Source organism: Streptomyces sp. B15, assembly GCF_018070605.1.
Classification (GTDB): Bacteria; Actinomycetota; Actinomycetes; order Streptomycetales; family Streptomycetaceae; genus Streptomyces; species Streptomyces smyrnaeus.
This window is the reverse complement of the sequence record NZ_JAGPXJ010000032.1, coordinates 1-57,110: the sequence shown is the minus strand read 5'-3', so window position 1 is coordinate 57,110 and position 57,110 is coordinate 1. Positions and strand designations below refer to the sequence as shown.

Here is a 57,110-nt window from a genome sequence, read left to right as displayed (position 1 = left end):
CCGGCACTCGCCGAGCCCACCGTCACCCGGGCCCGGGAGACCGGCACCCTCCGTCTTCTCGACAAGCAGCCGGTCGGCTTCGACGTCGACAGCGACGTCGTCCTCCACCGCGTCAAGCGGCTCGACTTCCACTCCAACGGGATGACGTTCGAAGCGCGGAACAGCGAGGGTGCACGTCTGTCGCACCGTACCTACTACTCCATCGGCGGAGGCTTCGTCCTCGACGAGACCGAGGCCGCCGGATCGCAGATCGTGCCGGACGACACCCCCGTCCGCTATCCCTTCACGACCGGCGAGGAACTCCTCGCCCACTCCCGGGAGACGGGCCTGCCCATCAGCGCCATCATGATGGCCAACGAGCTGTCGTGGCGCAGCCGCGAAGACGTCCGCGCGGGGCTGCTCCGCATCTGGTCCGTGATGCAGGAGTGCGTCGAGGCCGGCTGTACGGCCGAGGGCACCCTGCCCGGCGGGCTCCGGGTGCGGCGCCGCGCCGCCGCGCTCAAGAACAAGCTCGACGCCGCGTGGGAGGAGACGGCGACCGACTCGTTGCACGCGATGGAATGGGTCACCCTGTTCGCTCTCGCGGTGAACGAGGAGAACGCCGCCGGCGGACGCGTCGTCACCGCCCCCACCAACGGTGCCGCCGGCATCATCCCCGCGGTCCTGCACTACTACATGCGCTTCGTCCGCGGAGCGGGCCCCGACGGCGTCGTGAACTTCCTGCTCACCGCCGCCGCCATCGGTGTCCTGTTCAAGGAGAACGCCTCCATCTCGGGGGCCGAGGTCGGCTGCCAGGGCGAAGTCGGCTCAGCCTGCTCCATGGCCGCCGCCGGCTTGGCGGAGGTCCTCGGCGGCACCCCCGAGCAGGTCGAGAACGCCGCGGAGATCGGCATCGAACACAATCTCGGGCTCACCTGCGACCCGGTGGGTGGTCTGGTACAGATCCCCTGCATCGAGCGCAACGCCGTCGCGTCGATGAAGGCCGTCACGGCTGCGCGTATGGCCCTCCACGGCGACGGCCGGCATCACGTCAGTCTCGACAAGGCCGTCAAGACCATGCGCGAGACCGGCGCGGACATGAAGGACAAGTACAAGGAGACCGCGCGAGGCGGCCTCGCCCTCAACGTGGTTCAGTGCTGAGGAGAAAACCGTGAGCAACCACTACGTCCTGACCTTGACCTGCCCGGAACGCCCCGGCATCGTCAACGCCGTGACGGCCTATCTGGTCGAGCACGGCTGCGACATCACCGAACACCAGCAGTTCGACGACCCCGAACACGGCGTCGTCTTCCTGCGGACGAGCTTCTCGGCACCCGACGACGCCTCCCTGTCCGCACTCCAGACGGGGTTCACCGCCACCGCCGAGCGCTATGCCATGCGGTGGCGGCTGCAGGACGCGGGGGCCAAACCGCGCATCCTGGTGATGGTCTCGAAGTTCGACCACTGCCTCGCCGACCTGCTCTACCGCTGGCGCAGCGGGACGCTCGAGGGCGATGTCGCGCTCGTCGTCTCCAACCACCCCCACCTCGGGCCTCAGGCCGAACAGGCCGGTGTGCCCTTCCACCACATCCCCGTCACCCCGGACAGCAAGCCGCAGGCCGAGGAGCAGTTGCTCCGCCTGGTCGAGGACCACGACATCGACCTCGTGGTGCTGGCCCGGTACATGCAGGTCCTCGGAGAGGACCTGTGCAAGCGCCTCGAAGGCAGAGCGATCAACATTCACCACTCGTTCCTGCCGAGCTTCGCCGGTGCCAGGCCCTACCACCAGGCCTACCGGCGGGGCGTCAAGCTCGTCGGCGCGACCGCGCATTACGTCACCGCGGATCTGGACGAAGGGCCGATCATCGAGCAGGAGGTCATCCGCGTCGACCACCGGCAGAGCGCGGAGCAGCTGGTCAGGGTCGGACGGGATGCCGAACGTCTGGCGCTCGCGAGGGCTGTCAACTGGCACTGCCAGAGCCGCATCCTGCTGCACGGCCACCGTACTGTGATCTTCAACTGAGGCGGCGCCCCATGACCACCACTGTCTCGCTCGACGGTACCGCCACCGCGGCCGACATCAAGGCGGAACTCGCCCTGCGGGTAGCCGACTTGAAGAGCCGCGGCATCGTACCCGGACTGGGCACCATCCTCGTCGGCGACCATCCGGGCAGCCAGGTGTACGTCGCCGGCAAGCACAAGGACTGCGCTGCGGTCGGCATCACCTCGTTGCAGGTCGAACTGCCCGCCGACGCCACCCAAGCGGACGTCGAGGCAGCCGTGCTCAACCTCAACGCCGACCCTGACTGCACGGGCTACATCGTGCAGTTGCCACTTCCCGGTCACCTGGACATGCACGCCGTCCTGGAGCTGATCGACCCGGCCAAGGACGCCGACGGACTCCACCCCACCAACCTGGGCAGGCTGGTCCTGGGCAAAGCCGGACCACTGCCCTGCACACCACGCGGGATCATCGAACTCCTCCGCCGGCATCACGTCCCCATCACGGGCGCGAACTTCTGCGTCATCGGCTGTGGCGTCACCGTGGGCCGACCGCTCGGCCTGATGCTCACCCGCAGCAGCGAACACGCCACCGTCACCATGTGCCACGAAGCGACCGCCGACATCACCGCTCACACACGTGCCGCCGACGTCGTGGTCGCGGCTGCCGGTGCCGCGCACCTTGTCCGGCCCGACTGGATCAGGCCCGGCGCGACCGTCCTGTCCGTCGGCATCACTCGTACCATCGAGGGCGTTCTCGGGGACGTGCACCCTCGGGTCGGTGAGGTGGCGGGCAAGCTCGCTCCCACCGTCGGCGGCGTCGGGCCGATGACCCGGGCCATGCTCTTGAAGAACATCGTCGAGGCGGCGGAGCGTCAGGCCGGCGAGACCCCTCCGGCCTGAAGTTCCGGGAGCTCACGCCGCACCGATACGACACGGTCCGCACCCGTGCCGGGCGTGGCGTGAAGGCCGCGGAGACGGGCGCTTCGAGGGTAGCCACTGTCTCCGCGGCCACATCGTGTCGCCCGGGATCATTGACGAGTTGCCATGACAGCCACCTCTTGACGCTGTGAGAGCGCCGGGATTAGCGTTGGCCCGCTTGATATATCAGTTGCGCAGCAATCTCTGTCTTCTTGTCTTTCAGTTCGAACTTCGTCTGCTGGTGGCGACGTACTTCACCACCGGAGACACCTTCCCGGCTCTTCCCCCGGGTGCGTTCAGCACCACCCCGCAGCACGGTCGGCACCGGCTCGCCGGGGCGCGGCCGGCACCCCGCACCGAAGATCACTGAGTACAGGAGTACCGACATGCAAGAGGTCCGCGCAGTCGTTGCGATGAGCAAGGACGCCCCGGTCTCCGTAGAGACCATCCTCGTCCCCGACCCCGGCCCCGGCGAGGCGGTCGTGACGATCCAGGCGTGCGGTGTCTGCCACACCGATCTCCACTACCGCCAGGGCGGCATCAACGACGCATTCCCGTTCCTCCTGGGCCACGAGGCCGCCGGCATCGTGGAGTCCGTCGGTGAAGGCGTCGATTCCGTGGCCCCGGGTGACTTCGTCATCCTCAACTGGCGCGCCGTGTGCGGCCAGTGCCGTGCGTGCGAACGCGGCGAACAGTGGTACTGCTTCAACACGCACAACGCGATACAGCAGATGACCCTCACCGACGGCACGGAACTGACGCCCGCCCTCGGCATCGGCGCCTTCGCCGAGAAGACGCTCGTCCACGCCGGCCAGTGCACCAAGGTCGACCCGGCCGCCTCGCCGGCCGCCGCCGGCCTGCTGGGGTGCGGGATGATGGCAGGGCTCGGCGCCGCCCTCAACACCGGCCAGGTGGGACGCGGAAAGAGCGTCGCGGTGATCGGCTGCGGCGGCGTCGGCTGCGCGTCGGTCGTCGGCTCCCGACTCGCCGGAGCGTCCCGGATCATCGCTGTCGACATCGACGACCGCAAGCTGCGGTGGGCCGAGGGGCTGGGCGCCACCGACACCGTGAACAGCACGCGGCAGGATCCCGTCGAGGCCATCCGGGAACTGACCGGCGGACACGGCGCCGACGTCGTCATCGACGCGGTCGGCAGGCCGGAGACCTACCAGCAGGCCTTCTACGCCCGCGATCTCGCCGGCACCCTCGTCCTCGTCGGCGTCCCCACCCCTGACATGAAGCTGCCCGACATCCCGCTGATCGACGTGTTCGGCCGCGGCGGATCCCTCAAGTCCAGCTGGTACGGCGACTGCCTGCCCTCCCGGGATTTCCCGATGCTCATCGACCTGTACCAGCAGGGCCGACTCGACCTCGACGCCTTCGTCTCCGAGAAGATCGGCCTCGACGACGTCGAGGAAGCGTTCGACCGGATGCACCACGGCGACGTGCTCCGCTCGGTGGTGGCCCTGTGAGCCCCGCCGAGCAGGTACGCATCGACCACACCGTCACCTCCGGGACGTTCTCCCTGGACGGGGAGACCCACCAGGTCGACAACAACGTCTGGATACTCGGCGACGACCATGAGTGCGTGGTCCTCGACGCCCCTCACGACGTGGACCGCATCCTCGATGTCGTCGACGGCCGCCGGGTGAAGGCCATCCTGTGCACCCACGCCCACGACGACCACGTCAGAGTGGCACCGCAGCTGGCGGCCCGCACCGGGGCGCCGATCCTGCTGCACCCCGACGACCGCCCTGTGTGGGAGCTGACGCATCCCGGCAGCGCGTGGGACACCAACCTCACGGACGGAGCGATCCTCAAGGTCGCCGGCGCCTCGCTCGAAGTTCTGCACACCCCGGGCCACGCGCCGGGCGCGGTGTGCTTCTACGCCGAGGAGCTGGGTGTGCTCTTCAGCGGGGACACGCTGTTCAACGGCGGCCCCGGAGCCACCGGACGCTCGTTCAGCGACCACAGCGTGCTCGTGGAGTCCATCCAGGAGAAGCTGTTCCGCTTGCCCGGCGACACGGTGGTGCACACCGGGCACGGCCCGGACACCACCCTCGCCGCGGAGATGGCCAGCATCCCGTAGCGGACCGAGGCTGCCGGCGGCTGTCCGCCTGCTCCGTACCTTCCCGGGCGCGCCGCGTCGTTCGGCCCGCGCACCGACCGTCCTGACGTCCCCACCGCGGTAGCGAGTCCCGTTCCTTTAGGAGAGAGCAGCAATGAGTACCACGCCACGCGTCGTGATCATCGGAGCCGGAATCGTCGGGGCGAACCTGGCCGACGAGCTGACCGCACGCGGTTGGAACCGCGTCACCGTCCTCGATCAGGGACCGTTGCCGCTGACCGGTGGTTCGACCTCGCACGCGCCTGGGCTGGTCTACCAGACCGCTGCGTCCAAGACGATGACAGAGTTCGCCGCCTATACCGTCGAGAAGCTGCTGAGTCTCGGCAGCGGCGACTCGTGGTGCTTCAACCAGGTCGGGGGCCTGGAAGTCGCCACGACCCCGGAGCGGCTCGCCGACCTGCACCGCAAGCAGGGCTGGGCTGCCTCCTGGGGTGTCCCGGGTGAGGTCGTCGGGCCGGAGGAGTGTGCCCGGCTGCACCCGCTCCTCGACCCCGACCAGGTCCTGGGCGGCTTCCACACTCCGACCGACGGGCTGGCCAAGGCCTCCCGTGCGGTCGCCGTGCTCGCCCGCCGTGCCGAGTCCCGCGGAGCGGAGTTCCACGGCTCGACCCGTGTTACGGGGATCAGCCACAGCGGGGGCCGGGTCACCGGCGTGCGGACCGACAGCGGAGAGGTCCCCGCCGACATCGTCGTGTCGTGCGCCGGGTTCTGGGGCCAGGTCGTGGGCGACATGGTCGGCATGCGGGTTCCGCTGCTACCGCTGGCTCACCAGTACGTGCGCACCGGACAGGTGGCCGAACTCGTCGGCCGCAACGACGACCGGGTCGAGGCCGGACTCCCGATCCTGCGCCATCAGGACCAGGACCTGTACTACCGGGAGCACAACGACTGTGTGGGGATCGGCAGTTACGCGCACCGGCCGATGCCGGTGCACGTCTCCGCCCTGCCCGAGGACGGGAACGGCACCACCGAAAGGACCATGCCCTCGAAGCTGCCGTTCACGGAGGAGGACTTCGCCCCGTCCTGGGAGCAGAGCCGACTGCTCCTTCCCTCCCTGCGGCAGGCCAAGGTCGAGGCCGGTTTCAACGGGGTCATGTCCTTCACCCCCGACGGGGGTCCGCTGATCGGCGAGTCCCCCGACGTGTCCGGCTTCTGGATCGCCGAGGCGGTCTGGGTGACGCACTCCGCGGGGGTGGCCCGCTCGGTCGCCCAGTTGCTCGTCGACGGGCGCAGCGAGATCGAGCTGCACGGCTGCAACGTGCACCGCTTCGACGAGATCGAGACCACCGAGCACCACGTCAACGAGACCTCGAAGCAGAACTTCGTGGAGGTCTACGACGTGCGGCACCCGCTGCAGCCCAAGGACTCTCCGCGCGACCTGCGCGTGAGCCCGTTCCACGCGCGGCAGAAGGAGCTGGGAGCGTTCTTCCTCGAGGCCCACGGCTGGGAGCGCCCGCACTGGTACGAGGCCAACGCACCTCTCCTCAAGGAGCTGCCACCCGAGTGGCAGCCGCCGGCCCGGGACGACTGGTCAGCCATGTACCACTCGCCGATCGCCGCCGTGGAGGCGTGGAAGACCCGCACCGCGGTCGCGATGTACGACATGACGCCACTCAAGCGCATCGAAGTGAGCGGCCCCGGTGCGGTGGCATTCCTGGAACGGCTGACCACCGGCAAGATGGACAAGTCCGTGGGGGCGGTCACCTACACCCTCGCGCTGGATGACGCCGGCGGCATCCGCAGTGACCTCACCGTCGCCCGCCTCGCTCGGGACCTGTTCCAGGTCGGCGCCAACGGCAATCTCGATCTGGACTACTTCCGCCGCCAGGCCCCGAGCGACCACAGCGTCCAGATCCGTGACATCACCGGCGGCACCTGCTGCGTGGGAGTGTGGGGCCCGCTGGCCCGTGACCTGGTCCAGCCGCTGAGCCATGAGGACTTCTCCCACGAGAGCCTGAAGTTCTTCCGCTGCATGCCCGCACATATCGCGGGCGTCCCGGTCACCGCGATGCGTCTGTCCTACGTGGGCGAACTCGGCTGGGAGATCTACACCAGTGCCGAGTACGGCCAGAAGCTGTGGGACGTGCTGTGGGAGGCCGGCCGCGAACTGGGGGTGGTCGCCGCCGGGCGTGCCGCGTTCAACAGCCTGCGGCTGGAGAAGGGGTACCGCGCCTGGGGGTCGGACATGACCACCGAGCACAACCCCTACGAGGCCGGTGTCGCGTTCGCCGTACGCCCGCAGAAGGGCGAGTTCATCGGCCGGGACGCGCTCACCGGCCTCGGAAACGACACCGTCACCCGCCGTCTGACCTGTCTGACCATCGACGACGGCCGCAGTGTCGTACTGGGCCACGAACCGGTGTTCCTCGACGGCCGGGCGGCCGGGTACGTCACATCCGCCGCATTCGGCCACACGATCGGCAAGCCGATCGCCTACGCCTGGCTGCCCGCCGAGGCCACGGTCGGGACCGCGGTCGACATCCAGTACTTCGACCGCACAATACGCGCCACCGTCACCGCCGAGCCTCTGGTCGACCCTGAGATGACTCGCATCCGCCGCTGAGCGGTGCGGACGCGGGCCCGCGCACCGCGCCCCTCACACCCCTCGGTGCTGCCGTGCACGGCAGCACCGAGGCCGGATGCACGCCACCGGGAACGAGGGGAACGGACCGCGGGTGGCAGGCATATGAGTGTGCCGACCCCGTCGACCGGGACCGGCACACTCGTGTCACCGACGGACCTCATCCGCCGCGCGTACAGCTGCGACGCGTCGCCGTAGCTGTCCTCCCGCCCTACCGGCTGTGCCACCGTGCTCCGGCCCTGCCGGCGAGGCACCCGGCGGTGCGGTTCCTCACACCGGTTCCACCACGCTGACGTGCAGCTGGATGGAGCCGTCAACCACGGAGACCTCATACGTGCGCACGGGCCTCTTGGCCGGCGGACATGTGGGGCGCCCGGTACGCAGATCGAAGAAGGCTTCGTGCAGCGGGCACTCGACGAAGCAGCCCTCCAGAAACCCGTCGGAGAGCGAGGCGTCCTGGTGGGTGCAGGTGTCGTCGATCGCGTACAGCGTGCCGTCGGCGTTGAACACCGCGACAGGAGCCGGCACCCCTTCCGTGATGCGCACGGATTCACCGGGGGGCAGGTCCTCGAGTCGACACACCGTGATCATGGAAACCTCCGGGTTCGGTTGCCCGACAGGGGAAGAGGAAAGGCGGAGCGGCGGCAGTCGGCTGCCCGACGGGACAGGGGCCGGAAAGCCATGGGGGCACAAGGGGCGCGTCATTGGGAGTTGGGACACCGAAAGCACTCTGTTCCGTAATACGCAATCGCTTTCGTATCGCGCAACAGAATCCCGGGGGGCTCCGGGCGTTGTCAAGTCGCAATGGACCAGGAGTGCCGACGCGTCGCGAGAGGCCGTCACCTCCCGCCGCACGGCTGTCACGGCCGATCGCCTGCCCGCGAGGGGAGGACGCGGCAAGGGCTCGCTTCCAAGCCGTGGGGCGGCCGCTGCGGGCGCAGTGTCCACATCCCGGGAAACACCCCGGGCTCCCCGGATTCTCTTGACAGCCGACTCACCCCTGTCGCACCGTCTCTCAAGACGCAACATGATGCGCGATACAGAACACCGAGCGCCTTCCGCGCCCGGGAGCGCATCCGCGTTCCTGGCCGTGCCCGCGGCCTGCGTCATCAGCTCAAGCGGCCCGTACGACCGCTTCGCAGCGTGCCGTTGCGAAGCGGTACTTCTCCGTGCATCTCGCTCCACTCGGCCCAGCACCACGCGGATGGACGAGACGCCACTTCTGTCCCGCACTGCTTCCGGCGAGAACACAGCTCCCGCCCGCTAAGGAGCCCGACAGTTGTCACACGAAGTCCGCGCAGTCCCCGCCCGGGGCACTCCCCGGTACCGCTTCGTACGCGTAACGCCATCCGGTCGATGACCCCCACCGACGGCACCGCAGATCATCCCTCACCTTTGCCCGCCACCGCCGTGTGCGTCTGACGACTTGACGAAAGCTGGCACGATGACCTCCACCGATCTTCCTCCCAGCCTGATCCCCACGCTGTCCGGCGATCACTACACAGACCCCGCGTACTTCGCCCGGGAGCAGCAGCACCTCTTCGAACGCATGTGGTTCTGCGGCGTCCGCACCGACGAACTGGACAAGCCAGGCCGCTTCCGCACCATCGAGGTCGGCCGGGAGAGCGTACTCGTCACCCGGGCACGCGACGGCTCCGTCCGCGCCTTCCTCAACATCTGCCGACACCGCGGAGCACAGCTGTGCACCCAGGAATCCGGGGAGGTCAGGCGCAGCTTCCAGTGCCCGTACCACGCCTGGACCTACGGGCTGGACGGCAAACTCGTCGCTGCCCCGAATCTGACCTCGATGCCCGACATCGACCGCACCGCCTACGGCCTGATCAACGTCCATGTCCGGGAATGGCTCGGCCACGTATGGGTGTGCCTCGCCGATGAACCGCCCTCCTTCGAGGACGACGTCATCGGCGCCGTGACCGACCGCCTCGGGGACGCGGAAGCGATCGACCACTACGGCATCGAACAGCTCCGGGTGGGCCGCAGGATCACCTACGACGTCAAGGCCAACTGGAAGCTGATCATCGAGAACTTCATGGAGTGCTACCACTGCGCCACCATCCACCCCGAACTCACCGAAGTCCTACCGGAGTTCGCCGATGGCCTCGCGGCCCAGTACTACGTCGGCCACGGAGCCGAGTTCTCCGAAGAGGCCAAGGGCTTCACCATCGACGGCTCCGAAGGGCTGGACCGGATCCCCACGGTCACCGAGGACCAGGACCGCCGCTACTACGCCATCACCGTCCGCCCCCAGGTCTTCATCAACCTTGTACCCGACCACGTGATCTTCCACCGCATGTACCCCATGGCGCACGACCGCACCATCGTGGAATGCGATTGGCTCTACCTCCCCGACGTCGTGGAGAGCGGAAAGGACGTAGAGCACTCCGTGGAGCTCTTCCACCGCGTCAATCAACAGGACTTCGACGCCTGCGAACGCACACAGCCCGGCATGTCCTCACGGGCCTACGCAGCAGGCGGTGTCCTCGTCCCCAGCGAACACCACATCGGCGCATTCCACACCTGGCTCCAGGACAGGCTGGCCAAGGAAGAAGCCAACACCTGATCCGCCACGGCCTGCGTGCCGGCCGTCCTGCCCCCACGAGGAGGGCGAACGGCCGGCAGGCCCTCTCGCCGTGCCGGGCGGCGCCGCCCGGCACGGCACGACGGGCCCGCACGAGTGGGGCCGAGCCGCGGCCGGGCTCGCTCGCGGCCGTCTCAGATGGCGGCGCGCACTGCCTTCTCGAAACCTTCGACGTGGCGGCTGGCGAGTTCGTCCGCCTGGTCGGGCTGACCGTCGATGATGGCCCGCAGCAGCGGCCGGTGTTCCTCGACATGACCGATCACGCCGCCTGGCAGCCGGTCGAGGAAGAGGCACCAGATGCGCGTGGCCAGGTTGTCGTGACGGACGAGAGTGTCCTCCAGATACGGATTGTGCGTGGCTGCGTAGATCGCGCGGTGCACCTGCAGGTCCAGCCGCATCAGCTCATCGGCCTGGTAGCGGCCGGAGCGAACCTTCTCCAGTTCCTGCAGCAGCTCCGTCAGGGCCACCCGGTCCTGGTCGGTGGCGCGCCGTGCGGCCTGGGCGGCTGCCATCGGCTCCAGCCGCAGGCGCACCTCGGAGATGTGGGCGAGGTCGGTGATGTTGACCTCGGTGGCGAAGGTGCCGCGCCGGGGGTAGGTCGCGATGAGTCGCTCGTACTGCAACCGCTTGAGCGCTTCACGTACCGGCGTGCGTCCGACACCGAGGTCCTGCGCCAGGCGGTCCTCGTTGATCGGCTCTCCCGGCCGGATATCGAGCATGACAAGGCTGTCCCGGATGGCGCGGTACGCGCGCTCGGCAAGCGACAGCTCCTCGTTCTCGGACATCGTCAACACGTACTGCCCCACACTCCCTTGACGTGGCTCAGGAACGCTCATAGTTTACTGCACAGCTAATATATCAGTCGTCCTTTAGTCGGCTTGAGGATGGTGCCCAGTTGTCCGCGAACTCCTCGATCACGCCCCCGCTCGCTGCCTCCCTCGGTGAGCTCGACCCCGACATCGCTACCGCAGTGGGCGCCGAGCTCCGTCGTCAGCAGTCCACGCTGGAGATGATCGCCTCGGAGAACTTCGCTCCGGCCGCCGTGATGGAGGCCCAGGGCTCGGTCCTCACCAACAAGTACGCGGAGGGCTACCCGGGCCGGCGGTACTACGGCGGCTGCGAGCACGTCGACGTCGTCGAACGGCTCGCCGTCGACCGGGTAAAGGCCCTCTTCGGCGCCGAGGCGGCCAACGTCCAGCCGCACTCCGGGGCGCAGGCCAACGCCGCAGCGATGGCCGCGCTGCTGGAGCCCGGGGACACGATCCTCGGCCTCGACCTCGCGCACGGCGGGCACCTCACCCACGGCATGCGCCTGAACTTCTCGGGCCGCCTCTACAACGTGGTGCCGTACCACGTCCGCAAGTCCGATATGCGGATCGATATGGACGAGGTCGAGCAGCTCGCCCTCGCCCACCGGCCCAAGATGATCGTCGCCGGCTGGTCCGCATACCCGCAGCAGCTGGACTTCGGGGCCTTCCGCCGGATCGCAGCCGAGGTCGGCGCGTACCTCCTGGTCGACATGGCGCACTTCGCCGGCCTGGTCGCCGCCGGGCTGCACCCCAGCCCGGTGCCGCACGCGGACGTCGTCACCACCACCACGCACAAGACCCTCGGCGGTCCGCGCGGTGGCGTGATCCTGTCCAAGAAGGAGTACGCGAAGAAGATCAACTCGGCGGTCTTCCCCGGCCAGCAGGGCGGCCCGCTGGAACACGTCATCGCCGCGAAGGCCGTGGCATTCAAGATCGCGGCTTCGGAAGACTTCCGCGAGCGCCAGCAGCGCACCCTCGCCGGAGCACGAGCACTCGCCGGCCGGCTGCTGGCCGACGATGTCTCCGAGTCGGGCGCGACCGTCCTGACCGGCGGCACCGATGTCCACCTCGTCCTGGTCGACCTGCGCAACTCACGCCTGGACGGGCAGCAGGCCGAGGACCGGCTGCACAGCATCGGCATCACCGTCAACCGCAACGCGGTGCCCTTCGACCCCCGGCCCCCGATGGTCTCCTCCGGCCTGCGCATCGGCACACCCGCGCTGGCCACCCGCGGCTTCGGTGTCGGCGAGTTCCGGGAAGTCGCCGACATCATCGCGCGGACGCTGACCGCCGAGGAACTGGACGAGGCCGAGGCCGCACTGCTCCGCGACCGGGTCACCAAACTCGCCGAAGCGTTCCCCCTCTACCCCCAGCTGACGAAGGAGACGGCATGACAGCGCCTGAGGCGAACCCGGCTGCCCGGCTCCCCGAACACCCGGACTTCCTCTGGCGGAACCCGGACCCGAAGCACAGCTACGACGTCGTCATCGTCGGGGGCGGCGGGCACGGCCTGACCACCGCCTACTACCTCGCCAAGGAACACGGCATCACCAATATCGCCGTCCTGGAGAAGGGGTGGCTGGCCGGCGGGAACATGGCCCGCAACACCACCATCATCCGCTCCAACTACCTGTGGGACGAGAGCGCAGCCCTCTACGAGAAGGCCCTGAAACTGTGGGAGACCTGGCCGGAGGAGCTCGACTACGACTTCCTCTTCAGCCAGCGAGGAGTGCTCAACCTCGCGCACACCCTTCAGGACGTCCGCGAGAGCAGGCGCAGGGTCAACGCCAACTGGCTCAACGGCGTCGACTCCCAGTGGCTGGAGCCGGAAGAGGTCGCCAAGGTCTGCCCCATCCTCAACGTCTCCTCCGACACCCGCTATCCGGTCCTCGGCGCGACGTACCAGCCGCGTGCCGGTATCGCCAAGCACGACCATGTCGCCTGGGCGCTGGCCCGCCGCTGCGACCAGATGGGCGTCGATCTCATCCAGGGCTGCGAGGTGACCGGGTTCGTCAAGGACGGCGATCGCGTCGTGGGCGTCGAGACCGATCGCGGACGCATCAACGCCGGCCGGATCGGGCTCGCGGCCGCGGGACACAGCAGCGTCCTGGCCGAGATGGCAGGCTTCCGGCTGCCGATCCAGTCCCACCCTTTGCAAGCGCTCGTCTCCGAACTGCACGAGCCGGTCCACCCGACCGTGGTGATGTCCAACCACGTGCACGTCTACGTCTCCCAGGCACACAAGGGCGAACTGGTGATGGGCGCGGGCGTGGACCAGTACACCGGGTACGGGCAGCGCGGATCCTTCCACGTCATCGAGCACCAGATGGCCGCCGCCGTCGAGCTGTTCCCGGTCTTCGCCCGGGCCCACGTGCTGCGCACCTGGGGCGGCGTCGTCGACGTCACTCCGGACGCGTCCCCGGTGATCGGCCCGGCTCCGCTGGAGAACCTCTTCGTCACCTGCGGCTGGGGCACCGGTGGCTTCAAGGCCACCCCGGCAGCCGGCTACACCTTCGCCCACACTATCGCCACCGGCGCACCACACCCGCTCAACGCCCCCTACGGGCTCGACCGGTTCACCACCGGGGCCCTGATCGACGAGCACGGCGCCGCCGCCGTCGCCCACTGAGAGGAGCTCGCCGATGCTGCAAATCCCCTGCCCATGGTGCGGCCCGCGGGACGAGACCGAATTCCACTGCGGCGGCCAGGCCCACGTGCCCTACCCCGCGGCCCCCGGTGAACTGAACGACCATGAGTGGGGCGAGTACGTCTTCTACCGCGACAACCCCAAGGGCACCCGCGCCGAGCGCTGGATGCACAGCGGCGGCTGCCGACGCTGGTTCAACGTACTGCGGGACACGGTCAGTTACCAGGTCCTGGCCGCCTACCGCGCGGACGAGCCCCGCCCCGCCATCAACCCGTCCCGCGAAGAAGCCGGAGCGCCCCGATGACAGCTCAGACAGGCCGGAGCGAACCCCCCGAGCAGGCGTACCGGTTGCCGCGCGGCGGCCGCATCGCCCGCGGGCGCCTCCTGCGCTTCACGATCGACGGCCGCGAGCTGACCGGCCACCCCGGTGACACCCTCGCCTCCGCCATGCTGGCCAACGGGCTGCTGGAGAGCGCGCCTTCGCTCTACCGCGGCCGTCCGCGCGGCATCGTATCCGCAGGTGTCGAGGAGCCCAACGCCCTGGTGCGGCTGCCCCTGGCGGGCTGCGCCGAATCGATGCTTCCGGCGACCACCGTCGAGCTGTTCGACGGTCTGTCCGCGCAGACGCTCTCCGGCATGGGCCGGCTCGACCCCACTCCGGACCCGGCGGTCTACGACAAGAAGTTCGTCCACACCGATGTCCTCGTCGTCGGTGCCGGTCCTGCCGGGCTGGCCGCCGCCGACGCCGCGGCCCGGTCCGGGGCGCGAGTGATGCTCATCGACGATCAGCCGGAGCCGGGAGGTTCGCTGCTGTCCACGTCCGGCGAGACAGTGGACGGCATACCGGTGGCCGACTGGATCGCACAGGTGACCACCCGCCTGGAGGACGCCCGCGAGGCCGTACTCCTGCGCCGCACCACCGCCTTCGGCTCCTACGACGACAACTACGTACTCGCCGTGGAGAAGCGCACCGACCACCTCGGTGACGAGGCGCCGACAGGCATCTCGCGGCAGCGGGTGTGGCACATCCGCGCCCGCCGCGTCGTCCTGGCCACCGGTGCACACGAGCGCCCGCTGGTGTTCTCCGGCAACGACCGCCCCGGCATCATGCTCGCCTCGGCTGTGCGGACCTACGTCAACAGGTACGCGGTGGCCCCCGGTTCGCGGGTCGTGGTGGCCACCACCAACGACAGCGCTTACGACACCGTGGCCGACCTGCACGCGCACGGCATCGAGGTCCGCGCCGTCGTGGACTCCCGGCCCGAACTGTCCGAGCGGGCCGGCGAGATCGCCGAGGCGACGGGACTGCGCATACTGACCGGCAGCGCCGTCGTCCGGAGCGAGGGGGACGGAAGGATCACCGGTTGCGCCATCGCCGCGCTCGACGAGGAGGCCGTGCCCACGGACGCGGAGGAGTCCCTCGGCTGCGATCTGCTGGCCGTCTCCGGTGGCTGGAGCCCGGTCGTTCACCTGCACAGCCAGCGTCAGGGCAGGCTGCGCTGGGACGAGGCGAAAGCGGCCTTCGTACCCGACGGAACAGTGCGCGACCAGCAGGTCGCCGGTGCGGCAGGCGGAACCTTCGGCCTCGGCGGCTGCCTGGCCGAGGGCGCCGCGGCCGGCAGTGCGGCGGCGGCCGCGGCCGGCTTCGCCACTCGCGACGAACCCGCACCGCAGGCCGGAACGGAGCACGGCCCCGACAGCGTACGCCCGCTGTGGCTGGTCCCCGGCCCCGGGGAACCGCACACCTGGGACACCCACTTCGTCGATCTGCAGCGCGACGCGACCGTCGCCGACGTGTGGCGGGCCACGGGCGCCGGGATGCGCGGCGTCGAGCACGTCAAGCGCTACACGTCCATCGGTACGGCCAACGACCAGGGAAAGACCTCCGGCGTCAACGCGATCGGCGTGATCGCCGCCGCCCTGGCCGGCAGCGACGGGCCGGCCTCCCCCGGAGAGCTCGGCACTACCGCGCCCCCTACACGCCGGTGAGCTTCGCCGCCTTGGCCGGGCGCGAGCGGGGCGAGCTGTTCGACCCGGCGCGGCTGACGTCCATCCACCCCTGGCACGTGGCGCAGGGCGCCGAGTTCGAGGACGTCGGCCAGTGGAAGCGCCCGTGGTACTTCCCGCTCCCCGGCGAGGACATCGACACCGCCGTCGCCCGCGAGTGCCGGGCGGTGCGCGAAGGCGTGGGCATGATGGACGCCACCACCCTCGGCAAGATCGAGATCTGGGGCACGGACGCCGGTGAGTTCCTCAACCGGATCTACACCAACGGCTTCAAGAAGCTCAAGCCCGGCATGGGCCGGTACGGCGTGATGTGCAAGCCCGACGGGATGATCTTCGACGACGGCGTCACGCTCCGGCTGGAGGAGAACCGCTATTTCATGACCACCACCACCGGCGGGGCGGCGGGTGTCCTCGACTGGCTGGAGGAGTGGCTGCAGACCGAGTGGCCCGAACTGGACGTGTACTGCACCTCCGTGACCGAGCAGTGGGCCACCATCGCCGTCGCCGGGCCCCGCGCGCGGGACGTGGTGGCGCCACTGCTGCCCGAACTCGACCTGTCGGCCGAGGCGTTCCCGTTCATGGCGTTCCGCGAGACGACCCTGGCGAACGGGATCCCCGCCCGCGTGTGCCGCATCTCCTTCTCGGGCGAGCTGGCGTACGAGATCAACGTCGCGTCCTGGTACGGCCTCGCCGTCTGGGAGCAGGTCCACGAGGCGGGGCAGCCGTACGGCATCACCCCCTACGGCACCGAGACGATGCACGTCCTGCGGGCGGAGAAGGGCTACATCATCGTCGGCCAGGACACCGACGGCACAGTGACGCCGCACGACGCGGGCATGTCGTGGGCGGTCTCCAAGCTGAAGGACTTCGTCGGCAAGCGGTCCTTCTCCCGGCCCGACACCGCCCGCACCGACCGCAAGCACCTCGTCGGGCTGCTGCCCGCGGACAGAACCACCCGGCTGCCCGAGGGCGCGCAGCTCGTCGCCCAGGGCGTGCCCATCACCCCCGAGGCCGGGCCGGTGCCGATGCTCGGTCACGTCACCTCCAGCTACCACAGCCCGGCTCTGGGGCGGCCCTTCGCACTCGGGCTGGTGACGGGCGGGCGTGACCGCATCGGCGACACCGTGCTCGCGCCGGTGGGCGAGGAACTGGTGCCCGTCACCGTCGCCGAACCCGTGCTCTACGACCCCGAAGGGACCAAGCGAGATGGCTGAGCCGACCGGCACCGGGCCGCTGACGTTGCGCCGCAGCCCTCTGGAACACCTCAAGGACACGATGCGGGCGGCCTCCGTCAGCGGCGCCCGTGGGGTCTCCCTGACCGAATGGCCGTTCCTCACCATGGTCGACGTGCGCGTCGCCCCGGGTTCCGCGGCGGCGGTCCGGATCGAACAGGCTCTTGGCACGCCACTTCCCCTGCGCTGCGGCGACACCACCGCGTCCGGCCCGCACGCGGTGATGTGGCTCGGTCCCGACGAGTGGCTCGTCCTGTCCCAGGAGGACGGCGCAGAACTCACCCACAGGCTGCACGAGGCGCTTGGCGGGGATGCGGGATCCGTCGTCGACGTCTCGGCGAACCGCACCACGCTGGAGCTGCGGGGACCAGCCGCCCGGGACGTGCTGGAGAAGGGCTGCCCACTGGATCTGCATCCCCGGTCCTTCGGCCCCGGTCAGGCGGTATCGACCACCGTGGGTCCCGTCCCGGTAGTGCTGTGGCAGGTCGACGGCGCCCCGGCGTACCGGCTGCTGCCGCGGGCCTCGTTCGCCGACTATCTGGCGCGCTGGCTGCTCGACGCGATGCGCGAGTACGGCCACGAGGCCGAGGCGCCCCTGAGGTCCTGAGTCTGCGCGAGGCGGTGCGGGCCTGCGTGGAGCACCGGTTCCCCGAGACGTGTGTTCCAGGCGGCCTGCGGACCCGTCTCGCACGGCCGCACAGCGGCTCGCTGCGGCGCTTCTGCCGCGAGCCGGGCGCAAGGCGCGTGGACCGGACCCGAAGACCACCTGCGAGGAGCCCCGCGGCCAAAAGGCGAGAGCCGATCGGCGCATCCATCCCGCCACTCGGTCACAAGGCAGAATGAGGCAGGCCAGACCATGAGCAGCAGCATCGAGGACCCGAGCGACGACCTGTCCGTCACGTCACCCAAGACCTGGGCGGCCGGCGTTCCCGCCGTGACGCACGCGTTGGGGTACTCGCTCGGCCAGACGTCGGTGCGGCGCACCGCGTTGACCCTGCTGAACATCAACCAGGCCGAAGGCATCGACTGCCCCGGCTGCGCCTGGCCCGACGGGGCACCGGGCAAGCGCCACACGAACGAGTACTGCGAGAACGGCGCCAAGCACATCAACGACGAGGCCACCTCACGGCGGGTCACCCGGGACTTCTTCCGTGAGCACTCGATCGCCGAGCTGGACGGGAGGTCCGACTACTGGCTCAACCAGCAGGGCCGACTGACCGAGCCGATGGTCAAGCGGTCCGGCGCGACCCACTACGAGCCGATCGGCTGGGACGAGGCGCTCAGCCTGCTCGCCGCCGAACTCGTCGGGCTGGACTCCCCCGACGAAGCCCTGTTCTACGTCTCCGGCCGGCTGAGCAACGAGGCGGCCTTCCTCCTCCAGCTCTTCGCCCGCGCGTTCGGCACCAACAATCTGCCCGACTGCTCCAACATGTGCCACGAGTCGAGCGGGTTCGCGATGAGGGAAGCACTGGGCACCGGCAAGGGCAGTGTTTCCCTGGACGACGACATCCACCACGCCGACCTGGTCTTCGTGGTCGGCCAGAACCCGGGCACCAACCACCCGCGGATGTTGTCCGCGCTCGAGGAGACCAAGCGCAACGGCGGTCAGGTCGTGGCGGTCAACACGCTGCCCGAGGCCGGGCTGATGCGCTTCAAGAACCCGCAGAAGGCACGCGGCGTGATCGGCCGGGGTGCCGCTGTCGCCGACCAGTTCGTGCACATCCGGGCGGGCGGCGACCTCGCCCTGTTCCAGGCCCTGAACCGGATGCTGCTGGAGGCCGAGGACGGCGCGCCCGGCACGGTCCTCGACCACGACTTCATCCGGAACCACACGACCGGCTTCACCGATTTCGCCGAGCACGCGCGCACGGTTGCCTGGGAGGACCTCCTTGAGGCGACCGGGTTGCCGCGGGAGGAGATCGAGGCCGTCTTCGACCGGGTCCTGGAAAGCAAGAAGATCATCGTCTGCTGGGCCATGGGCCTGACCCAGCACAAGCACGGGGTGCCGACCATCCGCGAGGTCATCAACTTCCTGATGATGCGCGGCAACCTGGGCAGGCCCGGCACCGGCGCCTGCCCGGTGCGTGGCCACAGCAACGTCCAGGGCGACCGGACCATCGGCGTGTGGGAGCAGATGCCGCAGGAGTTCCTGGACGCCCTGGAACGCGAGTTCGGCTTCACTCCGCCCACCCCTCACGGCCTGGACGCGGTGAACGGCATCCGGGCCATGTACGAGGGACGCGCCAAGGTCTTCCTCGGCGTCGCGGGCAACTTCGTACGGGCCACGCCGGACAGCGCGGTCACGGAGGAGGCCATGCGGAAGTGCCGCCTCACCGCGCACATCTCCACCAAACTCAACCGTTCCCACACCGTGTGCGGCGACACCGCGCTGATCCTGCCCACGCTGGGTCGCAGCGACCGAGACTTCCAGGCCACGGGCGAACAGTTCGTCACCGTCGAGGACTCGATGAGCGAAGTCCACGCTTCCCGGGGGAAGCTGCCGCCCGCCTCCCCGGACCTGCTGAGTGAGGTGGCGATCATCAGCCGGACGGCCCGCAAGACCCTCGGCTCGGTACCGCCCCTTCCCTGGGAGGACTTCGAGAATGACTACAGCACTGTCCGCGACCGGATCTCCCGTGTCGTGCCGGGCTTCGAAGACTTCAACGCCCGGCTGGCGCAGACCGGCGGCTTCGTGCTGCCCAACCCGGTGAACCAGGGCGTCTTCCCCACCTCCAGCGGCAAGGCCGTCTTCACCCTCAACGAGTTCACGATGCCGCACGTTCCCGAAGGACACCTGCTGCTGCAGACCCTGCGCTCACACGACCAGTGGAACACCATCTGGTACGCCCCGAACGACCGCTACCGCGGCGTCCACAACGCCCGCCGCGTCGTCCTCGTCAATCCCGCCGACCTGAAGGACCTCGGCGTAGCCGACCGGGACGAGGTGGACCTGGTGAGCATCTGGCACGACGGGACGGGGCGCCGGGCGGAGAACTTCCGGGTCGTCGGCTATCCCACCAGCCCCGGCTCCGCCGCGTCCTACTACCCGGAGACCAACGTCCTGGTGCCGCTGGACAGCGTGGCCGACTTCAGCAACTGCCCCACGTCCAAGGGCATCGTGGTCCGCCTGGAGCCGGCTCGCAACGTCACCCCGGGTGCGGTCTGAGGACAGGTCGAGGGCCGACTCGCCGGAAGCTGCCAGGGGGACATGCTCGGCGCATCGTCGATCTCCTTCCGCCAGTTGGGGCCCGCACCGTCGGACCTCCTGTGGGCTCACTGCCGCACAGCACGCAGCTCGTCCAGTAGCAGCCGCAGTCCGAACTCGAAGTGCTCCGTGAAGTCCGTACTGGTGAGCACCGGCAGGGTGGCCGGGAGGTGTGGATAGGCCGCTGCCACCACCGCCTCGTGCAGACCCCCAGCATCGGCGGACTCTTCGTTCTCCGGTCGGAGGGCGGCCTGTTCCTCCAGCGTGTGGCCGACGGTGTCGGGCTGACCGCCGCCGACTCGGAGGCGACGCGGGTGTACGAACTGCTCCACCCGGGGCGCTTCGTGCTGCTCAGTCTGACCGGGGACCCCGTCCTCGAGGAGCCCGTCGACGCAGGCTGGGGCTCGCGGGTCGAAGGAGTCACCGTCGACAAGTACGACGAGCGTGCGGACCTCGACGGGGTGACCGAGGTTCTCGTACGCCCCGACGGTCATGTCGCGTGGGCCACTCGTACCACCGACGGCGGCGCGCGCATCGACGACCGGGTCCGTGCGCTGACCGCCTGGGCGGGTACGGCCTCCTGAGAGGAACGGAATCATGCCTGTGAACCGCGTCGATCCACCGTCCGTGCACAACCCGTCCGACCAGATCACCCAGGTCGTCACCGTCGACTGAACACGACTTGCGCATCTCTCCGGACAGGTCGCCTGGGATGCGGAAGGACGGCCCGTGGGGCCCGGCGACCATGAGGCCCAGGCCGCACAGATCGCCCGCAACCTCGACGCCGCACTCACCGCGGTCGGCGCCACCCGCAACGACATCATCGAAGAGACCGTCTACGTCGTCGACTACACCCCGAAGCTGCTACCCGCGATCTTCGGGCCGCTGCGGGCCGGTGTCTCGCAAGCGCCTGCAAGCACGCTGGTGGGCGTGCCCGCACTCTTCGCACCGGAATACCTCCTCGAGGTCCAGGTGGTCGCCGCGCTCCCCGGCGGAGGGAGCCATGCCGAGCCATACCGACCGACAACACCGCAGTGAGCGAGCGTGCCGGGGCACCCGAACCCGGCGGGAGCCGCAGGACACCCACCTGGAGTGACGACCAATGTCTCGAAGCCGCGCTCACCCGCCGTGCCTGGGAGGACCCAGGCTTCGCCGAGCGACTGGAGCGCGAGCCCCTGGAGGCCCTGGCGTCGATGGGAGCGCACGTCGCCCCCGCGTCAAGGTGCAGGTCAGGCTGCAGAAACGCGACACGCCGTACTACGTCGTCCCACCCGCGAAGCGGCCGGACCAGCCCGACCGCCGTGAGGACTCACCGCAATTCTCGCCGGGTACGCCGACGCGTGGTCCCTCCGACGTCGTCCTTGGCGGCGCGTTTGACAGCCCAATCAGTGAGTGGTTTATTACTCACATGCCGAAGCCCAGCTCACAACGACAGCTCTCGACCGCCGACGAGCGGCGGAGGACGGTCCTCCAGACCGCGGTCAGCGCGTTCGCGGACCGGGGCTACTTCGGCACGAGGACCACGGACGTGGCGCAGCGGGCCGGTATCTCGCAGGCGTACATCTACCGGCTCTTCCCCGACAAGGAGGCGCTGTTCGTGGCGGTGGTGGAGCACTGCTTCGGGCGGGTCCGCGAGAGCCTGGGCGACGGGGCCGCCGCGGCGAAGGGGAGTTCCGCGCAGGAGATCCTGGACGCGATGGGGAACGCGTACGCCGAACTCATCTCGGACCGCGACCTGCTGCTGCTCCAGCTCCACGCGCAGTGCGCGGCAGCCGCCGAGCCGGCCGTCCGCGAGGTGGTGCGCAGCGGATACGCGCGTCTGGTCGAGTACGTACGGGGGGCCTCCGGCGCACCGGAGGCCGACGTTCAGCGGTTCTTCGCCGTGGGCATGCTGTGCCATCTCGTGGTCGCCCTCGGCACCCACGAGATGGATGCCCCGTGGGCCCGGACGCTGTCCGACGGGCTTCGGCACTACTGAGACCCGGAGCCGATCGTCACAGGGAGGGGGTGATCTCATGCACCGCACCGTCGCGGCCCGTTGGGCCGCACTCGTGCCGCTGGCCGTTCTGGACGCGGCACTGTTCGCGCTGTGGCGCTGAGCACCGTGCCGCGATCTCCGCGGCTCTTTCTTTGGCCGCGAGAGTGAGTGGTTAACCACACATAGAGCGAGAACGAGACCAAGGAGTACCGACATGCCACCCATCACCACCGCCACACCCGCTTCGGGCGCGGAACGGCTCATCTGGCAGGCCACGCTGACCGTCCTGCTGCTCGCGCCGGCCTTCATGGTCACGCTCTGGAACTGACCATCGACGGCTCGTTCCCGCGAAGGGAGGGCGGCCATGGCCCTCACCACGGCACAGCCTGTCCCGACGCGGCAGGCACCACCAACGCGCGCGGCCCGCGCCGCCCTACGGGCCTCGGCCACGCTGACCCTCATGGCCGCGGCGATCATCGCGCCCGGTCTGCCCGCGATGGGCGAGGAGTTCGCCGAAACACCCGGCGGGGGGCTCCTCGTCCACTTCGTGGTGACCATCACCTCGCTCGGCGTCGCGGTGGGCGGGATCATGACCGCGGTCAGCTCGACCATCACCGACTGGTTCGAGGGGGCGCGACAGGCCTCGTTCCTCGGGTGGCAGCAGACGTTTGCGAGCCTGGGCGGGGTCGTCTTCCTGCCGCTGGGCGGGATCCTGGCCGGGGTCGACTGGCGTGCGCCGTTCTGGCTGTACGCCGTATCGGCCGCCGTCGCGGTCCTGGCGTTCACCGCTCTTCCTCGAACAGTTCCTCTCGCCACTGGCCCTCCAACCCCTCATCGACGCGGCCGGACTCGCGGGCACGTTCACGTGGGCGGGAGGGGCGATGGCGGCCGGGGCGCCCCTGGTCGGGCTCGTGACCGGCCAAGCCCGCATACCCGCGTGCCCGCGGCAGGGCCCACCACACACCGACCACGCCCATCACAGAAATGAACTCCGAAAAGGGAGCACCCTGATGATCCACCACTGTGTCCGCTTCACCATCAAGCCCGGCACCACGCCGGCACAGCTTGAAGACGCCCTCGCCGCCCTGCGCAACCAGGGCGAGGTCATACCCTCCGTACTCTCCTTCCTCGTCGGCCGCGACCACGGCGGCGGGTACGAGTGGGGCGCCACCTTCGAGATAGCCGACCTGGAGGGCTACTGGGAGTACCTCATCCACCCCGCCCACCGCCGCACCGACGAGATCGGGCTGCCGCTGGTCGACAAGTTCGTCTCCTTCGACATCACCGACGACCCCGACCCCGAATGCGGCGACAAGATCGCCGCCCTGCACCGGCGCCGCTACGACGCCGACCCCGGCCTCACCGAACTCGTCTCCAACCTCAACCAGTACGAAGGCAGCGCCGCCCCCGGCCCCCACGCCGCCTGACACCCGTCCGGGAGGCGGGGCACAGCGGCCTGACGGCGGACACAGCCGACCCCGGATCACCCGCCGTGCGAACCCTGCACAGACTGGCCGGGCAGGCGACCTGAAAAACGCCGCCGAAGGGCGTCGGCCGCCGGTTTCCGGTTGTGCTTTCCGCTGCGTCAACTCCTACATTCTTGTGCGGGCCGGAGGGACCGGCCCGGCGACGGGAGGCGGGGCAATGGCCTGGTCGATCGCGGACGTGGCCCGGATGTCCGGGGTGACGTCCCGGACACTGCGGCATTACGACGAGATCGGCTTGCTGCCGCCGGCGTGGATCGGAAGCAACGGGCACCGCTACTACGAACAGGCCGAGCTGCTGCGGTTGCAGCAGATCCTGCTGATGCGTGAACTGGGTGTGGGGCTGCGCGAGATCCGGGCGGTCCTGGACAGCCAGGTCGATCAGGTCGCCGTGCTCCGCGAGCACCACCAGCGGCTGCTCGCGGAACGGGACCGGCTCGAGACGCTCGCCCGTACGGTCGGCCGCACCATCGCCGAACTGGAGGAGGGCAAGGACGACAGCGACCCGGTGAAGATCAACAGGCCGGAGAATCTGTTCGAGGGCTTCGAGTCCTCTCCCGAGATCGATGCCGAGGTCCGGGAGCGGTGGCCTCGGGCGTGGGAGCAGTCCCGGCAGGCCGTCGAGAAGATGACCGCCGAGGACGCGGAGCAGTGGCAGCGCGAGGTGACGGCGCAGATGATCCGCATGGCGGAGTTCATGGCGGCCGGCACACCGGTTTCCGACGCCGCGGTGCAGGCCGAGGTGGACGCCCAGTACCAGTTCGTGTGCCGGTACTGGACCCCCAGCGCGGCCGCCTACAAGGGGATGGGCCGGCACTTCGTCGATGACCCGAGGTTTCGTGCGAACTTCGACAAGATCGCCGACGGGCTGGCCGACTACCAGCGCGAGGCGATGGTCTTCTACGCCGATGCCCGGCTGAGCTGACCGACGGACCCACCTACCGAGCGCTGCAGACACCGGCAAGTCCCCCTCCTCCCCCGCCCGTCCGCTGCCGCGCTCAGCGCATCCGACCGACCGGGCAGTCCCTGGTCGGCGGCGATCTCGGCCGGAGTCCCTGACATGACGGTGCGGACGTGCTCGGTGACCAGCTCGACGGGCCGGTCCCACCAGGCGGCGCGGCGTAGGGGTGGACCCACGGTCGGGTCGGGGATCATCACTGGCATGGCCCTTACGATTCCCGGGACCGGTCGGGCGATCAACGGCACTTCCGGAAACGGTCGATAGCCGCACGCTGATCGTTCGCCGTGCTGAGTGTTCCCGCCGCAGCCGGTGGGAGCCGATGGCCCAGCCATTGGCGCGTCGAGGCCTCGGACCGCAGGCCGGCCCGACCCGGCCCAGTGCTCGGTGACGGCACCTACGCAGCCGGGCCGGCGAGGGCAGTGGTGGGACCGCAACCGGCGTGGTGCACGCCGGGAAACGGCCCACGGAACTTCGGCTATTCGTTGAACCACTCCGACAGGACGCTGCGCCCGCCGCCGTTCCAGAAGAGGTGCATCTGGAAATTGGCCAACTGCCCGACGTCGTACGGTCGCTTGTCGCATCCGGCGTCGCCGCCGTCGGATTCCTTGAACGCTATGATCGGATCCCCGGTGGCGCCCTGCTTGTACAGATAGCCAGTGACGCCATGACCGTCGGCCTTGGTGTCGCAGATCTTGAACACATCGCCGTCGTCGATGAATACCATCTTGCCGCGGCCGTTCGGGAGGTAGATGGTCTTGTTGCTCTCTCGCACATCGGCCTGAGCCGGGGCTGCCGCAGTGGCGATCAGCGCGGCGGCGGCGCCGGCGACCACCGCGAAGTGGATGGACCGAGATCTGGCCATCGATTCCTCTTCCTTGTTCGGCGGAGAATGCTCGAAAGCGTGCGAAGCGCAGAATTCCACGCGGTCGTGGTCGCGGAAAGCCAGGAACAAGACACTCCACAGCGCCAGGGAGCTTTCGATGACGGACGGCGACGCTGCGGGCGGACATCGCTGACCCGAAGTTCGAGCCACGTACGGACGGGTCCTGCAGTGTTCCGGCCACCCCCGCGAGTCCGCGTGTGCGAACTGCTCGCGTAACGCCGGCCCGGCTGTCGGAGAAAGCGCCCCGGAAGCGTGGCAGCCTCGCCGACGCATTCAGTGGGGCGTCCGGACCAACCGGCCTGTACGGGAAGTGCGAAGGGGGCGGCTTGACCCTCACACCATGGCAGGCGTCACGGTGCCAGGCATGTCTTTCACCTACGTCGGGTCCGGTCCGTACTGCTACGCCAACTCCCTGGCGATGATCCTCGCCGACCAGACGCCGCCTCCGGCCGTGATCGAGGTTCTGACAGGCTCCCCGTACGGGATGCAGTTGATCGGCGGGCGGATGCCTGTGTTCGACTCGTTCGGCTGGGATCCCGAGATCGGGCTGGACGACGCGATCGGCCTGCTCGGCTGGGAGTGCGATCGCATGGACGGGGGGACGGCCTCGGACGCTCTCGACCGGCTGCGTCGGGCCTGTCAGGACGACGGCCCCGTGCTGGCCGGGCCGCTTGAGCTCGGGCTGCTGTCGTATCAGCCGGGGTCGGGCAAGGCAGTGGGCGCCGACCATTATCTGGTGGTGTTGGAGGTGGGCGACGACACCGTACTCGTCCACGACCCGCAGGGTTACCCGTATGCCACGCTTCCGGTCGATGCCTTCACCCAGGCCTGGCGCGGGGAGTTGATCCCTTATCTCGGGCGGCCCTTCCGGATGCGGCACAAGTTCACCCGGCGCCGGCAGGTCGACCCGAAGGAGGCGTTGCTGCGCGCCCTTCCCGGTGGGCAGGCCTGGTTGGCCGGCCGGACGGATGTGGAGGTCGCTCCCGGAACGCTGGGACAGGCCGAGGCCGCCGAGCGCACCGCCCAGCTGGTGGAGTGCGGGCTGGACCCCGAGGTCAGGCTGCTGTGGCAGGAGTTCGCGGTGCGGGTGGGGGCCCGCCGGCTCAACGACCTGGCAGGCTGCCTGCTGTCCCTGGGCCTCGATGCCGGTGGGGCCATCGCCGCAGAGCAGGCCCGGATCGTCGGTGGCCTGCAAGGGGCGGTCGTGTCAGGCGACGACAAGGCGCTCGCGGCTGGTCTGCGTCGGCTGGCTCCCACATACGAACGACTGCGCGCTGCCCTGGTCGATGGTGACGGCACAAGGCTCGCCGGTGACGACAGACGAACACCCGGCACCGAGCTCGGCCGTGGACGCGGGCCTGCCTCGCCGTCGGACCTCCGCCACGTGGACGGCTCCGAGGGCCAACCGCACACGGAGCCCGGCTCACCAGGCGGGATGACACGCACCGAGCCGAATAACTGACAACCTGCAAAATCTCCCAATGCCCATACAGCCTGTGTGGTCGGGAGGTAACGTGCGGTAGCCACGCCGAGGTGGTGCCTGCGGGGCGGAGGACATCCGCAGCAGACACCTGTGCACGGCGATCGTCTGCCGTCCATGAAGATCAAGGAGCTGAACGCCAATGGCGAACGCGCAAAGCCCGGAGATCCGCAGCGACATCCCGCACTCGGCGCGGATCTGGAACTACTGGATGGGCGGCAAGGACAACTACGAGGTCGACCGCAACGTCGGAGAGGCCTGCCTGGAGATCGACCCGGACATCTCCACCATGGCCGTTCAGTCGCGCCAGTTCCTCATCCGCGCGGTGCGCCACCTGGCCAACGAGGCCGGCATCCGGCAGTTCCTCGACATCGGCACCGGCCTGCCCACCATGCAGAACACGCACGAAGTCGCGCAGGGCGCGGCACCGGAGTCCAGGATCGTCTACGTCGACAACGACCCGCTGGTACTCGCCCACGCCCGGGCGTTGTTGATCAACACCTCGGACGAGGGAGTCACAAGCTATATCAACTCCGACTTCCACGACCCGGACCAGATCATCTCCGATGCGCGAAATGTCCTGAACTTCACGCAGCCGATCACCGTCATGTTCATGGGCGTGCTCGGCCATGCCAACACCCACGAGGACATGCTGCGCATCGTGCGCACCGTGATGGAAGCGGTGCCCTCGGGCAGCCACCTGGTCCTGTGGGACGGCTCCGTCGACAGCCAGGCGTATGTGACCCTCTGCGAGGAGTACGCGAAGACCGGCGGAGCCCCCTACTACCCGCGCACCCAGGACCAGATCCGCGCCGCCTTCGACGGCTTCGAACTCGTCGACCCGGGCTTCGTCCCCATCGTCGACTGGCGCCCCGACTCCTCCCGGTTCGGGGAGCGGCCGCAGATCGCCGCGTACGGCGGAGTCGCACGCAAACCGTGAATCCACCGTGGTGAACCGCGGGGCGATTGCTCGCGCTGACCTCGCTCGGGCCGGTGGTCCGAAGATGCACGGGTGAGGTCGGCGCGGAGTCGCTCGCGGGGCGCCGGCCTGGCGTCGCCGCCGCGGTCGCCGGAGTACCGCCCGGGGCACCGCGTCGGCACTGTGGGCCGCACCCCGGGCGCGGCCATCATGGGACGGGCAGCATCCCCTACTCGGTGCCGTCCGCCTCGGGGCGGCTCTCGATCTCCTGCAACGTGATGTGCAGGTGGTACTCCATCGCCGCGACCGCCTGCGCCGGATCACCGGTCAACACGGCGTCGAGCAGTTCCTCGTGTTCGGTGGCGGAGCGGGCGGGATCGGCCCCGGTGGCGAGGTACCGCCGGTGGCTCTCCTCCCGGCTTTCGGCGAGTGAGCGTTCCAAAGCGTCCAGGATCTGCGTCAGGCTGGTGTTGCCCGCAGCTGCCACCAGTGCCTGATGGAAGGCGACGTCCGTACGTATTCGGGTGGGCATGTCGAGCGGGTTGGCGCGCTGCTCGGCGATCGCCTCGCGGGCTCGGGCGATGTGCGGACGGGTCTGCGGCTCCTCCGGGCCCGCGATCCGCTGCGCGGCGAGTCGGGCACCGTGCACCTCCAGCGCCTTGCGGATCTCGGTGAACTCCATGAGGGCGCGCTTGTCGCGCAGCACCGCGAACGCGACGAACTTCTCCACCGGCAAAGCGTTCGGTGAGGCCACCACGGCCGGCTTGCCCTGACGCCGCTGCACCAGGCCGCGCGCCTCAAGAGTCTTCATCGCCTCCCTGAGCACCACCCGGCTCACCCCGAACCGTGCCGCGAGCTCGCCCTCCGGAGGAAGTTGATCCCCCGGCTCGACGCCCGGGCCCACGCACAGCTCCTCGATGAACTCCACGACCTGTGTGGTCAGCGACCGTGGCCGGGCACGCATCGCGCCGCGCCCTGCCGGCTGCCGCGCGGACTCCCCCTCCGCCGTGTCCTTCAATGCGTTCGCCCCTTAGTCGAAATCGGCACCTGAGCCGACTGAGCGGCAGCCTGCCGAGCGGCTGTCTGCTGAGCGGCTGCGCGGCCCGGTGCGGTACGGACCAGTGCCGATCGTATGCGTTCGGTCGTACGCGTTCGTCGGAAAGTGTTGACCACGTAGCAGCTTATATTACAAGCTACGTCCGTTCGGCGGCTCACTCGAAGACCCGCCGACGTCCGCACGCCAGTCCGCGACGAGGGGCGCAGGTGAACAGCACCGATCAGCAGATATGTATGGGCGCCTGGGACGGCCCGGGCGTCGGGCCCGGCGCCGTGGCGCCCCCCATCTACCAGACGAGCCTTTTCACCAAGCCGTCCTTCGAGGAGTTCGTGCGGCAGCAGGCCGCCGAGCACGAGAACTTCGTCTACAGCCGGGGCACCAACCCGACGGTCGCCTTCCTCGAGGAGCGTCTCGCGCTGCTGGAGGGCGGCGAGGCCGCGAAGTGCTTCGCCTCCGGCATGGGTGCGATCGGCGCCGTCTTCGCCGGTCTGCTCCGCGGCGGCGACCACGTACTGTTCGTCAACACCGTCTACGGCCCGACGATCGAACTCGCGCAGCACCTCGAACGCTTCGGGGTCGAGCACACGATCCTCGCCGACCCGGCCGCCGTCGACATCGAGGAGCACATCCGGGAGAACACGACGCTCATCTACGTCGAGAGCCCGGGCACCATGCTGATGAAGGTCGTCGACGTACCGGCGCTGACGACGGTCGCGCGGCGCCACGGCATCCGCACGGTGATGGACAACACCTGGTCCACACCGCTCTTCCAGAAGCCGCTCGCGGCAGGCGTCGACCTCGTCGTCCACTCCCTGACCAAGTACATCGGCGGGCACAGCGATGTCATCGGCGGCGCGGTGATCGGCTCCCAGGACACGATCCGCGAGCTCTTCTACCAGGGCCACCAGCTGTTCGGCGCCGTCATGTCCGCCATGGAGGCGTCCCTCGTGCTGCGCGGACTACGGACCCTCCCGGTGCGGATGGAGCAGCACCAGCGCAACGCGCTCACCGTCATCGACCAGTTGCGCGCGCATCCCGAGGTCACCGCTGTCCACCACCCGTACGTCGATCACGACCCGGACGAGGCTGTGATCACCTCCCAGTTCAGCGGCTTCTCCGGACTCCTCAGCTTCGAGCTGCGGGAGGGCACCTTCACGCGGGTGTCCCGGTTCATCGACGCCCTGAGCCTCTTTCGGATCGGCCCCAGCTGGGGCGGCTACGAGAGTCTCGTGACGTCACCATTGCGCTCCACCGGCGCCCCGGCACCGGAGCTCGGCGGTCTGATCCGGCTCTCCGTGGGGCTCGAGGGCGCGCAGAGCCAGATCGAGGATCTCGACCGGGCTTTCACGTCACTCGCCCGCTGACGGCCTCCATACGCCCTCACTACTCCTGTCTGAGAGGAAACAATGAAGTTTCAACAGGACACGGCGTCGGCCGATCAGGCTGAGAAACGTGCGCACCCCCGACCGCGACTCGCCGTGGCGCTCATTCCGGTGGCCATCACCCTGGCGATCTTCGTCGGCGGTATCGGGATACTGGAGTTCCCCGCGGAGCTGATGCTCATATTCGCGGCAATCGTGTTCACGCTCTTCGCCGCCTTCCACGGCATCGGCCTGGACCAGGTCCTCACGGACATGGGCGAGAAGATCAAGCGAGCCCTGCCGGGCATCCTCATCCTGCTCAGCATCGGAATGCTGATCGGTACCTGGATGGTCGCGGGCACCGTCCCGCTCATGGTCACCTACGGCCTGGAACTCATCAACCCTTCGTATCTCTACGTCCTGTCCTTCGTCGTCACAGCCATTGTCGCCACGTTCACCGGTACCTCCTGGGGCGCGGCCGGCACGATCGGCGTCGCGCTGATCAGCGTCGCCGCCACGATGGACATCTCGCTGGCCATCACCGCCGGTGCCGTGGTCTCGGGTGCGTACTTCGGCGACAAGCTCTCACCGCTCTCCGACACCACGAACATGAGCTCCCTGGCGGCCGGCGCCAACATCTACGAGCACATCCGCCATATGCTCTACACGGCGGTGCCGTCATCGGTCGTCGCGATCGTGGTCTTCCTGCTCGCCGGGCTGTCGATCGACACGGGGTCGGTCGACCTCGACGTCATCGACCGCACCATCACCGAGGTGCAGGGACTGTTCGTCCTCAACCCTGTGCTGCTCCTGCCGCCCGCAGTGGTCCTCGTCGGCTCGATCATGCGCAAGCCCCCGTTGATCGTGCTCTTCGTGTCCTCGATGACCGCCCTCGTACTCGCCGTACTCGTCCAGGGCTTCAGCATCGCCGACACGTTCGACGCCGCCGTCTCCGGTTTCACCACCGACATGCTGCCCGGCGATGTCTCGGCCCCGGTCACCGAGCTGCTCAACCGAGGCGGCCTGACCTCGATGTACAGCTCGGCGTTCTTCGTCTTCTGCGCGTTCTTCTTCGCCGCGGCGCTGGAGAACTCCGGCGTACTCCGCCTCCTGCTCGGCAAGCTGATCGACAAGCTGCGCTCCACCGGCAGCCTGGTGACGGCCACGCTGCTCTCCGGCTTCACCGTCATCAACGGCACGTCGAACGCCCTGGTCACCTACTTCCTCATCAACGACCTCTACGGCGACGCCTACAAGAAGCGGAACCTGCACCCGACCAACCTTTCGCGGAGCATGGAGGACTCGGTCACCATCACCGAGGTGCTGGTGCCCTGGACCGTCTCCGGCGCCTTCTTCGCATCGACGCTGGGCGTGGCGAACTTCGACTTCCTGCCGTGGGCCGTCTTCTGCTGGAGCGGCATCGTCTTCTCCGCACTGCTGGCCTATCTGTCGCCCCTCACCCGCGACTTCGGCATCCGCCGCCGGGATCCGGAGCCCGAGGCGGAACCGGCGAAGGCCTGACGGGCACGAAGAGGCGACGGGCCGCAGACTCGTCCTGCGCCGGACGCCCACGCCGCCGAGCATGCGCAGGCGGCAGAGCTGCCGGCAGAGGCCAGGTCAGTGAGGCCTCTGAAGAACACTCGTCCCACCGGTCGTCGGCCCTACGAGGTGTCAGAGGAGGAGCCCACGAGCCGCAGGCTCGACTCGTCCGGCAGACCGCAGCTGGGCCTATCGACGACGCGATTGTGACCCCGTGCCGCATGGCGGTGCACCGCTGACGGGTCAGAAAGGGGCGGCGGGCAGCGACTGACCGTGGGCCGGGCGCACGTGGCAACGATCAGCGCACGTGGCAACGATCAGTCAGTACCTGGACCGCGGCGTCCGGCCCTGCTCGCGGCCCGAATTCGCGCCCCTGGAGGCCGCTGCGGCTGAACCCGGTGCCGGACGGTCCTCCCTGCGTCCACCGCGATCCACTTCCGATCCGGAACTGCATTGCAGATCAGCCGCGTGTCATTTCACCGGGTCGTGCCCCCAGTTCATCAGCGAGTATCGCCACTTGGTGTGCGTCACATCGCCTGCAGGCCGCTGGGCGGTGTGCCGATGCACATAGCCGACGACCTTGCGCATGTGCGCGATGTCGTCCTCGTCCAGCTCGTCGCTCTTGGTACGCAGCAGGTCGACGATCCGCCGCCCCGAGGCGTGTCCGACGCTCTCGCCGTCACCGGAGGACTGGCCGACACTCTTCGACTCGTCCGTTCGCAGCCATTTCTCCAGGTCGCCGGCCGTCATGTTGACCGCCTCCCCGAACTCGGCGACGGTCCTCTCGCGATCCGCGTCATCTACGGCGGTCATGAGCCCTGGTCCCGCTTGCGCAGCGCCTCCGGCCTGTGGACGGCCCTGCGGCCGGACTTGTGGCTCTCCACCTCGTACTGCGGCTCGTCCTTCGAGGCGTCGACGACCCGGCCCGCCGCCTTCGTGCGCTTGGTGATCTTCTTCTTGACCTCGCCTGGGACGTTCCTGCCGTGGCTGCGCCACGAGACCTGGTCGCCCTTCCCGAGATCGTCGTCCTTGGCCATGGCGGTTCCTCCTCCGCGCACCGTCACTCGACCCATCCATGCTGATCGGGGCTCGGCAGGGCCGCAACCTCCGCCGGATCCACCGGGCCCTGGTGCGCCCCGACCCGGACATGCTCACGGTCCGTGGGGTACCGCACACCGTGGGTCCGGGTCGGCCGCAGCCCTTCCCCCGACCGGCACTGTTCCGTCTCGACGAGATGCTGACGTGGCGTGGCGTCCACGCGCGGAGGAGGCTCTCCGGCGCCCGGATCCCAGCAGCCGAAACGTCCGGAGAACGGCGGCTGGAACATGCGCTGTCGGAACGGCACCAAGGCCGCCGCGGTGGAGACCGTACGCGGCCTGGGCCGGACGCACGCCCCTTGGCTGACGATCCGGTACGCCTTCTGACGTCCCGCAGACCCACCGAGCCGTGCGGGGCCGACCGGCAGCCGACGCGCTGACCCCGGGCCCTGGCCAGGCCGATCACGGAGGCGGGGAGCGGCCGGCTGGTCCACCTCAGTGAACGCCGTCCGGTCGCACTGCCCTGTCGGCCCCGCAGCGGTCGCGACGCTCGGCACTCTGGTTCGCACAGCGGTGGACCGACCGGCCCCGCCGCACGAGGAGGACACTCCATGAGAACCGTCCCCGGTCGCACCGACCGCGTGGTCGTCGTCGGTGCCGGGCTGTCCGGTCTCGCCGCCGCGCTGCACCTGCGGGGCAGCGGCCGACAGGTGACCGTGGTCGAGAGGTCGGACCGGCCCGGCGGGCGGGCGGGACGGGCCCGGCTGGGCGGCTACCTTCTGGACACGGGGCCGACCGTGCTCACCATGCCGCACCTCGCCGACGAGGCGTTCGCCGCGGTGGGCGACTCGCTCGCGGCCCGCGTGGAACTCGTCGCCCTGCACCCCGCCTATCGGGCGCAGTTCGCCGACGGTTCGGCGCTCGGCGTGTACACCGACGGAGAGGCGATGGCCGAGGAGGTCCGCGCATTCGCCGGCGCGGCCGAGGCCGCCGGCTACCGCAGGCTGCGACAGTGGCTGCGGTCGCTCTACAAGGCGCAGCTGCAGCGGTTCATCGACACGAACTTCGACTCGCCCTTCCAGTTGCTGCACCCTGATCTGGCGCGGCTGGCCGCGCTGCGCGGCTTCGGCCGGCTGGACGCGCAGATCGGCCGGTACATCAAGGACCCCCGGCTGCGCAGGGTGTTCTCATTCCAGTCGCTCTACGCGGGAGTGCCGCCCGCCCGGGCGCTCGCAGCCTACGCCGTCATCGCCTACATGGACACGGTCGCCGGCGTGTACTTCCCCAAGGGAGGCATGCACGCGCTGCCCATGGCGATGGCGGACGCCGCCCGCGACGCCGGGACCGACTTCCGCTACGGCACCGAGGTCACGGAACTGGCTCTGTCCGCTGGACGCGTCACCTCCGTGCACCTCGACGACGGGGAGCGGCTGCCCTGCGACGCCGTGGTCCTCACACCCGATCTGCCCGTCGTCTACCGCCTGCTGCGCCGCACTCCACGCCGGCCGGTACAGCTGCAGCACTCGCCGTCCGCGGTGATCCTCCACGCGGGCACGCGCCGCACCTGGCCCGGTCTCGACCACCACACCATCTCCTTCGGACACGCCTGGGAACGAACGTTCGACGAGATCACCCGCACGGGGCGGCTGATGAGCGACCCGTCGCTGCTCATCACCCGGCCCACGGCCCACGAGCCGCGGCTCGCACCCGAGGGCCGGCATCTGCACTACGTGCTGGCGCCCTGCCCCAACACGACCGTCGGCCCGTCGGCGGACGAGTGGCGTGCCCTGGGCCCTCGTTACCGCGACAGCCTCGTCAGCGAGCTCGAGAAGCGCGGTCTGGACGGGTTCGGCGACGCCGTCGAGGAGGAACGGCTGATCACCCCCGCCGACTGGACGGCACTGGGCCACGCGGCGGGAACACCGTTCTCCGCGGCCCACACCTTCGCGCAGACCGGCCCCTTCCGGCCGCGCAACCTCGTCACCGGCGTCGACAACGCCGTGCTCGCGGGCTGCGGCACGACTCCGGGCGTCGGCGTACCCACCGTGCTCGTCAGCGGAAAGCTGGCGGCGTCGCGCATCAGCGGACAGTGAGGGGTGTCCATGACAACACGTGAGCTCGACGCGGCGCGGATCTCGGATCCGGGGTTGCGAGCGGCCTACCAGCACTGCCGACGGCTCAACGCCCGGTACGGCAGGACGTACTTCCTCGCGACCCGACTGCTGCCGGTCCACCGGCGCCCGGCCGTCCACGCGCTGTACGGTTTCGCACGCTGGGCCGACGACATCGTCGACGATCCGGCCTCCGCCCGCGCGCCCGAAGCATGTGACCGGCGACTCGCGCGGCTGGAGCGCGAACTCGCTTCAGGGCTGCAGACCGGCCGGAGCAGCGAACCCGTCGTGCGGGCCGTGGCCGACACGGCCAGGACCTACGCCATCCCTCACGCGCACTTCGCGGACTTCATGACCTCCATGAGGGACGATCTCACGGTCACGGACTACGCCGCCTACGAGGACCTCAGGTCCTACATGCACGGATCAGCCGCCGTCATCGGCCTGCAGATGATGCCGGTGCTCGGCACGGTCGTGCCGGAGGAGGTGGCGGCACCGCACGCGGCCGCGCTGGGCGTCGCGTTCCAGCTCACCAACTTCCTGCGCGATGTCGGCGAGGACCTCGACCGCGGGAGGGTGTATCTGCCCGCCGACCTGCTCGCCGCGCACGGCGCGGACCGCGCGCTGCTGGAGTGGAGCCGCGCCACCGGCAGGCCGGACCGCAGGATCCGCGCCGCGCTGCGGGCCGCCGAGGACCTCACCCGGAGCGTCTACCGGGAGGCCCGGCCGGGCATCGACATGCTCGAGCCGCGCGCCCGGCCCTGCATCCGGACGGCGTACACCCTGTACAGCGGGATCCTCGACGCCATCGCCGACGACGGCTACTCCGTGGTGCAGCGGCGGTCGGTGGTGCCACGCAGGCGCCGCGCCGCCGTCGCGCTGGGCGGACTCGCCCGTATTCTCGCGGCCCGTCTGCGCTCCCAGCCCCGGCAGTCGTCGCAGCACGCTGCCGAGGGATCACCGGCGGCGTCCGCGCGAGGATGCCCCTCCACGGGCTCTGGGAGGTACCTGGCATGACGGGGCGTCCAGGACTTCCGCGGTACACCCTGCCCGTGCGGTCACGGCGCCGGACCCGTTGGGAGCAGCAGACGCCGACATGGCGCGAGGCCAGGCCGTCGCTCATCGCGGACGCGCTGAAGCGCTCCACGGCGCGGCCGTCGGGCAACTGGTACGTCATCGGCGCCTCGCGGGACATCAGCGGCGACCGCCCGTTCGGGCGGACGGTCGGCGGGGTGGAGGTCGTCGCCTGGCGCACCGCGTCGGGCGAGCTGAGGGCCGGACCGGGCGCCTGCCCGCACCTGGGCGCACCCCTGCGGGACAGCCGGGTCGTGTGCGGCAGCCTGGTATGCCACTGGCACGGACTGACCCTGGACGGGCGCGCGTCCGCCGGATGGGAGCCGTACCCCGCCCACGACGACGGTGTACTCGCCTGGGTGCGCCTCGACGCACTCGGCGGGGAACCGCCGCTCGACCGGCCGGTCGTTCCGCAGCGTCCCCGCGACAAGGCCGTGGACGCCGTCTTCACCACCGTGGGCCGCTGCGAGCCGGAGGACGTCGTCGCCAACCGCCTGGACCCTTGGCACGGGTCCTGGCTGCACCCGTACTCCTTCATGGATCTGGCCGTCGTGGGGGCCCCTTCGAGCGACGCGGACGAGGACGCGTTCACCGTCGATGTGTCGTTCAGGCTCGCCGGGCGGCTGGTCGTTCCTGTGCAGGCGGTGTTCACCGCGCCGGAGCCGCGCACGGTCGTCATGCGCATCGTCGAGGGTGAGGGCGCGACATCCGTCGCGGAAACACACGCCACGCCGTTGAGCCCGGCCCCGGACGGCAGTCCGCGCACGGCGGTGATCGAAGCCGTCGTCGCCGTCTCCGGCCGACGCGGTTTCGCCGTGGCACGGGCGGCGGCTCCCGCGCTTCGGCCGCTGATCCGGTGGGCGGCAGGGCGTCTGTGGCGCGACGACCTCGTGTACGCGGAACGGCGCCGACTGCTGCGCCACATGGGCCGCTTCCCGGGCTGAACCGGCCCATGCGCCGAGCCCGTCCGTCTGCCGGCCCGGACCCCGCCGGGCGCTCGACCGGCCGTTCAGCGCAGCGGTGACTCAGCCGGATCCGGGAACCGGGCGGCCATGCCCCGCAGCACCGGCGAACGCCCCCTGCGGGGCACCGTCCACAGCGGGTGGCCGGCCGCACCCCAACGCCGCAGCAGTGCGTTGGCGGCGAGGAACCCTGTTGTGGCGGCGCGCTCCATGAGCGCCACCGGCAGGTCGGTGCGGACCAGGTCGCCGGCCATCGTCAGTGCGGGGTGGGGAGTGCTCACCGCCGGGCGGGACCGGTAGCCGTCGACCGGGAAGAGCGGGCAGTCCGCACGCCATTCGTGCCGGGCGTCGACGACCCTGGCCCCGGCGGTCTCCGGGTAGACCTCGTGAAGCTGCCGCAGCAGTTTCCGTTCGACGGCGTGGCGGTCGGCCGACTCGTCGACGGCGTAACCGTGCAGTTCCACGACGCTGCCACCGGTGCGCCGCACCCAGCGGATCGCCTCCCCTTCCCAGCGGTCCGGCACGCTCACGTTGTCGAGGCCGTCGAAGCCACTCGTGCCGAGGAAGCCCGGCCGGGACCGGTCCACGGGACGGTCCAGCCACAGCCGGGACACCAGGAAGGGCGGCGCGGTCCGCTGAGCCGCGATTGCCGCCCGCCACGCCTCGTCCCCCAGCCCCGGCGACGCCTCGACCAGCCGCTGCAGGCCCCTCACGTCCAAAGCCAGGACCACGGCGTCGTACTCGGTGGAGGTACCGCCGGCGTCGACAGTCAAAGCCGTGCCGCCCGACGGACGAACGGAGTCGACGGGTGCGCCGGTGCGGACGTCCACGCCCAGGCATTCGAGGTAGCGGCCCAACGGCTCCCAGAGGGCCTGTGGGAAAGGTTCGTGGGGCACGTCGAAGAGCAGTCCCTCCGAGGAGCCGAGGAAGTAGATGTGGAACATCAGCAGCAGTTCGGCCGCCGACAGTTCTCGCGGATCGGAGAAGAAGCTGCGGGAGAACACCTCGAATGCGAGGTGGTGGGCCGCCGGGGGGAAGTTGACCGCCGCAAGGAAGTCATGGGCGCTCACGGCGTCGAACCGCTCGTACACGTCGGGCACGCGCACGTCGAAGAGCGGGAGGGCGGACCTCGCCCGGACGGCCGCCAGGTCCCGCCACCCGAAAGTGGAGCTGAGCACCGCGAACCCGACCGCGCTCCAGGGCGGTGTGCGGGGCACATGGGCGAAGCTGTCGGTGAGCCCGTTCCGATGGCGCAAGGGGTAGTCGGGCAGCGGACGGAGGACGGAGGACGAGGGGGCCGCACGGCGGAGCAGACCGCGCAGGTTGTAGTACTGACGGAAGAAGGCGTGGAAGCCGCGGCTCATGGTCACCCGGCTGCCGTCCGCCAGTTCGGTCCGCCAGCCGGCGAGACGGCCGCCGAGGGCGGGTCCGCGCTCATGGAGCGTGACCCGGACGCCCCTTTCGGCCAGCGCCGTCGCGGAGGCCAAGCCGGCGATGCCACCCCCGACGACCGCTGCGCGCGGCGCCGTTCCCTGGACCCGGCGCAGCCCCGGCGCCGCCGGCACCAACTGCGCTTTCCGATCCCGCCCCCGGCCGGGATCCGCCCCGCCGCGGTCGCTGATGCGGATCATCGGCCCTCCGTTTCCCGGCAGCCCCGGCCGGGTTCGGCCCGGCGGCCCAGGAACGTGTGGACGATACCGGTCTGCCATCCGGGTACCGGCAGCACCCGGGTGTCCCTGAATCCGGCACCGGCGAGCCGGGCGGCGAACGCGGGCGCGGTGTCGAACTCCAGCACACTCCGGTGAAGGTAGCGGTAGAGGTCGCTGTCGCCGGTGACGGTGCCGGCGGGGATGATGACCGCCCGGCACACGGCCGACCAGACGGCGCGGTGCATGGCGGATCCGCTGAGGGAGTATTCGTGCACCGCCAGTCTGCCGCCGGGGCGCAGAACCGAGTGGACCGCGGCCAGCACGGCATCAGGGTCCGCCACGTTACGGAAGAGGTAGCCGGCAAAGACCGCGTCGAACGGCCCCGTGACCTCGGCGGCGGCCAGCCGTTCCACCGGCGTGTGCACGAAGGACACGCCGGTGGGCCAGTGTTTGGCGGCTGCCTGTTCGAGCATGCCGGCGGAGGCGTCGACCGCGGTGATGCGGGCGAGCGGGGCGGCTCGCAGCAGGGCCGCCGTCGAGGCTCCCGTACCGCAGCCGATGTCGAGGAGGTGCCGGCCGGCGCCACCGTCGGGCAGGCGGAGCCGGCGCGCTGAACGTCTGAGGTGGTGGCGGTGCCCGGGGTCCAGACCGACGAGCCGGTCGTACACCGGGGCGGCATGGTCGAAGGCTTCTGCCAGGTCCGCTTCGCGCATCAGCGTCATCCGGTGCTCTCTTCGTGTGGGAAGGGGAAGGGCGTCCGCGGCAGGAAGGGCAGTTCCGCCGCGGTACGCAGCATGGGGCCGACGGGTGTGGCGAGGCCGAGGAGCACGTCCTCCCTCAGCCCGGTGCGGCCGTCGAGGAAACGCAGCACCCGTTCGGCGGGCATACGCCGGAACAACCGTGTGAAGAAGTCGGGGCCGTTGACGCGCCCGGTGTCCAAGGCTCGCAGCATCACGGCGTCCATGGCCAGGGCGCGACGTCCGTGGGGCGCCCGCAGCCGGGGCTCCTTGCCGTCGCGCAGCGCGGCGGCGACGGCTTTGCTCTGCCGTTGGACGGCGGAGAAGGTGTAGCCGGTCGCCGGTCTGGTGGCGCCCCCGACGGCGCCGATGCGATGCACGGCGGGGCCGATCCGGCGGGCGAACCGCGCATCGGTCATGGGGATGACGCCCGCTTCGACGGAGCGCGACTCGAACCGCCCGAGGCAAAGGACGTCTCGGGTGTACTGCTCAAGGGCCGCCTCGTACTCCGGGCGGGACAGCGGGGTCCTGGAGAACTGGGTGTACTCGACGAGCGCGTCCCGCGGCCCGAGCGGGAGGACGTATCCGAAGGCGAGCCCGTGGGCGGGCTGTGGGACCCGGAAGTCCATCAACTGCACGACCTCGTCGTCGAAGGCCGGTGCCGATGTACGCACGAACCAGCCTTCGAAGTGCTGCAGCAGGGTGCTACGGGCCGGCGGCAGCGAACGGGCGGGGCGGGAGTCGAACAGGTGCCGGCCCCGCAGTGTCACGCGGTCCCCTTCGGCGGTGACGCACAGGGCTTCCGCGCCGCCGGCCACATTGCGCACCGTCTCCGCTGTCGCCTCCACCAGCCGCACGTGAGGAAGGGCGGCCAGTCGCGATCCGACCAGGGCTTCGAAGCCGTCCGACCGGAGCATCTGGTAGCGCAACCTGCCAAGCTCCCCCTCCACGACCTCACCGTCACGGCCATGGACGCGCAGCCGCCGCCAGGAGGCGACCAGCGCGTCGTCGAAGTCGCCCGGGCCCTCCTGCCAGAAACACCAGGTGCGGGCCGCCGGCCGCAGCGACGGCCTCGGGGTCTCCACCAGCGCCACCGAGAGGGGGCGGGCGGCACCGGGCCTCGTCAGCGCGTGCGCGAGCGAAAGGCCCGCCGCCCCGCCGCCGACAATCACGACGTCGGTGACGTCGCCCGCGCGACTCATGCGTCCTCCATGTTGAGAACGGGGGTTCCATCGCCCTTTCGGGACACCATGTGCGCCTCGCCCGCCATCGCTTCGACCACCGCGTGCACTGCAGTGCCGACGCACTGCAGCACCGAGTCTGCCCGGCGACGGCGCGCAGACGGTGTTCCGTCCACGGTCCGCGTGGCGGAGCGCCTTCCCCCCTCACGATCGCTGCGGTGATCGCTCCCGTCGGGCCGCTCCCCGCCGACCGGTCTACGCGGACCGGCCATCGGAGCGCCACCCGGGGTGACCGGGGGTCCCGGTGCGACAGACCGCAGACCAGGCGTCCTTCTTGGCCGACTCCATGATCAGCAGGCATTCCGTGCGGGCCCGTACGGGCTCCGTCCTCGGTGCGTGGGGCGACCTCGAAGTCGGCGAGGGCCGCGACGATGCGGTCCCGCAAGGCGCTCGTCGCACTCCGTCCAACGAGAACGGCGGGCACCCTGTCGGCGCGAACGGTCGGCTTGCCCCTCAGCCGTGCATACAGCCCGTCAGACGTCTGCCGTACCGGTCGACGACTGGGAACCTGGGGTCGGCAGCCCGGCCATGAGCGCGCGGCGGCTGGCGCGCACGTGCTCCCGCATGACCTGTTCAGCGCTGTCGCCGTCCTTTTCGACGATCAACTCGACGACCAGGTGATGCTCACGGTCGGACTGCAGCGGCCGGCCCGGCTGGCTCAGCGAGGTCTTCACCAGCCGGGAGTAGGCCAGTTGATTCATCAGCGTTCTGTAGTGCGCCTCGAGTTTGTGGTTGTCCGCGCCGGTGATCAACAGCTCGTGGAACTCCCCCACCAGCTCCGCGTAGCGCTCGTGGTCGTCGCGAGCCACGGCCGCGTCGGCTTCCTTGAGGTTCTCCTGCAGCCGGTCGATCTCGGGCACTCGGCCTCGCTGGGCCAGGAGGCGGGCGGCAGCGCCCTCCAGCAGCTCCTTCATCTCGAAGAGTTCCGTGATCTCGCGTCGGGACGGAGTCGTGACGAAGGTTCCGACCCGCGGCCTGATCTCGACGAGTCCCTCGGTCTGCAGTTGCTTGAGCGCTTCGCGGACCGGTGTCCGGCTGACGCCGAACTCCTCAGCCAGAGCGAGCTCCGAGAGGGGATCTCCCGGGTCGATCTCACCGCTGATGATGCGCCCGCGCATCTCGGCGATGACCTGGGCCTGGATGGATCTGTTGGTCGATCCGCCCGTTCCTTCAGCCACTGAGCCAGCTCCTTGGTATCACGTCGTGTTGCCGATCATCCCAGAGGCGGAAGTGCGCCGCCGTCGAAGAACCTACCGGCGCGGTAGACCATGGGATCACTGTCCGTGGTCGAGGCGTGCACCACTCGGCAGATGAAGACCGTGTGGGTGCTGGCCTGGAGCCGTTCGCGGATCTCGGCTTCCATCTGCGCGCTGCTGCGTGCGATCAGCGGACTGCCGTAGGGGCCGGGCGTCCAGTCGATGTCGCGGAACTTGTCCTCGGACTTGGCCGCGAAGCAGTTCACCACATCGCGTTGGTCCGTCGAGAGGATGTTTATCGCGAGGTGCCCGGTGCGGAAGAGGCAGTCATGGGTGGAGGAGGTGCGCTGGACGCACACCATGACCGTCGGTGGGTCCAGCGAGATGCTGGAGAACGCGTTGACGGCCAGCCCTTTCGGGACGTTGTCGTCCAGCGCGGTCACCACGGTGACGCCGGTGACGAATTGCCGGTTGACCTGCTTCATCAGGTCGGTGTCGGGCTTCGTCGGAAGCGCGGGCATAAGTGGGCTCCTTGTTGTCATGCTGCTCAGTCCTGTCCGACGTTGATGATGCCGAGCGCCGAGAGCAGGGCGCTCGGGTCCCATGTCACGAATTCCTCGACGATGCGGTCCTCCTCGAACCGTGCGAAAGTCGCGCCGCCGACTTCCACTCGCCGCTTGGTGGCCGGGACGCCCATGAGGGAGCCCTCGTGGCTTCCCCTGCTGTGCCAGCGGATCGCGGCCCGATCGCCCTCGATGACGATGTCGTCGAGCGTGGTCGAAAGATCCGGGAACGCGGAACGTGTGGCCAGAATCGACGCCTTGAACGTGCGCAGGTCCTGGGGAGGCGTTTCCCTGCCGTGCCGGAGGTAGTCGCCGCTGAGGAGATTGTCGAGTGCGTCGACGTGGCCGCGGTTCCAGGTATCTTCCCAGATCTTCTGGATGAGCGCGCGACGGGATTCAGTGTGCGGCATCGGCCTTCTCCTTCTCGACGGGAGTCCTGCTCGGCTCGGTAGGGTTCTTGGTTTCGTGTCGCACGTCCGATGCCAACTCCTTCCCGAACGACACCGCCAGGCAGGCGATGATCGCCAGGAAGGGCAGCGATGTGACGATCACGGTGTTCTGCAGCGCGCTGAGGCCGCCGGCGAGCATCAGTGCGACCGCGGTGACGCCGGTGAGGATGCCCCACAGGACGAGGACGGAGCGGGGCGGTGCGAGTGAGCCGTTGGAGGTCATGGAGCCCAGCACATAGGTGTTGGAGTCCGCGCTTGTCACAAAGAAGATCACGGCCAACAGGACGGCGATTCCCGATGTGACCCCGGACAGGGGGAAGTGCTCCAGCGTCGCGAAGAAGGCGTTGCCGAAGTCGGCAGCGGTCTGCTTGGCGACGTCTCCGCCTTCGAACAGGTCCACATGTATGGCCGCGCCGCCGAACACCGCGAACCAGGTGAAGAAGGCGAGGCTCGGGACCGTCAGAACTCCCATGATGAATCCGCGAATCGTTCGGCCGCGGGAGATACGGGCGAGGAAGACGCCCACGAACGCTCCCCAGGAGACCCACCACGCCAGCATGAAGTAGGTCCACAACTGCATCCATGCCAGTCCGCCGAAGGCGGTGCCCTGCAGGCTCATCCGGAAGAAATCGCCGGCCCACACGCCGATCGATTCGATGTAGAGATTGATGAGGAAGACCGTGGGGCCGACGATCAGCATGAACACGAACATCACGACGGCCAGGGTGCTGCTGGTGTAACTCAGCACCTTGATCCCCTTGTTGATGCCGGTGACGGCCGACAGGGTGAAGACGGCGGTGATGGCCGCGATGATGACCACCTGGGCGACGGAGTTGACGGGCACGCCGAACAGCCGTCCCATCCCGTTGTTGATCTGCAGCGCTCCCAGCCCGAGGGAGGTGGCCGTGCCGAAGAGCGTGGCGAAGACGGCGAGGATGTCGATCGCCTTACCGGCCGGCCCGTTGACCCTGTTCCCGAGAATCGGCGTGAACAACTGGCTCACCAGAGGGCGCCGTCCCTTGCGATACGTCGAGTAGGCGATGGCGAGACCGAACACGGCGAAGACGGCCCAGGCGTGCAGACCCCAGTCGAAATAGGAGTACTGGAGCGCGCGGACTGCGGCCTCGTGGGTGTTCGGCTCGGCGAGTCCGTGCGGTGGTGCGGCCAGGTGCGAGATGGGCTCGGCGACGCCGTAGGAGACCAGTCCGATGCCCATCACGGCGCCGAGGAGCATCGCGGTCCAGGCCGGGGTGGAGAACTCCGGTCTGTCGGTGTCCTTGCCGAGCCGGATACCGCCCGCGGGGCTGAAGGCCAGGAACACCAAGAAGATCAGGATGCCCAGGGTGACGACCAGGTAGCTCCAGCCGAACGACGTGGTGACCCAGTTCAGGGAAGCGGCCGTGACCCGGTTGAGGTTCTCGGTGAAGAGAGCCGCCCAGGCGACGAAGACCGCGGCGACCCCGATCGATGTCCAGAAGACGGAGCCGAGCTCACCTGTCCTCAGGGGGCGTTGAAGCTGTCTGGACATGAAACTCCTCGCGTCGGGCGCCCACAGGCCGCACTGGCATACAAGACGGCTCCCACAGGGCCGCTGGTATGCAAGAGACCGTAAGTGACGTCACAGTCGTGGCGTCAAGGGTCGTGCAGCGATTTATACGTCCACCCTGCTGCCACTCCAGAAAATGCCCAGTTCAGAGCGGCCACGCAAAGCTTTCGACGCTCAACTCCTCGTACTCGTAGCTCGAAATCGACGGATCGACCTTGACCGCAGCGATACGGATACCTACGGTCTCTGCCATGCAAGAGAGTGATGCTGATCCCTCTGCTGAGCGGATCGGACTTCGTAAGCTCGTGACGTACCGAGACACCGTGGTGACCGAGGCGGGACGGGCTCCGGATCGCCCCGCGCAACGTGCCAGCGTGGCCGCGGTCCTGCGCAATCCATGGATCGACGCTGCGCCGCTCGCCGATCTCGCCCCGGAGCAGAGCCGGATCGGGCCCGTGCTGGCGAAGCTCCTCTCCGCCCGGCTCGCGCAGACGCTCGGCGGGGTGGACCGGATCGAGGCCTTCGGAAAGGCCGCGGTCGTCGGCACCGGCGGCGAGCTCGAACACGCCGGAGCGCTCATCCACACGCCGTTCTTCGGCAATCTGGTCCGCGAGCTGCTCAACGGCGAGTCGATCATCTGCTTCGCCGACACCCGGGCCGTAGCAGGCGAATCACTGGTCGTCCCCCTCTGGCACAAGACACATGCCCCGACGCGCAGCCACTACCAGACCATCAGCGCACGAGTCCCCGACGCCCCCCGGGCCGACGAGATCGTCGTCATCGCCGCCGCATCCACCGGTCCTCGCCCGCACCCCCGCATCGGGGACCGCAGGACGGACCCGGTCGTCACCACCCGCACCCTGGAGGAATCACTGTCATGAACGTCCGCAAGATGGTCACCGTCGTCGAGGAGATCCGGGCCGAAGGCGGTCGACCGGTCAGCCCGCCGGCCACCGTGGCCGTCGTGGCCGCCGTGATCGAGAACCCCTGGGCCGGTCAGGGCTTTGTCGAAGATCTCGCCCCGGGGATCGAGGCGAACGCCTCGGACATCGGCGCACTGCTCGCGCCCGCAGTGCTCGAGGCGTTGGGAGCCCCCGCCGAGGCGTACGGCAAGGCCGCCGTCGTCGGCCTCGGCAAGGCCGCCGTCGTCGGCCTCGACGGGGAGATCGAGCACGGGTCGGCACTGATCCACACCCTCAAGTTCGGTGACCACTTCCGCAAGGCTGCCAATGCGGGCACGCTCCTGCCCGCCGTCGAGAAGCGGGGCCCGGCCGGCGTCGTCTTCGACATCCCGCTCAAGCACATCACCGATGCGACGATCCGCTCCCACCACCAGTCCGTGGAGGTCCGGGTCGCCGACGCTCCGCACCCGGACGAAATCATCGTGGGGCTGGCCGCCGCGGCGCAGGGGCGGCCCCAGCAGCGACTGGCGGCCCTCTCGACCGAGCAGTAGTGGGAATGAGCAAGCCCACTCTCGTACTGCTGCACGGCGTCGGGCTCGACCGTACGATGTGGGAGCCCACCGCCGAGCTGGTGGCCGACCGCTTCACCCTCGTGACGCCCGACCTGCCCGGACACGGGCGGAACGACCCCGCTCCGGCAGGCACCACCCTTCGGGACCTGGCGCTCGGTGTCGCAGCCGAGATCCCTGAGGGGTCCCATCTGGTCGGCTTCTCCCTGGGGGCCCTGGTGGCCCAGTATCTGGCCCTTCACCGCCCGGACCGCGTCGCCACACTGACCTCGGTCAGTTCGGTGTGCCGTCGTACACCGGCGGAGCGGGCGAAAGTCCTCAAGCGCCTCGACGCGGCACGAGCCGACTTCCGGGCAGCGACCGCCGCTTCGCTGCGGCGGTGGTACGCGGGCACCGACGTCGCCGCAGAGTGGGTGCGCCGCACCGAGGCGACCCTGCTCGCCAACGACGTGGGGTCCTTCCGCGCGTGCTATCGGGTGTTCGCGACCGCTGACGCGGAAATCGGTCCCGCTCTGCCCCGCATCACCACCCCCGCCGTGGCGGTCACCGGCGAGAACGACCCGGGGTCGACACCCGAGATGACCCGGCGGCTCGCTGCGGCACTTCCGAACTGCAGATCCGTCGTCGTTCCCGAGGCACGCCACATGCTCCCTGTCCAACGCCCCGAGGCCCTCGTCGACTGCTTCACCACGCTCATCAGGGACAACACTCATGGCTGATCTCAAGAAGCTGCAGCACTTCATCGGCGGCGCGCACATCGAGCCGTCCTCCGGGGAGTACTTCGAGAGCACGAACCCGGCAACACGCCGGCCGCTCTACCAGGCGGCGAGAGGCAACGCCGCCGATGTCGAGCGAGCCGTGGCCGCAGCGAGAGAGACGTTCGAAGACCCGCGCTGGCGCGACCTCAGCCAGACCCGACGCGGGCACCTCCTGCGCCGGCTGGGAGATCTGATCGCACAGAACGCAGCGGACCTCGCGCGTATGGAGACGAGGGACAACGGCAAGCTGCTGCGCGAGATGCACGGGCAGTTGGCCGCCCTGCCCGAGTACTACCACTACTACGCCGGTCTGGCCGACAAGATCCACGGCGACGTCGTTCCGACCTCCGACCGGAGCGTTCTCAACTACACCTGCCGCGAGCCGCTCGGTGTGGTGGGCGCCATCACCCCGTGGAACTCTCCGATGACACTGACCAGCAGCAAGCTGGCGCCCGCGCTCTGCGCCGGGAACACCGTGGTGGTCAAGCCCTCGGAGCACACCTCGGCCGCGCTGCTCCGGCTCGCCGAACTCGCGCTGGAGGCCGGATTCCCGCCCGGCGCGGTCAACGTCGTCACCGGCTTCGGGGCGGAGGCCGGGCAAGCCCTCGTCGATCACCGTCACCTCGCGAAGATCTCGTTCACCGGCAGCACCGCCACCGGATCCCGTATCGCCGCAGCCGCAGCCGGCCGGTTCATCGGGTCGACGCTCGAGTTGGGCGGCAAGTCGCCCAACATCGTCTTCGAGGACGCGAACATCCCCAACGCCGCCATGGGGGTCGTCGCCGGCATCTTCGCCGCCGCAGGTCAGACCTGCATCGCCGGCAGCCGAGTGTTCGCACACCGGTCCGTCTACGACGAACTGCTCCAGCGCGTGTCCGAGCGGGCCGGGCGCATCCGCATGGGCGATCCGATGGAAGAGAGCACCGAGCTCGGCCCCCTGGCCTTCGAGGACCAGCGGGACAAGGTCGCCGGGTACGTCGATCTGGGGCGCAGCGAGGGGGCCCGCGTGCTCACGGGTGGCCGCCCCTCGGACGGCGGCCTCGGCGGCTACTTCTACGAGCCCACCATCTTGGTCGATGTGGACAACAGCATGCGCGTTGTGCGGGAGGAGATCTTCGGCCCGGTTCTCACGGTGATGCCGTTCGAGACCGAGGAGGAAGTCATCCGCCTCGCGAACGACACCGAGTACGGCCTCGCGGCGGGGGTGTGGACCTCCAACCTGGCCCGGGCCCATCGCATGGCCGCACGTCTGGAGGCAGGAACCGTGTGGGTCAACACCTACCGGGCCATGTCGCCGATGTCCCCGCGTCAGGGCTTCAAGGCCAGTGGCGCCGGTGTCGAGCACGGCACCGAGACGATCAAGGAGTACACGCGGCTCAAGAGCGTCTGGATCAACACCAGCGAAGAGCCCGTGGCCGACCCCTTCGTCATGCGGGGCTGACATGCCGCAGATCGACATCACCCTCGCCGAGGGACGCACTCCGGGTCAGCTCCGGGAGCTGATGCACGAGGTCCATGCCGCCGTTCTTCGCACCGTCGACACCAGGCCGGAGTACATCCGTGTCGTGGTCCGCGAGGTGCCGCGGACCCACTGGGCCACCGGCGATGTCTCTGTTGCCGAGATGGATGCCACGAGCCAGACCTCCCCCACCACCGACCGGCACGACAGCAGCGCCGCCGACGGGCAGCGCCCCCACCCCGCACACCAGGAGCAGCAGCCGTGAAGTTTTCCCTGTTCGCGCACATGGAACGCTGGGACGAGAGCGTGACGCCCTCCCAGCAGTTCGACAACCTCACCGAGCTCACGCAGATCGCCGAAGCGGGTGGCTTCAAAACGGTGTGGATCGGTGAGCACCACTCGATGGAGTTCGTCAGCTCCCCCAGCCCCATGCCGCAGCTCGCCCACCTGGCCGCGCGCACTTCGACGATCCGGCTCGGCGCCGGCACCATCGTCGCGCCCTTCTGGCACCCGGTCCGAGCTGCCGGTGAGACCGCGCTGCTGGATGTGATCAGCGGTGGCCGGGCCGAGATCGGGCTGGCACGCGGTGCCCACCAGTTCGAGTTCGACCGGTTGGCGGGCGGGCTGCCGGCAGCCGACGGGGGGAAGCATCTGCGCGAGTTGGTGCCGGCGGTCCGCGCCCTCTGGCAAGGCGACTACGCCCACGACGGGGACATCTGGCGGTTCCCCACGTCCACCAGTGTGCCCAAGCCGGTGCAACAGCCGACTCCCCCGATGTGGATCGCCGCACGTGACCCCGACTCGCACGACTTCGCCGTCGCCAACGGGTGCAACGTGATGGTTACTCCCCTGATGAAGGGCATCGAGGGGGTCGAGAACCTCGTGAACAAGTTCGAGACCGCGGTGGGCAACCACCCGGAGGTGCCCAGGCCCGAGCTCATGGTGCTGCGGCACACTCATGTGCACAGCCCTGAGGACCCCGACGGCTGGCGCCCGGCAGCCGAGGCGATCCAGCGCTACTACCGCACCTTCGACGCGTGGTTCGGCAACAAGCAGACTCCCGACAACGGGTTCCTGGACCCGAGCCCGGTCGAGAAGTTCGAGGGGCGCCCGGAGTTCGAGCTGGAATCCCTGCACAGGACCGCGATGATCGGCACTCCTGACGAGCTCGTCGAGCGGCTGCGCCGCTATGAGGAGTTGGGTATCGACGAGTACAGCTTCTGGATCGACAACAGCCTGCCGCACGAGGAGAAGCGCAGGTCACTGGAGATGTTCACCAAGGAAGTCGTGCCGGCCTTCCAGTGACCGGCACGTGACGCGCCGAACGCCCGTCTCGTCCTGGCCGCCCCGGCCCGTTCATGTCGTCAGCCGCTCATACGGTCGGCCGCTCTTGCGTCGTACGGGTACGCGCGGCCGGGGCGCATCCCCGTCGTACGGGTACGCGTGCGGCCGGGGCGGTCCGATCGGCCTGGGGACGGCGGCCCTCCGTCCCCGCGGAGCGAAGATTCCCGGCGGCGTGAGGGCAGCCGGGCACAAGGGCACACGGAGACTGGGTCTTCCGCATCTCCTGCTCTCTCCCTATTTGCCCGATTGGTCCTCGTGCCCATGGAGCCCTCGCGCGCTCTTTTTCCGCGTTCGAGGGTTGGCTTGAAACCGCCGGGCCGTTATCGTTCACGCACTTCACTCAATCGTTCAGCTGAACGAATAGCGCGGAGGACGGTTGCCCATGACCGAGGCCCACCGCCCAGGACGGCGGTCGCTGCTCGCCGGTGCCGCATGCCTCGGCGCTTCCTGGCTGGTGTCCGGATGTACGGGCACGGCGTCCGTCACCGCCCTGCCCGCGGCGGCGCCGAAGGGCGCTCCGGACCGGGGTGGCACCCTCCGGATAGCCCGCCCGCCCGCGTCGGACGCCGAGACCCTCGACCCCGCCGGCCCCCTGTCGGCGTACGAGTATCTGGGCGCCCTGTACAACCGTCTCGTCCGCGTCGACCCCGACGGCGGCCTCGTCCCCGACCTCGCCGAGTCGTGGGAAGCGGATTCCAAGGCCCGCACCTGGACATTCCGCCTCCGCAAAGGCGTCACCTTCCACAACGGCCACGCATTCACCTCGGCCGACGCGGCGTACACCCTGCGTCACATCCTCGACAAGGCGACGGCGTCCCCGCAGGCGGGCGTTCTCGCCCCGCTCATCGACCCGAAGACGCTGCGCACTCCCGACGCCCACACGCTCGTCGTCCCGCTGAAGTCGCCGCACGCCGAGTTCCCCAGCCTGCTGACGCACTACAACTGCTACGTCATCCCGGACGGGAGCGGGAGATCCATCGGCCGCACCGGCATCGGCACCGGCCCCTTCAGGCTGGAGTCGTTCACGCCCGCGGGCCCCGGCAGCGTCACCGCCTACCAGGATCACTGGGCCGGGCGTCCCGTTCTCGACGCCATCTCCTTCGCTTCGGTCGCCGACATGTCGGCCCGGGCGAACGCACTGCTGGCGGGCCAGGTCGACCTGCTCTCGCAGACCAACCTCGACTTCGCGACGGCCCGCGTGGTCGAGGCGTCGGACCGCGCCACCATCGCCCGTGTGAAGAACTCCCAGTGGTACGTGCTGCCGATGCTCACCACGGAGAAGCCCTTCACGGACGTACGCGTGCGCAAGGCGATGAAACTCGCCTACGACCCCGAGCACGTGGTCAAGGTCGCTCTTCAGGGCGCCGGCACCGCCGGCTGGGACAACCCGGTGCCGCCGGACGACCCGCTGCACATCCGCTCGCACCCCGAGCACGACCCCGACCGGGCCCGCCATCTGCTGAAGAAGGCGGGTCATGAGGGGCTGACCGTCGACCTTCACACCTCCTCCTACGACCCGCTGTTCACCCCCATGGCGCTGGCCTACCAGGACTCGGCGCGGCGGGCCGGGATCCGGGTCCGGGTGAAGACGGCCGCTGCGGACTCGTACTACACGCAGATCTGGATGAAAAAGCCGCTGATGGCGACCTACTGGTACACGGGCCGGCCCATCGACCAGCTCTTCACACAGATCTTCCGCAGCGGCTCGTCGTACAACGAGACGGCCTGGTCCGACAAGGACTTCGACGCGCTCATCGACCGAGCCCGCGCCGAGACCGACGACAAACGGCGCCGCGAGCTGTACGGCGAGGGGCAGACCATGGTGATCGAGAGGGGCGGGGCGATCACTCCGATGTTCGCCGACCGGCTCGTCGGGGTCTCCCGCAAAGTACGCGGATACGCCGAGCACGGGTTCGAGTTCGACTACCTCGCCATCGGCCTGAAGGGAGCCTGAGGATGCTCTCGTTCATCGCCCGCCGCACCATATCGGCCCTCGGCACCCTGCTGCTGGCCTCGGTCCTGGTCTTCCTCGCCGTCCAGGCCCTGCCCGGCGACGTGGCCACCAAGATTCTCGGCAAGGATGCCACGCCGGACGCCGTGGCCGGTCTGCGAGAGCAGATGGGCCTCGACCGGCCCGCCTGGGAGCGCTACCTGGACTGGGTCGGGTCGGCCCTGCACGGGGACTTCGGCACCTCCCTGGTCTCCGGGAAGCCCGTCGCCACCGAGACGGTCGCCCACCTCGGCAACTCCGCGCTGATCGCCCTGGTCACGGTCCTGTTCGCGGTGACCGGGTCCCTGGTGCTGGGCGTGCTCGCCGGTCTGTACCGCGACCGCTGGGCCGACCACCTGATCTCGACCGTCAGCCTCGTCGGCATGAGCATCCCCGAGTTCGTGGTCGCCACCGTGCTGGTGCTGTGCTTCTCGATCGCGCTGCCGTGGTTCCCCGCCGTCGTCCTGTACGGCCCCGACGCGAGCGTCGGTCAACTGCTGCCTGCCGTCTGGCTTCCCGCGCTCGCGCTGGCGACCGTCATGGCCGCCTACATCGTCCGCATGGCCCGGACGTCGGTCATCGATGTGATGGCGAGCGAGTACGTCACCACGGCCAGGCTCAAGGGCCTGTCCACCTGGCGGGTCGTCACCCGGCACGCCCTGCCCGGCGCGCTGCTGCCCACCCTGCATGTGATCGCCCTGAACGTGGCCTGGCTCGTGGGCGGGGTCGCCGTCGTCGAGAACGTCTTCAACTATCCGGGCATCGGCAAACTGCTGCTCACCTCGGTGCAGAACCGCGATCTGCCCGTCATTCAGGCCGTCGCGCTGATCAGTGCCGTCGTCTACGTCGTGTGCAACCTCGCCGCCGACCTCGGCTCCATGGCTCTGAACCCGAAGCTCCGTACGCGCGGGAGGACCCGATGACCGCCCTCGACCCCGCCCCGACCCCCGCGCCGGCAACCGCGCCCGCGCCCGCAAGGGGGCGCACCATCCGTACCTGGCGCACCCTGCGCTCCTCCCGTACCGCCGTCATCGGCCTCGCCGTCGTGGGCGTGCATGTGCTGCTCGCGCTGCTCGCCCCGCTGCTGACGCCGCACGACCCCGTTGCCAACAGCCCCTCGCACGCGCTTCTCGGTCCCGGCCGGGAGCACTGGGCCGGTACGGATCAGTACGGCAGGGACGTCCTCGCCCGGGTGCTGTACGGCGGCCGGTACGCGCTCGGCGTCTCCGCCGTCTCCACCGTCCTGGGGGTCGCCCTCGGTACGGTGATCGGCTGTGCGGCGGCCCTGCGCGGCGGCTGGTTCGACGACATCCTGAGCCGGGTGCTGGACGCGGTGCTCTCGGTCCCGGCGATCCTCGCGCTGCTGGTCGTCGTCACCGTGCTGGGTACCGGTTACCCGGTCATCATCTGCGCCGTCGCCGTGGTGTTCGTACCGCAGGTCGTGCGGGTGGTGCGCGGTGCGGCGCTCGCCGTCGTACCCGCCGACTACGTGACCGCGGCCCGCGCCCGGGGGGAGAGCACCTGGGCGATCCTGCGGCGGGAGGTCCTGCCCAACATCGTCGACGTGGTGTGCGTGGAATTCGCCATGCGGGCCTCCTGGGTCGTCCTGCTGATCTCCTCCCTGTCCTTCCTCGGCTTCGGCGCAGCCCCGCCGACCCCCGACTGGGGGCTCATGGTCGCCGAGAACCGCACCGCCATCACCGTCGTCCCGATGGCGAGCCTCGCGCCGATCATCGCCCTGGCCACGCTCGTGGTGGGGATCAACCTCGCGTCCGACGGCCTGTCCAAGGCCTGGGGCGTGGACCGGATCCGGGAGGGCTCCTGATGACCGCCCTCGTGTCCGTCAACTCGCTTTCCGTCTCCTACCGCTCGGGCGGCCAGGACGTGCCGGTCGTGCGGGAGGTGTCCTTCGAACTCCCCGAGGGGCGCACGCTCGCCCTCGTCGGCGAGTCCGGCAGCGGCAAGTCGACTGTCGCGGCCACCCTGCTCGGCCATCTGCGCCACGGCTCGCGTCTGGACGGCGGGGAAGTCCGGGTGGACGGCCACGACGTCTTCGCCCTCTCCCCCGGCACGTTGCGGCGGCTGCGCGGCGGAACCGTTGCGATGGTCGCCCAGAACGCCGGCCACTCGCTGACCCCGTCCATGCGCGTCGGGCGGCAGATCGCGGAGGCGGGCGGTGACGTCCCGGTGCTCGACCTGCTGGAGCAGGTCAGGCTGCCGAGGCCCGCCGAGCTGGCGCGCCGCTATCCGCACGAGCTGTCCGGCGGACAGCAGCAGCGGGTCTCCATCGCGATGGCCCTCGCGGCCCGCCCCCGGGTCCTTGTGCTCGACGAGCCCACGACCGGTCTCGACGTCGTCACCCAGCGCGGCATCCTCGACCTCGTCGCCGACCTGCGCGACGAACTCGGGCTGGCCGCCCTGCTGGTGAGCCACGACCTGGGCGTCGTCGCACGCATGGCCGACGAGGTGAGAGTGCTGCGGCTGGGCCGGACGGTGGAGTCGGCACCCACCCGAAGGCTCTTCTCCCGCCCCGAACACGCCTATACGAAGCGGCTGCTGGCCAGCGTGCCCCGACTGGCGGACGACGGACTCGCCCTGGTGAGCGAGTCCGGCGAGCGGGAGGTCCGCGCCAGAGCCGTGGTGCCTCCTGAGGCACCGGTGGCCGTCTCCGCCGACGACGTCACCGTCGACCACGGCTCGGTCCGCGCCGTGCACGGCGTCTCCTTCGAGCTCCGGTGCGGCGAGATCGTCGCCCTCGTCGGGGAGTCGGGCAGCGGTAAGTCCACCCTCGCGTGGGCACTCGCGGGCCTGCGCGCGCCCTCCGGCGGCACGATGACCCATCAGTCGGGCGATCTCACCCGCCCCGCGCGCAAACGTCCGCCGGGCCTGCGGCGCCGGGTGCAGCTGGTGTTCCAGAACGCCGACACCTCCCTCAACCCGCGCCGCTCGGTGGGCGACGCGATTCGCCGCCCGCTGCGTCTGTTCGGCACGGCGCCGACCCGGGAAGCGGCCACCGCACGGGCCCGTGAACTGGTGCGGGACGTCCAACTCGACCCGGCGCTCGCCGACCGGCTGCCCGCGCAGCTCTCCGGCGGCCAGCGGCAGCGGATCGGTATCGCCCGGGCACTGGCCGGCGAGCCGGACGTGTTGATCGCCGACGAGATCACCACAGCACTGGATGTCTCGGTACAGGCCGATGTACTGCGGCTGCTCGACGACCTGCGCAGGGAACGGCAATTGGCCTGCCTGTTCATCAGCCACGACCTGGCCGTCGTACGGGGCCTCGCCGACCGTGTCCTGGTCCTGCGTCACGGTGTGGTGGTGGAGGAGGGCCCCACCCAGGCCGTCTTCGCCGACCCCGGCCACCCCTACACCCGCGAGCTGATGGCCGCGGCCCTCGAACCCGATCCCGACGCACGGCCACCCGTGGACGACGTGCCCGACTGGGAGGACACAGCAGACGCCGACGGCGTCTGGACCGACCACGGCCACGGCCACCGCGTCCGCCGCTGGCGCCCCGCAAGCACCCCCCTCGTCGAAGGAGTTCCGTGAAGTACCGCGAGCGGTTCGAACGCCAGGTCGTGCGTGAGGACGTCTGGATCCCCACCCGGGACGGAAAGGTCCGGCTGCACGCGCGCATCTGGCGTCCGGCCGACGCGACGAGCGACCCCGTGCCCGCACTGCTGGAGTACCTCCCGTACCGCAAGAGCGACTGGACAGCCCCCCGGGACGCCCAGCGCCACCCCTGGTACGCGGGCCACGGCTACGCCTCCGTCCGGGTCGACATCCGGGGCCACGGCGACAGCGAGGGCGTACCGGGCGACGAGTACGACGCCCAGGAACTCGCCGACGGCGTCGACGTCGTCAACTGGCTGGCGGCACAGCCCTGGTGCACCGGCAAGGTCGGTATGTTCGGCATATCCTGGGGCGGGTTCAACGCGCTCCAGATCGCCGCCATGGCCCCCGCCCCCCTCAAGGCGATCGTGACGGTGTGCTCCACCGACGACCGCTACGACAACGACGTGCACTACACCGGCGGCGCCGTCCTCGGGATCGACATGCTCGCCTGGGCCGGCACCATGCTCGCCTTCGCCGCCCGCCCACCGGACCCGGCGCAGGTCGGCACCGACCGGTGGCTGCCGATGTGGCGCGAACGCCTCGAAGAGCTCGAACCCTTTCTGCACACCTGGCTGGCCCATCAGCAGCGGGACGACTACTGGCGGCACGGCAGCGTGTGCGAGGACTACGGAGCCGTCGACGCGGCGGTCCTGGCCGTCGGCGGCTGGAACGACCCCTACCGCGACACAGTGCTGCGGCTCGTCGAGCACCTTCCGCACGAGCGTGTCCGAGGACTGATCGGTCCCTGGTCCCACCAGTATCCGGACCGCGGACTGCCTCCCGGCCCCGCCATCGGCTTCCTCCAGGAGACCCTGCGCTGGTGGGACCAGCACCTCAAGGGCCGCGACACCGGTGTGATGGCCGAGCCGTTGCTGCGGGCCTGGATCAACGACCCTGTTCCACCCGCCACGTCCTACGACGTCATGCCGGGCCGCTGGATCGGCGAGACGGCCTGGCCTTCCCCGAGGGTGAGCCGGCAGGAACGCGCCCTGGGCACCGGCGAGGCGCCCCTGGTGATCGACTCCCCCCAGCACACCGGTGTCGACGCCGGCCGCTTCTTCCCCTTCGGCAACGCGAGCGACCTGCCACCCGACCAGCGGGAGGAGGACGGCCGCTCGGTCTGCTTCGACTCCGGGCCCCTGGACGGGCGCGTCGAGATCCTCGGCCGACCACGCGTCAGGCTCCGGCTGGACAGCTCCACGCCGCGCGGCCATGTGATCGCCCGCCTCTGCGACGTGGCCCCCGACGGCTCCTCCACCCTCGTCGCCCGAGGCGTGCTCAACCTCCTCAGCCGGCATGGCCGGGACCGGTCCGTCGAGTGGGTCCCGGGCACCTACGAGGACGTAGAGTTCGAGCTCGGTGCCACCGGTTACACCTTTCCGCCCGGTCATCGCGTCCGCGTCGCCGTCTCCAACACCTACTGGCCGTGGGTGTGGCCGCACGGCGAGCGCGGACAGCTGACCGTGATCCCCGCGCACAGCGCCCTCCTGCTGCCCGTGCGGGCGCCCGGAGAGGCGCCCGGAGCAGAAGAGCCGGTCCGCTTCGAGGAGCCCGAACAGGCACCGCCGCTCCCGGTGACGTACGACCTCCCGGACCGGCCGCGACCCGAACGGCTCGTCACCCACGATGTCGCGGCAGGCGAGTGGACCCTTGATGTCGACCCCCGCTACGGCGGCTCCCGCACCTTTCCGGACGGGCTGCGTTACGAGGAGAACGCCCGGGAGACGTACCGTATCCGCAGCGACGATCCACTGTCCGCCTCGGCCGTCTCCGCATGGACGATCCGGCTGACCCGCGGCGAGGAATGGGACGCCGAGATCGTCGCGCGGACGGAACTGAAGGCCACGACAGCGGAGTTCGTGATGGACAGCCACCTCCGGGCACGGGCGAACGGCCAGACCGTGGCCGAGCGCACCTGGCACCGCACCACCCCGAGGACGTCCGGATGACGGGCGGGAGAAGCCCGCGCCGCGCCGTCGCCGCCGCCGACCGCACCCGGCAGCCCACCGAGGTGCGCCGTCGCCTCATCGTCGAGGCGGCCGTGCCGCTGATCGCCGAGCGGGGCTCCTCCTCGGTCGGCGTGCGGGACGTCGCGGGTGCGGCCGGGGTGTCCGTGGGCACGGTCACCTACCAC

At 69.7% G+C, this 57,110-nt stretch carries 50 protein-coding genes and 3 pseudogenes (1 of these 53 running past the window's edge); 39 read left to right on the top strand and 14 right to left on the bottom strand.

Annotated elements, in window-relative coordinates; genetic code table 11:
* The 6 genes from KBY19_RS16900 to KBY19_RS16875 all read left to right on the top strand — a co-directional run.
* On the top strand, positions 1-1,140 hold the 3' portion of the coding sequence (locus tag KBY19_RS16900; RefSeq protein WP_099885649.1) for an L-serine ammonia-lyase. The gene continues 240 nt to the left of window position 1, outside the view; the window shows 1,140 of its 1,380 coding nt (coding positions 241-1,380); its start codon lies beyond the left edge, outside the window; the stop codon is at positions 1,138-1,140.
* Positions 1,141-1,150: 10 nt separating this feature from the next.
* On the top strand, positions 1,151-2,002 hold the full coding sequence (gene purU / locus KBY19_RS16895; RefSeq protein WP_210966063.1) for a formyltetrahydrofolate deformylase: 852 nt from the start codon (positions 1,151-1,153) through the stop codon (positions 2,000-2,002).
* An 11-nt stretch (positions 2,003-2,013) separates the two neighbouring features.
* Positions 2,014-2,883: a bifunctional methylenetetrahydrofolate dehydrogenase/methenyltetrahydrofolate cyclohydrolase gene (locus tag KBY19_RS16890; protein WP_099885647.1), complete on the top strand. Its 870-nt coding sequence runs from the start codon at positions 2,014-2,016 to the stop codon at positions 2,881-2,883.
* A gap of 404 nt (positions 2,884-3,287) precedes the next feature.
* Positions 3,288-4,373, top strand: coding sequence for an S-(hydroxymethyl)mycothiol dehydrogenase (locus tag KBY19_RS16885; protein WP_210966062.1), 1,086 nt, complete (start codon positions 3,288-3,290; stop codon positions 4,371-4,373).
* A complete protein-coding gene (locus tag KBY19_RS16880) occupies positions 4,370-4,990 on the top strand; it encodes an MBL fold metallo-hydrolase (protein ID WP_099885645.1) in 621 nt (206 codons plus the stop codon). Before KBY19_RS16885 ends, KBY19_RS16880 begins: the two co-directional genes overlap by 4 nt.
* Before the next feature lie 133 nt (positions 4,991-5,123).
* On the top strand, positions 5,124-7,592 hold the full coding sequence (locus KBY19_RS16875; RefSeq protein WP_210966061.1) for an FAD-dependent oxidoreductase: 2,469 nt from the start codon (positions 5,124-5,126) through the stop codon (positions 7,590-7,592).
* 288 nt (positions 7,593-7,880) lie between these two features.
* Here KBY19_RS16875 and KBY19_RS16870 read toward each other — a convergent pair whose 3' ends face one another.
* On the bottom strand, positions 7,881-8,201 hold the full coding sequence (locus tag KBY19_RS16870; RefSeq protein ID WP_185018830.1) for a bifunctional 3-phenylpropionate/cinnamic acid dioxygenase ferredoxin subunit: 321 nt from the start codon (positions 8,199-8,201) through the stop codon (positions 7,881-7,883).
* 853 nt (positions 8,202-9,054) lie between these two features.
* Here KBY19_RS16870 and KBY19_RS16865 point away from each other — a divergent pair.
* Entirely contained in the window at positions 9,055-10,191 is a 1,137-nt protein-coding gene (locus tag KBY19_RS16865; RefSeq protein WP_185018828.1) for an aromatic ring-hydroxylating dioxygenase subunit alpha, read from the top strand.
* 152 nt (positions 10,192-10,343) lie between these two features.
* Here KBY19_RS16865 and KBY19_RS16860 read toward each other — a convergent pair whose 3' ends face one another.
* The gene (locus tag KBY19_RS16860; protein WP_099885641.1) at positions 10,344-10,994 is read right to left on the bottom strand and encodes a GntR family transcriptional regulator; all 651 of its coding nucleotides are present in this window, start codon (positions 10,992-10,994) and stop codon (positions 10,344-10,346) included.
* A 110-nt stretch (positions 10,995-11,104) separates the two neighbouring features.
* On the opposite strand from KBY19_RS16860, the gene glyA reads away from it, so the two are divergent.
* The 7 genes from glyA to KBY19_RS16830 all read left to right on the top strand — a co-directional run bounded on the left by glyA (position 11,105) and on the right by KBY19_RS16830 (position 20,070).
* Positions 11,105-12,412, top strand: coding sequence for a serine hydroxymethyltransferase (glyA, locus tag KBY19_RS16855; protein ID WP_210966060.1), 1,308 nt, complete (start codon positions 11,105-11,107; stop codon positions 12,410-12,412).
* On the top strand, positions 12,409-13,647 hold the full coding sequence (locus KBY19_RS16850) for a sarcosine oxidase subunit beta family protein (RefSeq protein ID WP_099885639.1): 1,239 nt from the start codon (positions 12,409-12,411) through the stop codon (positions 13,645-13,647). Before glyA ends, KBY19_RS16850 begins: the two co-directional genes overlap by 4 nt.
* Positions 13,648-13,660: 13 nt before the next feature.
* A complete protein-coding gene (locus KBY19_RS16845; protein WP_210966059.1) occupies positions 13,661-13,969 on the top strand; it encodes a sarcosine oxidase subunit delta in 309 nt (102 codons plus the stop codon).
* On the top strand, positions 13,966-15,654 hold the full coding sequence (locus tag KBY19_RS37515) for a 2Fe-2S iron-sulfur cluster-binding protein (RefSeq protein ID WP_307843528.1): 1,689 nt from the start codon (positions 13,966-13,968) through the stop codon (positions 15,652-15,654). Before KBY19_RS16845 ends, KBY19_RS37515 begins: the two co-directional genes overlap by 4 nt.
* Entirely contained in the window at positions 15,651-16,886 is a 1,236-nt protein-coding gene (locus KBY19_RS37510) for a glycine cleavage T C-terminal barrel domain-containing protein (RefSeq protein ID WP_307843527.1), read from the top strand. Before KBY19_RS37515 ends, KBY19_RS37510 begins: the two co-directional genes overlap by 4 nt.
* Positions 16,879-17,511, top strand: a complete 633-nt coding sequence (locus KBY19_RS16835) for a sarcosine oxidase subunit gamma (protein WP_185018823.1) — start codon at positions 16,879-16,881, stop codon at positions 17,509-17,511. Before KBY19_RS37510 ends, KBY19_RS16835 begins: the two co-directional genes overlap by 8 nt.
* 249 nt (positions 17,512-17,760) lie before the next feature.
* Positions 17,761-20,070 carry an FdhF/YdeP family oxidoreductase gene (locus tag KBY19_RS16830; RefSeq protein WP_210966058.1) on the top strand — a complete coding sequence of 770 codons (2,310 nt, stop codon included), beginning with the start codon at positions 17,761-17,763 and terminating at the stop codon, positions 20,068-20,070.
* Between the two features lie 107 nt (positions 20,071-20,177).
* Here KBY19_RS16830 and KBY19_RS36535 read toward each other — a convergent pair.
* Positions 20,178-20,387, bottom strand: a pseudogene (locus KBY19_RS36535) (TetR/AcrR family transcriptional regulator C-terminal domain-containing protein); the annotation flags it as partial.
* Between KBY19_RS36535 and KBY19_RS36530 the strand changes: the two are divergent.
* The 6 genes and pseudogenes from KBY19_RS36530 to KBY19_RS16805 all read left to right on the top strand — a co-directional run.
* A pseudogene (locus tag KBY19_RS36530) lies at positions 20,370-20,693 on the top strand (monooxygenase); the annotation flags it as partial. The pseudogenes KBY19_RS36535 and KBY19_RS36530 sit on opposite strands and share 18 nt — an antisense overlap.
* A 106-nt stretch (positions 20,694-20,799) precedes the next feature.
* Positions 20,800-21,147 (top strand): annotated as a pseudogene (locus tag KBY19_RS16820) (RidA family protein); the annotation flags it as partial.
* 370 nt (positions 21,148-21,517) lie between these two features.
* Positions 21,518-22,087, top strand: a complete 570-nt coding sequence (locus KBY19_RS16815; RefSeq protein ID WP_099885632.1) for a TetR/AcrR family transcriptional regulator — start codon at positions 21,518-21,520, stop codon at positions 22,085-22,087.
* A gap of 364 nt (positions 22,088-22,451) precedes the next feature.
* Positions 22,452-23,075, top strand: a complete 624-nt coding sequence (locus KBY19_RS36525; protein WP_247691055.1) for an MFS transporter — start codon at positions 22,452-22,454, stop codon at positions 23,073-23,075.
* A gap of 22 nt (positions 23,076-23,097) precedes the next feature.
* Complete coding sequence (locus KBY19_RS36520) at positions 23,098-23,514, top strand: Dabb family protein (protein ID WP_247691054.1); 417 nt, start codon at positions 23,098-23,100, stop codon at positions 23,512-23,514.
* Between the two features lie 217 nt (positions 23,515-23,731).
* Complete coding sequence (locus tag KBY19_RS16805; RefSeq protein ID WP_210966056.1) at positions 23,732-24,496, top strand: MerR family transcriptional regulator; 765 nt, start codon at positions 23,732-23,734, stop codon at positions 24,494-24,496.
* A 511-nt stretch (positions 24,497-25,007) separates the two neighbouring features.
* Here the strand turns inward: KBY19_RS16805 and KBY19_RS16800 are convergent.
* Entirely contained in the window at positions 25,008-25,484 is a 477-nt protein-coding gene (locus KBY19_RS16800) for a hypothetical protein (protein ID WP_143674936.1), read from the bottom strand.
* A 295-nt stretch (positions 25,485-25,779) separates the two neighbouring features.
* Here KBY19_RS16800 and KBY19_RS16795 point away from each other — a divergent pair, with 295 nt between their 5' ends.
* Complete coding sequence (locus KBY19_RS16795; RefSeq protein WP_307843526.1) at positions 25,780-26,877, top strand: hypothetical protein; 1,098 nt, start codon at positions 25,780-25,782, stop codon at positions 26,875-26,877.
* A gap of 160 nt (positions 26,878-27,037) precedes the next feature.
* Positions 27,038-27,835, top strand: coding sequence for an SAM-dependent methyltransferase (locus KBY19_RS16790; RefSeq protein WP_099885627.1), 798 nt, complete (start codon positions 27,038-27,040; stop codon positions 27,833-27,835).
* 208 nt (positions 27,836-28,043) lie between these two features.
* On the opposite strand, the gene KBY19_RS16785 is transcribed toward KBY19_RS16790, so the two are convergent.
* Positions 28,044-28,832: a FadR/GntR family transcriptional regulator gene (locus KBY19_RS16785; RefSeq protein WP_210954986.1), complete on the bottom strand. Its 789-nt coding sequence runs from the start codon at positions 28,830-28,832 to the stop codon at positions 28,044-28,046.
* Between the two features lie 272 nt (positions 28,833-29,104).
* Here KBY19_RS16785 and KBY19_RS16780 point away from each other — a divergent pair, with 272 nt between their 5' ends.
* Together KBY19_RS16780 and nhaC are read left to right on the top strand one after the other, a co-directional pair.
* Positions 29,105-30,235 carry a PLP-dependent aspartate aminotransferase family protein gene (locus KBY19_RS16780; RefSeq protein WP_099885625.1) on the top strand — a complete coding sequence of 377 codons (1,131 nt, stop codon included), beginning with the start codon at positions 29,105-29,107 and terminating at the stop codon, positions 30,233-30,235.
* A 42-nt stretch (positions 30,236-30,277) separates the two neighbouring features.
* Positions 30,278-31,753 carry a Na+/H+ antiporter NhaC gene (gene nhaC / locus KBY19_RS16775; protein WP_099885624.1) on the top strand — a complete coding sequence of 492 codons (1,476 nt, stop codon included), beginning with the start codon at positions 30,278-30,280 and terminating at the stop codon, positions 31,751-31,753.
* A 489-nt stretch (positions 31,754-32,242) separates the two neighbouring features.
* Here the strand turns inward: nhaC and KBY19_RS16770 are convergent, their stop codons facing one another.
* Both KBY19_RS16770 and KBY19_RS16765 read right to left on the bottom strand, forming a co-directional pair.
* Positions 32,243-32,584, bottom strand: a complete 342-nt coding sequence (locus KBY19_RS16770; RefSeq protein WP_099885623.1) for a DUF3140 domain-containing protein — start codon at positions 32,582-32,584, stop codon at positions 32,243-32,245.
* Positions 32,581-32,808, bottom strand: a complete 228-nt coding sequence (locus KBY19_RS16765; protein ID WP_099885622.1) for a DUF2945 domain-containing protein — start codon at positions 32,806-32,808, stop codon at positions 32,581-32,583. Before KBY19_RS16765 ends, KBY19_RS16770 begins: the two co-directional genes overlap by 4 nt.
* 611 nt (positions 32,809-33,419) lie before the next feature.
* On the opposite strand from KBY19_RS16765, the gene crtI reads away from it, so the two are divergent.
* Genes crtI through KBY19_RS16750 form a run of 3 tightly spaced genes read left to right on the top strand, consistent with a single transcriptional unit; the run spans position 33,420 to position 36,937 of the window.
* Complete coding sequence (gene crtI / locus KBY19_RS16760) at positions 33,420-34,901, top strand: phytoene desaturase family protein (RefSeq protein ID WP_099885621.1); 1,482 nt, start codon at positions 33,420-33,422, stop codon at positions 34,899-34,901.
* Positions 34,902-34,910: 9 nt separating this feature from the next.
* Positions 34,911-35,936: a phytoene/squalene synthase family protein gene (locus KBY19_RS16755; protein WP_099885620.1), complete on the top strand. Its 1,026-nt coding sequence runs from the start codon at positions 34,911-34,913 to the stop codon at positions 35,934-35,936.
* Complete coding sequence (locus KBY19_RS16750; protein ID WP_099885619.1) at positions 35,933-36,937, top strand: DUF5914 domain-containing protein; 1,005 nt, start codon at positions 35,933-35,935, stop codon at positions 36,935-36,937. The genes KBY19_RS16755 and KBY19_RS16750 overlap by 4 nt, the downstream gene beginning before the upstream one ends.
* A 65-nt stretch (positions 36,938-37,002) precedes the next feature.
* On the opposite strand, the gene KBY19_RS16745 is transcribed toward KBY19_RS16750, so the two are convergent.
* The 7 genes from KBY19_RS16745 to KBY19_RS16715 all read right to left on the bottom strand — a co-directional run bounded on the left by KBY19_RS16745 (position 37,003) and on the right by KBY19_RS16715 (position 44,318).
* Positions 37,003-38,586, bottom strand: coding sequence for an FAD-dependent oxidoreductase (locus KBY19_RS16745; protein ID WP_185018799.1), 1,584 nt, complete (start codon positions 38,584-38,586; stop codon positions 37,003-37,005).
* Entirely contained in the window at positions 38,583-39,326 is a 744-nt protein-coding gene (locus tag KBY19_RS16740) for a class I SAM-dependent methyltransferase (RefSeq protein ID WP_210966055.1), read from the bottom strand. The genes KBY19_RS16745 and KBY19_RS16740 overlap by 4 nt, the downstream gene beginning before the upstream one ends.
* Positions 39,323-40,543 carry a lycopene cyclase family protein gene (locus KBY19_RS16735; RefSeq protein WP_210954989.1) on the bottom strand — a complete coding sequence of 407 codons (1,221 nt, stop codon included), beginning with the start codon at positions 40,541-40,543 and terminating at the stop codon, positions 39,323-39,325. Before KBY19_RS16735 ends, KBY19_RS16740 begins: the two co-directional genes overlap by 4 nt.
* 512 nt (positions 40,544-41,055) lie before the next feature.
* Positions 41,056-41,724 carry a GntR family transcriptional regulator gene (locus KBY19_RS16730; protein ID WP_210966066.1) on the bottom strand — a complete coding sequence of 223 codons (669 nt, stop codon included), beginning with the start codon at positions 41,722-41,724 and terminating at the stop codon, positions 41,056-41,058.
* A 71-nt stretch (positions 41,725-41,795) separates the two neighbouring features.
* Positions 41,796-42,299, bottom strand: a complete 504-nt coding sequence (locus tag KBY19_RS16725) for a flavin reductase family protein (RefSeq protein ID WP_185018795.1) — start codon at positions 42,297-42,299, stop codon at positions 41,796-41,798.
* A gap of 26 nt (positions 42,300-42,325) precedes the next feature.
* Entirely contained in the window at positions 42,326-42,751 is a 426-nt protein-coding gene (locus KBY19_RS16720) for an ester cyclase (RefSeq protein ID WP_099885613.1), read from the bottom strand.
* Complete coding sequence (locus KBY19_RS16715) at positions 42,738-44,318, bottom strand: BCCT family transporter (protein ID WP_185018793.1); 1,581 nt, start codon at positions 44,316-44,318, stop codon at positions 42,738-42,740. Before KBY19_RS16715 ends, KBY19_RS16720 begins: the two co-directional genes overlap by 14 nt.
* A 269-nt stretch (positions 44,319-44,587) precedes the next feature.
* Between KBY19_RS16715 and KBY19_RS16710 the strand changes: the two genes are divergently transcribed.
* The 12 genes from KBY19_RS16710 to KBY19_RS16655 all read left to right on the top strand — a co-directional run.
* A complete protein-coding gene (locus tag KBY19_RS16710; protein ID WP_210966054.1) occupies positions 44,588-45,217 on the top strand; it encodes an amino acid synthesis family protein in 630 nt (209 codons plus the stop codon).
* A complete protein-coding gene (locus tag KBY19_RS16705) occupies positions 45,214-45,789 on the top strand; it encodes an amino acid synthesis family protein (RefSeq protein WP_210966053.1) in 576 nt (191 codons plus the stop codon). The genes KBY19_RS16710 and KBY19_RS16705 overlap by 4 nt, the downstream gene beginning before the upstream one ends.
* A 5-nt stretch (positions 45,790-45,794) precedes the next feature.
* On the top strand, positions 45,795-46,526 hold the full coding sequence (locus KBY19_RS16700) for an alpha/beta fold hydrolase (RefSeq protein WP_099885609.1): 732 nt from the start codon (positions 45,795-45,797) through the stop codon (positions 46,524-46,526).
* Positions 46,519-48,006, top strand: coding sequence for an aldehyde dehydrogenase (locus KBY19_RS16695; RefSeq protein ID WP_210966052.1), 1,488 nt, complete (start codon positions 46,519-46,521; stop codon positions 48,004-48,006). Before KBY19_RS16700 ends, KBY19_RS16695 begins: the two co-directional genes overlap by 8 nt.
* A gap of 1 nt (position 48,007) precedes the next feature.
* The gene (locus tag KBY19_RS16690; protein ID WP_210966051.1) at positions 48,008-48,289 is read left to right on the top strand and encodes a tautomerase family protein; all 282 of its coding nucleotides are present in this window, start codon (positions 48,008-48,010) and stop codon (positions 48,287-48,289) included.
* Positions 48,286-49,329: an LLM class flavin-dependent oxidoreductase gene (locus KBY19_RS16685; RefSeq protein ID WP_210966050.1), complete on the top strand. Its 1,044-nt coding sequence runs from the start codon at positions 48,286-48,288 to the stop codon at positions 49,327-49,329. The genes KBY19_RS16690 and KBY19_RS16685 overlap by 4 nt, the downstream gene beginning before the upstream one ends.
* A 421-nt stretch (positions 49,330-49,750) precedes the next feature.
* Positions 49,751-51,322: an ABC transporter substrate-binding protein gene (locus KBY19_RS16680; protein WP_210954992.1), complete on the top strand. Its 1,572-nt coding sequence runs from the start codon at positions 49,751-49,753 to the stop codon at positions 51,320-51,322.
* A gap of 2 nt (positions 51,323-51,324) precedes the next feature.
* On the top strand, positions 51,325-52,281 hold the full coding sequence (locus KBY19_RS16675; RefSeq protein ID WP_210954993.1) for an ABC transporter permease: 957 nt from the start codon (positions 51,325-51,327) through the stop codon (positions 52,279-52,281).
* Positions 52,278-53,183 (top strand): ABC transporter permease, encoded by a 906-nt coding sequence (locus KBY19_RS16670; RefSeq protein WP_210966049.1) that lies wholly within the window; start codon positions 52,278-52,280, stop codon positions 53,181-53,183. The genes KBY19_RS16675 and KBY19_RS16670 overlap by 4 nt, the downstream gene beginning before the upstream one ends.
* The gene (locus tag KBY19_RS16665; RefSeq protein ID WP_210966048.1) at positions 53,183-54,910 is read left to right on the top strand and encodes an ABC transporter ATP-binding protein; all 1,728 of its coding nucleotides are present in this window, start codon (positions 53,183-53,185) and stop codon (positions 54,908-54,910) included. Before KBY19_RS16670 ends, KBY19_RS16665 begins: the two co-directional genes overlap by 1 nt.
* Positions 54,907-56,925: a CocE/NonD family hydrolase gene (locus tag KBY19_RS16660; RefSeq protein WP_210966047.1), complete on the top strand. Its 2,019-nt coding sequence runs from the start codon at positions 54,907-54,909 to the stop codon at positions 56,923-56,925. Before KBY19_RS16665 ends, KBY19_RS16660 begins: the two co-directional genes overlap by 4 nt.
* Positions 56,922-57,110, top strand: a 189-nt coding sequence (locus KBY19_RS16655) for a TetR family transcriptional regulator (RefSeq protein ID WP_210966046.1), incomplete at its 3' end; no start/stop codon positions are given. The genes KBY19_RS16660 and KBY19_RS16655, both read left to right, overlap by 4 nt.

Bases quoted from the DNA above. Each gene is read 5' to 3' on its own strand.
- KBY19_RS16790 (WP_099885627.1), top strand. From the start codon at position 27,038: ATGGCGAACGCGCAAAGCCCGGAGATCCGCAGCGACATCCCGCACTCG.
- KBY19_RS16695 (WP_210966052.1), top strand. From the start codon at position 46,519: ATGGCTGATCTCAAGAAGCTGCAGCACTTCATCGGCGGCGCGCACATC.
- KBY19_RS16875 (WP_210966061.1), top strand. From the start codon at position 5,124: ATGAGTACCACGCCACGCGTCGTGATCATCGGAGCCGGAATCGTCGGG.
- KBY19_RS16720 (WP_099885613.1), bottom strand. From the start codon at position 42,751: ATGCCGCACACTGAATCCCGTCGCGCGCTCATCCAGAAGATCTGGGAA.
- KBY19_RS16745 (WP_185018799.1), bottom strand. From the start codon at position 38,586: ATGATCCGCATCAGCGACCGCGGCGGGGCGGATCCCGGCCGGGGGCGG.
- KBY19_RS36525 (WP_247691055.1), top strand. From the start codon at position 22,452: ATGGCCCTCACCACGGCACAGCCTGTCCCGACGCGGCAGGCACCACCA.
- KBY19_RS16750 (WP_099885619.1), top strand. From the start codon at position 35,933: ATGACGGGGCGTCCAGGACTTCCGCGGTACACCCTGCCCGTGCGGTCA.
- KBY19_RS16865 (WP_185018828.1), top strand. From the start codon at position 9,055: ATGACCTCCACCGATCTTCCTCCCAGCCTGATCCCCACGCTGTCCGGC.
- KBY19_RS16740 (WP_210966055.1), bottom strand. From the start codon at position 39,326: ATGACGCTGATGCGCGAAGCGGACCTGGCAGAAGCCTTCGACCATGCC.
- KBY19_RS36520 (WP_247691054.1), top strand. From the start codon at position 23,098: ATGATCCACCACTGTGTCCGCTTCACCATCAAGCCCGGCACCACGCCG.
- KBY19_RS16845 (WP_210966059.1), top strand. From the start codon at position 13,661: ATGCTGCAAATCCCCTGCCCATGGTGCGGCCCGCGGGACGAGACCGAA.
- KBY19_RS16860 (WP_099885641.1), bottom strand. From the start codon at position 10,994: ATGTCCGAGAACGAGGAGCTGTCGCTTGCCGAGCGCGCGTACCGCGCC.
- KBY19_RS37515 (WP_307843528.1), top strand. From the start codon at position 13,966: ATGACAGCTCAGACAGGCCGGAGCGAACCCCCCGAGCAGGCGTACCGG.
- KBY19_RS16870 (WP_185018830.1), bottom strand. From the start codon at position 8,201: ATGATCACGGTGTGTCGACTCGAGGACCTGCCCCCCGGTGAATCCGTG.
- KBY19_RS16700 (WP_099885609.1), top strand. From the start codon at position 45,795: ATGAGCAAGCCCACTCTCGTACTGCTGCACGGCGTCGGGCTCGACCGT.
- KBY19_RS16715 (WP_185018793.1), bottom strand. From the start codon at position 44,318: ATGTCCAGACAGCTTCAACGCCCCCTGAGGACAGGTGAGCTCGGCTCC.
- KBY19_RS16665 (WP_210966048.1), top strand. From the start codon at position 53,183: ATGACCGCCCTCGTGTCCGTCAACTCGCTTTCCGTCTCCTACCGCTCG.
- KBY19_RS16770 (WP_099885623.1), bottom strand. From the start codon at position 32,584: ATGACCGCCGTAGATGACGCGGATCGCGAGAGGACCGTCGCCGAGTTC.
- KBY19_RS16705 (WP_210966053.1), top strand. From the start codon at position 45,214: ATGAACGTCCGCAAGATGGTCACCGTCGTCGAGGAGATCCGGGCCGAA.
- KBY19_RS16725 (WP_185018795.1), bottom strand. From the start codon at position 42,299: ATGCCCGCGCTTCCGACGAAGCCCGACACCGACCTGATGAAGCAGGTC.
- KBY19_RS16680 (WP_210954992.1), top strand. From the start codon at position 49,751: ATGACCGAGGCCCACCGCCCAGGACGGCGGTCGCTGCTCGCCGGTGCC.
- crtI (WP_099885621.1), top strand. From the start codon at position 33,420: ATGAGAACCGTCCCCGGTCGCACCGACCGCGTGGTCGTCGTCGGTGCC.
- KBY19_RS16735 (WP_210954989.1), bottom strand. From the start codon at position 40,543: ATGAGTCGCGCGGGCGACGTCACCGACGTCGTGATTGTCGGCGGCGGG.
- KBY19_RS16890 (WP_099885647.1), top strand. From the start codon at position 2,014: ATGACCACCACTGTCTCGCTCGACGGTACCGCCACCGCGGCCGACATC.
- KBY19_RS16835 (WP_185018823.1), top strand. From the start codon at position 16,879: ATGGCTGAGCCGACCGGCACCGGGCCGCTGACGTTGCGCCGCAGCCCT.
- KBY19_RS16885 (WP_210966062.1), top strand. From the start codon at position 3,288: ATGCAAGAGGTCCGCGCAGTCGTTGCGATGAGCAAGGACGCCCCGGTC.
- KBY19_RS16780 (WP_099885625.1), top strand. From the start codon at position 29,105: ATGGGCGCCTGGGACGGCCCGGGCGTCGGGCCCGGCGCCGTGGCGCCC.
- KBY19_RS16755 (WP_099885620.1), top strand. From the start codon at position 34,911: ATGACAACACGTGAGCTCGACGCGGCGCGGATCTCGGATCCGGGGTTG.
- KBY19_RS16830 (WP_210966058.1), top strand. From the start codon at position 17,761: ATGAGCAGCAGCATCGAGGACCCGAGCGACGACCTGTCCGTCACGTCA.
- KBY19_RS16795 (WP_307843526.1), top strand. From the start codon at position 25,780: ATGTCTTTCACCTACGTCGGGTCCGGTCCGTACTGCTACGCCAACTCC.
- KBY19_RS16670 (WP_210966049.1), top strand. From the start codon at position 52,278: ATGACCGCCCTCGACCCCGCCCCGACCCCCGCGCCGGCAACCGCGCCC.
- KBY19_RS16850 (WP_099885639.1), top strand. From the start codon at position 12,409: ATGACAGCGCCTGAGGCGAACCCGGCTGCCCGGCTCCCCGAACACCCG.
- KBY19_RS16815 (WP_099885632.1), top strand. From the start codon at position 21,518: ATGCCGAAGCCCAGCTCACAACGACAGCTCTCGACCGCCGACGAGCGG.
- KBY19_RS16690 (WP_210966051.1), top strand. From the start codon at position 48,008: ATGCCGCAGATCGACATCACCCTCGCCGAGGGACGCACTCCGGGTCAG.
- KBY19_RS16765 (WP_099885622.1), bottom strand. From the start codon at position 32,808: ATGGCCAAGGACGACGATCTCGGGAAGGGCGACCAGGTCTCGTGGCGC.
- nhaC (WP_099885624.1), top strand. From the start codon at position 30,278: ATGAAGTTTCAACAGGACACGGCGTCGGCCGATCAGGCTGAGAAACGT.
- KBY19_RS16675 (WP_210954993.1), top strand. From the start codon at position 51,325: ATGCTCTCGTTCATCGCCCGCCGCACCATATCGGCCCTCGGCACCCTG.
- KBY19_RS16710 (WP_210966054.1), top strand. From the start codon at position 44,588: ATGCAAGAGAGTGATGCTGATCCCTCTGCTGAGCGGATCGGACTTCGT.
- KBY19_RS16805 (WP_210966056.1), top strand. From the start codon at position 23,732: ATGGCCTGGTCGATCGCGGACGTGGCCCGGATGTCCGGGGTGACGTCC.